General features: G+C 73.7%; 53 protein-coding genes and 1 pseudogene (1 of these 54 running past the window's edge). 24 read left to right on the top strand and 30 right to left on the bottom strand.

The genetic code is table 11. From position 1 onward, the window contains the following. Window positions 1-249, top strand: partial view of an HhH-GPD family protein gene (locus ACYVKY_RS17550; RefSeq protein WP_460436274.1) — the end only. The gene continues 675 nt to the left of window position 1, outside the view; only the last 249 of its 924 coding nucleotides appear in the window; its start codon lies off the left edge, out of view; its stop codon occupies window positions 247-249. Further along, window positions 246-734, top strand: coding sequence for a hypothetical protein (locus ACYVKY_RS17545; RefSeq protein ID WP_460436273.1), 489 nt, complete (start codon window positions 246-248; stop codon window positions 732-734). The genes ACYVKY_RS17550 and ACYVKY_RS17545 overlap by 4 nt, the downstream gene beginning before the upstream one ends. 37 nt (window positions 735-771) lie before the next feature. Here ACYVKY_RS17545 and ACYVKY_RS17540 read toward each other — a convergent pair whose 3' ends face one another. Next, window positions 772-1,269: a GNAT family protein gene (locus ACYVKY_RS17540; RefSeq protein WP_460436272.1), complete on the bottom strand. Its 498-nt coding sequence runs from the start codon at window positions 1,267-1,269 to the stop codon at window positions 772-774. Between the two features lie 83 nt (window positions 1,270-1,352). On the opposite strand from ACYVKY_RS17540, the gene ACYVKY_RS17535 reads away from it, so the two are divergent. Next, window positions 1,353-2,324, top strand: a complete 972-nt coding sequence (locus tag ACYVKY_RS17535; RefSeq protein WP_460436271.1) for a DMT family transporter — start codon at window positions 1,353-1,355, stop codon at window positions 2,322-2,324. Beyond that, window positions 2,321-3,130, top strand: a complete 810-nt coding sequence (locus ACYVKY_RS17530; RefSeq protein ID WP_460436270.1) for an SDR family NAD(P)-dependent oxidoreductase — start codon at window positions 2,321-2,323, stop codon at window positions 3,128-3,130. The genes ACYVKY_RS17535 and ACYVKY_RS17530 overlap by 4 nt, the downstream gene beginning before the upstream one ends. 3 nt (window positions 3,131-3,133) lie before the next feature. Here ACYVKY_RS17530 and ACYVKY_RS17525 read toward each other — a convergent pair whose 3' ends face one another. The 16 genes from ACYVKY_RS17525 to ACYVKY_RS17450 form a co-directional block, all read right to left on the bottom strand. Continuing rightward, window positions 3,134-4,144 (bottom strand): sugar phosphate isomerase/epimerase family protein, encoded by a 1,011-nt coding sequence (locus tag ACYVKY_RS17525; RefSeq protein ID WP_460436269.1) that lies wholly within the window; start codon window positions 4,142-4,144, stop codon window positions 3,134-3,136. Window positions 4,145-4,172: 28 nt separating this feature from the next. Further along, window positions 4,173-5,573, bottom strand: a complete 1,401-nt coding sequence (locus tag ACYVKY_RS17520) for an alkaline phosphatase family protein (protein WP_460436268.1) — start codon at window positions 5,571-5,573, stop codon at window positions 4,173-4,175. Next, window positions 5,570-6,733: a metabolite traffic protein EboE gene (gene eboE / locus ACYVKY_RS17515; protein ID WP_460436267.1), complete on the bottom strand. Its 1,164-nt coding sequence runs from the start codon at window positions 6,731-6,733 to the stop codon at window positions 5,570-5,572. Before eboE ends, ACYVKY_RS17520 begins: the two co-directional genes overlap by 4 nt. Beyond that, window positions 6,730-7,623 (bottom strand): TatD family hydrolase, encoded by an 894-nt coding sequence (locus tag ACYVKY_RS17510; RefSeq protein ID WP_460436266.1) that lies wholly within the window; start codon window positions 7,621-7,623, stop codon window positions 6,730-6,732. The genes eboE and ACYVKY_RS17510 overlap by 4 nt, the downstream gene beginning before the upstream one ends. Continuing rightward, the gene (locus ACYVKY_RS17505; RefSeq protein ID WP_460436265.1) at window positions 7,620-8,228 is read right to left on the bottom strand and encodes an EboA domain-containing protein; all 609 of its coding nucleotides are present in this window, start codon (window positions 8,226-8,228) and stop codon (window positions 7,620-7,622) included. Before ACYVKY_RS17505 ends, ACYVKY_RS17510 begins: the two co-directional genes overlap by 4 nt. Next, window positions 8,225-9,106, bottom strand: a complete 882-nt coding sequence (locus ACYVKY_RS17500) for a sugar phosphate isomerase/epimerase family protein (RefSeq protein ID WP_460436264.1) — start codon at window positions 9,104-9,106, stop codon at window positions 8,225-8,227. The genes ACYVKY_RS17505 and ACYVKY_RS17500 overlap by 4 nt, the downstream gene beginning before the upstream one ends. Then, window positions 9,103-9,984, bottom strand: coding sequence for a UbiA family prenyltransferase (locus ACYVKY_RS17495; RefSeq protein WP_460436263.1), 882 nt, complete (start codon window positions 9,982-9,984; stop codon window positions 9,103-9,105). The genes ACYVKY_RS17500 and ACYVKY_RS17495 overlap by 4 nt, the downstream gene beginning before the upstream one ends. Further along, window positions 9,981-11,156 (bottom strand): inositol-3-phosphate synthase, encoded by a 1,176-nt coding sequence (locus ACYVKY_RS17490; RefSeq protein WP_460436262.1) that lies wholly within the window; start codon window positions 11,154-11,156, stop codon window positions 9,981-9,983. Before ACYVKY_RS17490 ends, ACYVKY_RS17495 begins: the two co-directional genes overlap by 4 nt. Beyond that, a complete protein-coding gene (locus ACYVKY_RS17485; protein ID WP_460436261.1) occupies window positions 11,153-11,866 on the bottom strand; it encodes a hypothetical protein in 714 nt (237 codons plus the stop codon). The genes ACYVKY_RS17490 and ACYVKY_RS17485 overlap by 4 nt, the downstream gene beginning before the upstream one ends. A 189-nt stretch (window positions 11,867-12,055) precedes the next feature. Further along, window positions 12,056-18,421, bottom strand: coding sequence for a ThuA domain-containing protein (locus tag ACYVKY_RS17480; protein WP_460436260.1), 6,366 nt, complete (start codon window positions 18,419-18,421; stop codon window positions 12,056-12,058). A 165-nt stretch (window positions 18,422-18,586) separates the two neighbouring features. After that, a complete protein-coding gene (locus ACYVKY_RS17475) occupies window positions 18,587-19,456 on the bottom strand; it encodes a sugar phosphate isomerase/epimerase family protein (RefSeq protein ID WP_460436259.1) in 870 nt (289 codons plus the stop codon). A 4-nt stretch (window positions 19,457-19,460) separates the two neighbouring features. After that, window positions 19,461-20,687, bottom strand: a complete 1,227-nt coding sequence (locus tag ACYVKY_RS17470; protein WP_460436258.1) for a type 1 periplasmic-binding domain-containing protein — start codon at window positions 20,685-20,687, stop codon at window positions 19,461-19,463. A gap of 107 nt (window positions 20,688-20,794) precedes the next feature. Next, on the bottom strand, window positions 20,795-21,814 hold the full coding sequence (locus tag ACYVKY_RS17465; protein ID WP_460436257.1) for an ABC transporter permease: 1,020 nt from the start codon (window positions 21,812-21,814) through the stop codon (window positions 20,795-20,797). After that, complete coding sequence (locus ACYVKY_RS17460) at window positions 21,811-22,896, bottom strand: ABC transporter permease (RefSeq protein WP_460436256.1); 1,086 nt, start codon at window positions 22,894-22,896, stop codon at window positions 21,811-21,813. The genes ACYVKY_RS17465 and ACYVKY_RS17460 overlap by 4 nt, the downstream gene beginning before the upstream one ends. Next, complete coding sequence (locus tag ACYVKY_RS17455) at window positions 22,893-24,353, bottom strand: sugar ABC transporter ATP-binding protein (protein ID WP_460436300.1); 1,461 nt, start codon at window positions 24,351-24,353, stop codon at window positions 22,893-22,895. The genes ACYVKY_RS17460 and ACYVKY_RS17455 overlap by 4 nt, the downstream gene beginning before the upstream one ends. 76 nt (window positions 24,354-24,429) lie before the next feature. After that, window positions 24,430-25,566 carry a Gfo/Idh/MocA family protein gene (locus ACYVKY_RS17450; protein ID WP_460436255.1) on the bottom strand — a complete coding sequence of 379 codons (1,137 nt, stop codon included), beginning with the start codon at window positions 25,564-25,566 and terminating at the stop codon, window positions 24,430-24,432. A 108-nt stretch (window positions 25,567-25,674) separates the two neighbouring features. Between ACYVKY_RS17450 and ACYVKY_RS17445 the strand changes: the two genes are divergently transcribed. The 3 genes from ACYVKY_RS17445 (at window position 25,675) to ACYVKY_RS17435 (ending at window position 28,459) form a co-directional block, all read left to right on the top strand. After that, the gene (locus tag ACYVKY_RS17445; RefSeq protein WP_460436254.1) at window positions 25,675-26,877 is read left to right on the top strand and encodes an ROK family transcriptional regulator; all 1,203 of its coding nucleotides are present in this window, start codon (window positions 25,675-25,677) and stop codon (window positions 26,875-26,877) included. A 69-nt stretch (window positions 26,878-26,946) separates the two neighbouring features. After that, a complete protein-coding gene (locus ACYVKY_RS17440; protein WP_460436253.1) occupies window positions 26,947-27,624 on the top strand; it encodes a metallophosphoesterase family protein in 678 nt (225 codons plus the stop codon). Further along, window positions 27,614-28,459 (top strand): chromosome partitioning protein ParB, encoded by an 846-nt coding sequence (locus ACYVKY_RS17435; protein ID WP_460436252.1) that lies wholly within the window; start codon window positions 27,614-27,616, stop codon window positions 28,457-28,459. Before ACYVKY_RS17440 ends, ACYVKY_RS17435 begins: the two co-directional genes overlap by 11 nt. 27 nt (window positions 28,460-28,486) lie before the next feature. Here ACYVKY_RS17435 and ACYVKY_RS17430 read toward each other — a convergent pair whose 3' ends face one another. From ACYVKY_RS17430 to ACYVKY_RS17410, 5 genes are all read right to left on the bottom strand, one after another. Continuing rightward, complete coding sequence (locus ACYVKY_RS17430) at window positions 28,487-29,683, bottom strand: ABC transporter ATP-binding protein (RefSeq protein WP_460436251.1); 1,197 nt, start codon at window positions 29,681-29,683, stop codon at window positions 28,487-28,489. A gap of 44 nt (window positions 29,684-29,727) precedes the next feature. Continuing rightward, on the bottom strand, window positions 29,728-30,561 hold the full coding sequence (locus tag ACYVKY_RS17425) for a carbohydrate ABC transporter permease (protein ID WP_460436250.1): 834 nt from the start codon (window positions 30,559-30,561) through the stop codon (window positions 29,728-29,730). Between the two features lie 3 nt (window positions 30,562-30,564). Beyond that, complete coding sequence (locus ACYVKY_RS17420; RefSeq protein WP_460436249.1) at window positions 30,565-31,524, bottom strand: carbohydrate ABC transporter permease; 960 nt, start codon at window positions 31,522-31,524, stop codon at window positions 30,565-30,567. Further along, window positions 31,521-32,789, bottom strand: a complete 1,269-nt coding sequence (locus ACYVKY_RS17415; RefSeq protein ID WP_460436248.1) for an ABC transporter substrate-binding protein — start codon at window positions 32,787-32,789, stop codon at window positions 31,521-31,523. The genes ACYVKY_RS17420 and ACYVKY_RS17415 overlap by 4 nt, the downstream gene beginning before the upstream one ends. A gap of 251 nt (window positions 32,790-33,040) precedes the next feature. Then, window positions 33,041-34,447, bottom strand: a complete 1,407-nt coding sequence (locus tag ACYVKY_RS17410) for an LVIVD repeat-containing protein (protein ID WP_460436247.1) — start codon at window positions 34,445-34,447, stop codon at window positions 33,041-33,043. Window positions 34,448-34,627: 180 nt separating this feature from the next. Between ACYVKY_RS17410 and ACYVKY_RS17405 the strand changes: the two genes are divergently transcribed. The 5 genes from ACYVKY_RS17405 to ACYVKY_RS17385 are packed head-to-tail and all read left to right on the top strand — an operon-like array spanning window position 34,628 to window position 38,450. Next, window positions 34,628-35,323, top strand: a complete 696-nt coding sequence (locus ACYVKY_RS17405) for a DUF305 domain-containing protein (protein WP_460436246.1) — start codon at window positions 34,628-34,630, stop codon at window positions 35,321-35,323. Continuing rightward, a complete protein-coding gene (locus ACYVKY_RS17400) occupies window positions 35,320-36,240 on the top strand; it encodes an aminoglycoside phosphotransferase family protein (RefSeq protein WP_460436245.1) in 921 nt (306 codons plus the stop codon). The genes ACYVKY_RS17405 and ACYVKY_RS17400 overlap by 4 nt, the downstream gene beginning before the upstream one ends. Before the next feature lie 34 nt (window positions 36,241-36,274). Continuing rightward, the gene (locus tag ACYVKY_RS17395) at window positions 36,275-36,949 is read left to right on the top strand and encodes a TRM11 family SAM-dependent methyltransferase (protein ID WP_460436244.1); all 675 of its coding nucleotides are present in this window, start codon (window positions 36,275-36,277) and stop codon (window positions 36,947-36,949) included. Between the two features lie 9 nt (window positions 36,950-36,958). Then, window positions 36,959-37,234: a DUF2277 domain-containing protein gene (locus ACYVKY_RS17390; protein ID WP_460436243.1), complete on the top strand. Its 276-nt coding sequence runs from the start codon at window positions 36,959-36,961 to the stop codon at window positions 37,232-37,234. Window positions 37,235-37,238: 4 nt separating this feature from the next. Beyond that, entirely contained in the window at window positions 37,239-38,450 is a 1,212-nt protein-coding gene (locus ACYVKY_RS17385) for an alpha-hydroxy acid oxidase (protein WP_460436242.1), read from the top strand. A gap of 425 nt (window positions 38,451-38,875) precedes the next feature. Here the strand turns inward: ACYVKY_RS17385 and ACYVKY_RS17380 are convergent, their stop codons facing one another. Beyond that, a complete protein-coding gene (locus tag ACYVKY_RS17380) occupies window positions 38,876-41,377 on the bottom strand; it encodes an ATP-dependent Clp protease ATP-binding subunit (protein ID WP_460436241.1) in 2,502 nt (833 codons plus the stop codon). 226 nt (window positions 41,378-41,603) lie between these two features. On the opposite strand from ACYVKY_RS17380, the gene ACYVKY_RS17375 reads away from it, so the two are divergent. After that, complete coding sequence (locus ACYVKY_RS17375) at window positions 41,604-42,314, top strand: (2Fe-2S)-binding protein (RefSeq protein WP_460436240.1); 711 nt, start codon at window positions 41,604-41,606, stop codon at window positions 42,312-42,314. On the opposite strand, the gene ACYVKY_RS17370 is transcribed toward ACYVKY_RS17375, so the two are convergent. After that, window positions 42,304-43,347, bottom strand: coding sequence for a GNAT family N-acetyltransferase (locus tag ACYVKY_RS17370; RefSeq protein WP_460436239.1), 1,044 nt, complete (start codon window positions 43,345-43,347; stop codon window positions 42,304-42,306). The two genes, ACYVKY_RS17375 and ACYVKY_RS17370, sit on opposite strands and share 11 nt — an antisense overlap. 24 nt (window positions 43,348-43,371) lie before the next feature. Between ACYVKY_RS17370 and ACYVKY_RS17365 the strand changes: the two genes are divergently transcribed. Then, window positions 43,372-43,959, top strand: a complete 588-nt coding sequence (locus tag ACYVKY_RS17365) for a VanZ family protein (RefSeq protein ID WP_460436238.1) — start codon at window positions 43,372-43,374, stop codon at window positions 43,957-43,959. Here the strand turns inward: ACYVKY_RS17365 and ACYVKY_RS17360 are convergent. The 3 genes from ACYVKY_RS17360 to ACYVKY_RS17350 are packed head-to-tail and all read right to left on the bottom strand — an operon-like array spanning window position 43,944 to window position 46,512. Continuing rightward, window positions 43,944-44,750: a putative hydro-lyase gene (locus ACYVKY_RS17360; protein ID WP_460436237.1), complete on the bottom strand. Its 807-nt coding sequence runs from the start codon at window positions 44,748-44,750 to the stop codon at window positions 43,944-43,946. The genes ACYVKY_RS17365 and ACYVKY_RS17360 overlap by 16 nt on opposite strands. Window positions 44,751-44,784: 34 nt before the next feature. Beyond that, a complete protein-coding gene (locus ACYVKY_RS17355; RefSeq protein WP_460436236.1) occupies window positions 44,785-45,786 on the bottom strand; it encodes an LLM class oxidoreductase in 1,002 nt (333 codons plus the stop codon). An 18-nt stretch (window positions 45,787-45,804) separates the two neighbouring features. Beyond that, window positions 45,805-46,512, bottom strand: coding sequence for a GntR family transcriptional regulator (locus tag ACYVKY_RS17350; protein WP_460436235.1), 708 nt, complete (start codon window positions 46,510-46,512; stop codon window positions 45,805-45,807). 124 nt (window positions 46,513-46,636) lie between these two features. Between ACYVKY_RS17350 and ACYVKY_RS17345 the strand changes: the two genes are divergently transcribed. Genes ACYVKY_RS17345 through ACYVKY_RS17325 form a run of 5 tightly spaced genes read left to right on the top strand, consistent with a single transcriptional unit; the run spans window position 46,637 to window position 50,558 of the window. Next, entirely contained in the window at window positions 46,637-47,905 is a 1,269-nt protein-coding gene (locus tag ACYVKY_RS17345; protein WP_460436234.1) for an NRAMP family divalent metal transporter, read from the top strand. An 8-nt stretch (window positions 47,906-47,913) separates the two neighbouring features. Next, on the top strand, window positions 47,914-48,672 hold the full coding sequence (locus ACYVKY_RS17340) for a LamB/YcsF family protein (protein WP_460436233.1): 759 nt from the start codon (window positions 47,914-47,916) through the stop codon (window positions 48,670-48,672). A gap of 5 nt (window positions 48,673-48,677) precedes the next feature. Beyond that, a complete protein-coding gene (locus tag ACYVKY_RS17335; protein ID WP_460436232.1) occupies window positions 48,678-49,289 on the top strand; it encodes a 5-oxoprolinase subunit B family protein in 612 nt (203 codons plus the stop codon). Next, window positions 49,286-50,131: a 5-oxoprolinase subunit C family protein gene (locus ACYVKY_RS17330; RefSeq protein ID WP_460436231.1), complete on the top strand. Its 846-nt coding sequence runs from the start codon at window positions 49,286-49,288 to the stop codon at window positions 50,129-50,131. Before ACYVKY_RS17335 ends, ACYVKY_RS17330 begins: the two co-directional genes overlap by 4 nt. A 16-nt stretch (window positions 50,132-50,147) precedes the next feature. Next, window positions 50,148-50,558, top strand: coding sequence for a hypothetical protein (locus tag ACYVKY_RS17325; protein ID WP_460436230.1), 411 nt, complete (start codon window positions 50,148-50,150; stop codon window positions 50,556-50,558). A gap of 64 nt (window positions 50,559-50,622) precedes the next feature. Here the strand turns inward: ACYVKY_RS17325 and ACYVKY_RS17320 are convergent, their stop codons facing one another. The 3 genes from ACYVKY_RS17320 to lysS all read right to left on the bottom strand — a co-directional run bounded on the left by ACYVKY_RS17320 (window position 50,623) and on the right by lysS (window position 52,837). Further along, the gene (locus ACYVKY_RS17320; RefSeq protein ID WP_460436229.1) at window positions 50,623-50,985 is read right to left on the bottom strand and encodes a histone-like nucleoid-structuring protein Lsr2; all 363 of its coding nucleotides are present in this window, start codon (window positions 50,983-50,985) and stop codon (window positions 50,623-50,625) included. 129 nt (window positions 50,986-51,114) lie between these two features. Further along, entirely contained in the window at window positions 51,115-51,297 is a 183-nt protein-coding gene (locus ACYVKY_RS17315; RefSeq protein WP_460436228.1) for a hypothetical protein, read from the bottom strand. Between the two features lie 34 nt (window positions 51,298-51,331). Then, window positions 51,332-52,837, bottom strand: a complete 1,506-nt coding sequence (gene lysS, locus ACYVKY_RS17310) for a lysine--tRNA ligase (RefSeq protein ID WP_460436227.1) — start codon at window positions 52,835-52,837, stop codon at window positions 51,332-51,334. A gap of 142 nt (window positions 52,838-52,979) precedes the next feature. Here lysS and ACYVKY_RS17305 point away from each other — a divergent pair, with 142 nt between their 5' ends. From ACYVKY_RS17305 to ACYVKY_RS17285, 5 genes and pseudogenes are all read left to right on the top strand, one after another. After that, the gene (locus tag ACYVKY_RS17305) at window positions 52,980-53,507 is read left to right on the top strand and encodes a MauE/DoxX family redox-associated membrane protein (protein WP_460436226.1); all 528 of its coding nucleotides are present in this window, start codon (window positions 52,980-52,982) and stop codon (window positions 53,505-53,507) included. Next, the gene (locus ACYVKY_RS17300) at window positions 53,504-54,304 is read left to right on the top strand and encodes a hypothetical protein (RefSeq protein WP_460436225.1); all 801 of its coding nucleotides are present in this window, start codon (window positions 53,504-53,506) and stop codon (window positions 54,302-54,304) included. Before ACYVKY_RS17305 ends, ACYVKY_RS17300 begins: the two co-directional genes overlap by 4 nt. After that, complete coding sequence (locus ACYVKY_RS17295; protein WP_460436224.1) at window positions 54,301-54,837, top strand: hypothetical protein; 537 nt, start codon at window positions 54,301-54,303, stop codon at window positions 54,835-54,837. Before ACYVKY_RS17300 ends, ACYVKY_RS17295 begins: the two co-directional genes overlap by 4 nt. Beyond that, window positions 54,834-56,672, top strand: a complete 1,839-nt coding sequence (locus ACYVKY_RS17290; protein ID WP_460436223.1) for a twin-arginine translocation signal domain-containing protein — start codon at window positions 54,834-54,836, stop codon at window positions 56,670-56,672. The genes ACYVKY_RS17295 and ACYVKY_RS17290 overlap by 4 nt, the downstream gene beginning before the upstream one ends. Beyond that, window positions 56,669-57,410: pseudogene (locus ACYVKY_RS17285) on the top strand (hypothetical protein); the annotation flags it as partial. The gene ACYVKY_RS17290 and the pseudogene ACYVKY_RS17285, both read left to right, overlap by 4 nt.

The raw sequence follows: 57,410 nt of genomic DNA, 5'->3' as shown, positions 1-57,410 counted from the left end.
AGCCCGGCGTACGACGGCCCGGCACGGCGCGTGCAGGGTTTCGAGGGCACCGACCGGCAGGTGCGGGGACGGGTGATGCGGGTGCTGCGGGACGCCGTCGGGCCGGTCCCGCTCGCCGCGCTCACCGACGCCACCCCGGACGCCGACCGGCTCCAGCGGTGCCTCGACTCGCTGCTCGACGACGGCCTCGTCGTCCCGGTCGGGGACGGCTTCGCCCTCCCCGGTGACCCGCAGGAGGTGCCCGCGTGAACGACGACGTGGTCGACCTGGCCGACGCGCTCGCCGAGCGCGCGCTCGCCCGCACCGTCGCCGCGAGCGCGGGCTGCGCCGTGGTGCTCGGGGTGCTCGCCCTCGCCTTCGTGCAGCTGGCCGACGGCCGGTTCGACGCGACCAGCGCGCCGCAGGTGGCCGTGCTCGCGGTGGGGCAGGTCGCGGGGCTGGTGCTCGCCTGGACGACGTCCCGGCGGCTGCGTGCCGTGCGCGACGCCCGCGGGACCGGGCCCGGGCACGCGTCCGGCGCCGCGGTCACCGCCGGACGCGCGGTCGTGGCGGTGCCCGCGGTCGGCCTGCTCGTCGGGGTGGTGGCGACCGTCGTGCTCACCCCGCGCAGCACCGCGGCCTTCTCGGCGCTGCTGGCCGTGTTCCTGCTCGGCCAGCTGCCGCTGCTGCTGCACCTGCAGCGCCGCGGCCTGCTGCGCGCCGCCCGTCCGCCAGGGTCGCCGCCGTCCGCCTGACCGCAGGTGCTCTGCCCGACCGGAGCGGACCCCGCGCTCAGAGGCGGCGGAGCATCCGGGTGTTGCCGAGGGTGTTGGGCTTGACCCGGGCGAGGTCGAGGAACTCGGCGACGCCGTCGTCGTGGGAGCGCAGCAGCTCGGCGAAGACCGGCGGCTCGACGGGGGTGCCCTCGATCACGTCGAACCCGTTGCGGGAGAAGAACTCCACCTCGAAGGTGAGCGTGAAGAGTCGCGCCACGCCCAGCGTGCGCGCCCGGGACATCAGGGCCTCGATGATGTCCTGGCCGATGCCCTGGCGGCGGGCGTCCTCGGCGACGGCGAGGGTGCGGATCTCGGCGAGGTCCTCCCACATCACGTGCAGGGCGCCGCAGCCGACGAGGCGGCCGTCGCGCTCGACGACGACGAACTCCTGCAGCGCCTCGTAGTAGGCGACCGCCTCCTTCGCCACGAGGATGCGGCGTTGCACGAGCGGCTCCACGAGCGCGCGGATGGCACGGACGTCGGCGGTGCGGGCGGCCCGCACGAGCGTGGTCATGGACCGGAATCATGCCAACCCCCTGTTGCTTGTAGGTTGCGGACCCACGACCGCTGGACGCGGCTGCCGCCGGAGGAGCACCCATGACGCACGGCCCGACCCCCCGCCGCCGCGACGCCACCTGGCTGGTCGCCCTCGGTGCCGCCCTGTGGGGCAGCGACGCCCTGCTGCGCGTCCCCCTCGTCGGCACCTACCCGGCCTCGACCATCGTCTTCCTCGAGCACGTGGTGATCGTGCTGGTGACGCTGCCGTGGCTGCTGCCCGCGTTGCGCGCGTTCGCCGCCGCGTCCGGGCGGACCAAGGCCGCGGTCGTCGTCATCGGCGTCGGTGCCTCGGCCCTGGCGACGGTGCTGTTCACCCAGGCCTTCGTGCACGCCCCGGCCACCAGCGCCGCCATCACCCCCGTGGTGCTGCAGAAGCTGCAGCCGGTGATCGCGGTGCTCGTCGCGTGGTGGCTGCTCAAGGAGCGCATCACGCTGCGCTACCCGCTGTTCCTCGTCCCGGCGCTGGTCGGCGCCTGGCTGCTCGCCTTCCCCGACCCCACCTCGGTCTCGGTGGCCGCCGGTCTGTCGGCCGCGCTCGCCGTGGGCGCGGCCGCGCTGTGGGCCACCGGCACCGTGCTGGGACGCCTGGTCGGCGCCGAGATCGGCCTGCGCGACCTGACCGTGCTGCGGTTCGCGATCGGCCTGCCGGCGTCGCTGGTCTTCGTGCTGGTGCTCGGCGACCCGCTGTGGGCCGCCGGCCGCGACCTGCCCGTCATCGCGCTGCTCGGCCTGATCCCCGGCCTGCTCGCCATCGGCCTGTACTACCGCGGCCTGCGCAGCACCCCGGCCAGCCGCGCCACCCTCGCCGAGCTGGCCTTCCCGCTCACCGCCGCGGTCGTCGGCGTCGCGTTCCTCGGCAACGTCCTGTCGTCCACCCAGTGGCTCGGGGCCGCCGTGGTCGCCGCCGCGGTCACGGCGCTCGCGCTGCACGAGCGGTTCTCGTCGCGCAAGGCGGTGGCGACGCCCGCGCCGGTCGAGGAGGCCGTCCCGGTGCCGGCGGAGCAGGCGTGACCTCGCGCGGCGTCCTGGTCACCGGCGCCTCCCGCGGCATCGGCGCGGCCACCGCCCTGGCGTTCGCCCGTCTCGGCGACCGCGTCGCCGTCCACCACCGCGGCGCGCGCGAGCGCGCCGAGCAGGTGCTCGCGTCGCTGCCCGGCGACGGCCACGTGCTCGTGCACGGCGACCTCGCCGACCCCGGCGCCGTGCGGACGCTGGTCGCGGACGCCGCCACCGGCCTCGGGCGCCTCGACGTGCTGGTCAACAACGCCGCGCTGTTCACCGACGACCCGGCCGACCTCGCCGACGGCGGGAGCCGCCGCATCGGGCACCGTCCCGACGAGACCGGGTACGACGAGTGGGTCGCCGCCTGGCGCCGCACGATCGACGTCAACCTGCTCGGGACGGCGAACGCCACCTGGTGCGCCGTCCGGCACATGCTCGACGTCCCCGCCGCGGACGGCCTGCCGACCGGGGTCGTGGTGAACGTCGGCTCGCGCGGCGCCTACCGGGGCGAGCCGGACGTGCCGGCCTACGGCGCCAGCAAGGCCGCCGTGCACGCGCTCGGCCAGTCGCTCGCCATCGCGCTCGCGCCGCACGGCATCGCGGTCGCCACGGTCGCACCGGGTTTCGTCGCCACCGACATGGCGGCGCAGCACCTCGACGGCCCGGCCGGCGACGCGATCCGCGCGCAGTCGCCGTTCGGACGCGTGGCGACCCCCGAGGAGGTCGCCCACGCGGTCGTGCACCTCGCCGACCCGTTGTCGCAGTGGGCCTCCGGCGCCGTCCTCGACCTGAACGGCGCCTCGTACCTCCGCTGACCCTCAGCGGTCCTTGGTGCTGAAGGCGGCGTCGAAGGACGCGGTGGGCTGGTCGACCTGGGTGCGGCGGACGAACTCGACCGCCTCGGCGGCGCCGGCCAACCGGTCCATGCCGGCGTCCTCCCACTCGATCGAGATCGGGCCGTCGTAGCCGATCGCGTTCAGGGTGCGGAAGCACTCGTCCCAGTCGACGTCGCCGCGGCCGGTGGACACGAAGTCCCAGCCGCGGCGCGGGTCGCCCCAGGGCAGGTGCGACGACAGCCGCCCGGCGCGGCCGTTGCCGACCTTCATCCGGGTGTCCTTGCAGTCGACGTGGTAGATCCGGTCGCGGAAGTCGTACAGGAACGCGAGCGGGTCGAGCTGCTGCCAGACCATGTGGCTGGGGTCCCAGTTCAGGCCGAACGCCTCACGGTTCCCCACCGCCTCGAGCGTGCGCACCGTCGTCCAGTAGTCGTAGGCGATCTCGCTCGGGTGCACCTCGTGCGCGAAACGGACCCCCACCTCGTCGAACACGTCCAGGATCGGGTTCCAGCGGTCGGCGAAGTCCTGGTAGCCGGCCTCGATCCGCTCGGCGGGCACCGGCGGGAACATGGCGACGTACTGCCAGATCGACGAGCCGGTGAACCCGACGACCGTCTTCACCCCCAGCTTCGCCGCGGCGCGGGCGGTGTCGGCCATGTCGGCCGCGGCCCGCTGCCGCACCCCCTCGGGCTCGCCGTCGCCCCAGATGCGGGCGGGCAGGATCGCCTCGTGCCGGAAGTCGATCGGGTCGTCGCAGATCGCCTGGCCGACGAGGTGGTTCGAGATCGCGAACACCTGCAGGCCGTACCTGTCGAGGATCTCGCGGCGACCGTCGACGTACGAGTCGTCGGACACCGCCTTGTCGACCTCGAAGTGATCTGCGCTGCAGGCGATCTCGACGCCGTCATAGCCCCACGACGACGCGAGGCGGCAGACCTCCTCGAAGGGCAGGTCGGCCCACTGGCCGGTGAACAGCGTGACGGGACGGGGCATCGGGTTCCTCCTGGAGGTGGTCGCGGGGTCAGCGTGCCAGAGCGGGCAGGACGCCCGCCGCGGCGAGGACGAGGTCGTGGACGTCGTGGGCGCGCAGGGTCGTGCCCTCGGGGACGAGGTCGGCGAGGCCGCCGCCGGAGAGCACCACCGGGCCGTCGGCGACGTCGTCCGGCAGCCGCCCGTGCGAGCCCCGCACGCAGGTCGGGTCGAGCGGCACCACGCTCATCGCGTAGCGCAGCCCCACGGCCTTGCGCACGAGCCCGAGCCCTGCGCGTGCCTTCGCCGACCGGTCGGCGGGGTCGAAGAACAGCTCCGCGGGGTCGTAGCCGGGCTTGCGGTGGATGTCGACGCCCCGGGCGAAGTCGGGGGCGCGCCCGTCGTCCAGCCAGTAGTAGTAGGTGAACCACGAGCGCGCGTCGGCCACGACGACGAGGTCGCCGCTGCGGGCGTGGCCGATGCCGGCCTCGCGCTGGGCGTCGCGGTCGAGCACCTGCTCGACCCCCGGCACGCCGGCGAGCAGCGCCGCCACCCGCTCCCGGTCGGCCGGGTCGCGCACGTAGACGTGGGCGACCTGGTGGTCGGCGACCGCGAACGCCCGCGACGTCCACGGGTCGAGGTACTCCATGCCCGCCTGGGTGTGCACCTGCAGCAGGCCCTCGCGGCGCAGCACCCGGTTCACGTCGACCGGGCGGTCGACGTCGGTGATGCCGTACTCGCTCACCACGATCGTGCGCACGCCCTGCGCGTCGGCGTCGGCGAGCAGCGGCGCGAGCACCCGGTCGAGCTCGGCGGCCGCGGCGGCCGACCGCGGGTCGCCCGGCCCGTACCGCTGGTGGTCGTAGTCGAGGTGCGGGACGTAGGCGAGCGTCAGGTCGTGGTCGGGCAGCAGCCGCCGGGTGGCCTCGACGATCCAGCGCGAGGACTCGATCGACGCGGTCGGGCCCCAGTACCGGAACAGCGGGAACGGCCCGAGGTCGGCCAGCAGGCCGCTGCGCAGCGAGTCGGGCACCGTGTACGCGTCCGGCGACTTGCGCCCGTCGGCGTGGTAGACCGGCCGCGGCGTGATCGTGGTGTCGACGTCCGCGCCCATCGCGTACCACCAGCACACGTTCGCGACCTTCGCGTCAGGACAACTGCGCCGCAACGCGTCCCAGACCTTCGGTCCCTCGACGAGGCTGTTCGGCTGCCGCCAGAACATGATCTCGCCGAGGTCGCGGAAGAACCAGCCGTTGCCGACCGCGCCGTGCTCAGCCGGGTCGCGGCCGGTCAGCATGGTCGACTGGACGCTGCACGTCACGGCCGGCAGCACCGTGCGCAACGGGGTCGCCGACCCGCCGGCCCAGCGCCGCAGCAGCGGCATCTGCTCGAGCGCCCTCGGGGTCAGGCCCACCACATCCAGCAGCAGCACCCGCTGCCCGTCCTGCGTCACGACGCCTCCTCCAGCCCCGCCAGCACCAGCTCGTCACGGGCCCACGCGAGCTCGGCGGCCAGGCCGTCGACGAGCTCGGCGTCGCTGCCCGGCGGGTCCGGCAGCACGGTCCACGTGTAGGTCTCCACGTCGAGGTGGTCGGTGAGCGCCCGGTCGCCGCCCACCAGCGCACGCAGGCTGCTCCGCAGCGTGGCGCGCGTCGAGGCCAGGGGCGGCGCGGGCTCGGCACCGAGCGGCAGGTGGAAGTGCACCCGCCAGGGCGTGCCGTCGGCGTGCGCGAAGGCCTCGCCGAGGTCGTCCCAGCCGGCGGCCGAGCCGGTGCCCGGGCGGGCGCCGGGCCGCACCTGGTGCAGGTACCGGTCCTCGTCGAACCGGCGCAGCACCTCGAGGGTGGCCGCCTCGCCGGGGTGCTCGACGTGCAGGGCCGCCGACAGCTGCGCCTTCACCACGTCGAGGCCGGCGCCCTGCAGCCGCCCCACGGCCTCGTCCGGCTCCTCCCACGCCACCGCCAGGTGCGCGGTGTCGACGCACACGCCGACCCGCGCGCGGTCGACGGACGCCAGCCTCTCGACGGCCTGGGCGGTGGTCTCGACGACGCACCCGGGCTCGGGCTCGACCGCGACCCGCACCCGTCGGCCGGTGTCCTCCTCGAGCCGGTCGAGGAAGCGCGCCAGGCGGTCGAGCTGGGCCTCGGCCGCGCGCTGCTGCTCGTCCGACCACGGCTCGCGCCAGGCGAGCGGCAGGGTCGAGATGCTCCCGCCCGCGGCGTCGTCGGGGAGCAGGTCGGCCAGCACGACCGCGAGGTCCTGGGTGTACCGCAACCGGTCGACGTGCACCCAGTCGGGCTCGTAGACGCGCTTCTTGACGCGACCGGTACCGAAGTCGTCGTGCGGGAAGCCGTTCAGCGTCACGACCTCGAGCCCGAGCCGGTCGAGCAGGTCGCGCAGGTCGCGGCGCTCGTCGGTGTCGGCCGCCAGCCGCGCCGCGACCGGTGCGGCGAGCCAGAGACCGACCCCGAGCACCGGCGCACCCACCCGCTCGCGCACCGGCGCCGCGAACCGCGCCAGCTGCTCGCGCACGCCGTCGAGGTCGACGGCCGGGTGCACGTTGGTGCAGTACGACAGGTGCACGAGGGTGCCGTCGCGGTGGCGGAACCTCACACCCGCCCCTGCACGGCGTCCGGGCGGGCACCGCGCAGCACCGAGTTGCCCTCGAAGGTGGCGGTGAGGTCGATCGTCGCGTCGGCACCGTCGACGTCGACCAGGTCGAGACGGCCGCTCTGGGAGTAGAACTCGACGGGGTTGCGCCACAGGACGCGGTCGACGTCGTCGTCGGAGAAGCCGGCGTCGAGCATCGCGCGCGCCGTCTTCACGGTCTTCAGCGGGTCGCTGCGCCCCCAGTCGGCGGCGGAGTTCACGATCATCCGCGACAACCCGTGCTCGGACAGGATCCGCACCATCCGGTGCTCGTCCATCTTGGTGTCGGGGTAGATCGAGAACCCCATCCAGCAGCCGGACGCCGCCACGTCGGCGACGGTCACCTCGTTCAGGTGGTCGACCAGCACGCGACCGGGGTCGATGCCCACCTGCTCGACCACCGACAGCGTGCGCCGCGTGCCGGTGAGCTTGTCGCGGTGCGGCGTGTGCACCAGCGCGGGCAGGCCGTGCTCGACGGCGAGGTGGAGCTGGGTGCGGAACGCGTGCTCCTCCTCCCGGGTCAGCGAGTCGTACCCCAGCTCGCCGACCGCGACGACGCGGTCCTTGGCCAGGTAGCGGGGCAGCAGGTCGAGCACCGGGGTGCAGCGCGGGTCGTTCGCCTCCTTCGGGTTCAACCCGATGGTCGCGAAGTGCTGCACCCCGAACTGGCTGGCGCGGAACGGCTCCCACCCGAGGAGCGCGTCGAAGTAGTCGCAGAAGCTGTCGACGCCGGTGCGCGGCTGCCCGAGCCAGAACGACGGCTCGACGACCGCCCGGACGCCGGCCGCCGCCATCGCCTCGTAGTCGTCGGTCGTGCGCGAGGTCATGTGGATGTGCGGGTCGAAGATCCTCATCGCTGCGCCTCCTGCGGGTGGGTGGTGGTGCGGTCGAGCAGGTCCAGGGCGTCGGCCGGGACGTCGCGGCCGGCGGCGCGGCGCTCGTCGGCGTAGTCGCCGACCATGCGCAGCAGCTCGTCGTCGACCCGGGCGGGCAGCCCGTCGACGACCGCGAGCGGGATGCCGGTGAACAGGCACTTCAGCACGCCGTGGCGGAAGCCGTGCGGTTCGAGGTGGTCGGTCGCGTACCGCCCGAGAGCGGCGGCGACGAGCCGGGTGTCGTTGGTGCGCAACGCGTCTCGGACGACATCGAGCAGCGCGTCGCCGAGGTCGTGCTGCTCGTCGAGCGCCGGCAGCGCGCGAAGCACGGCACGCTTCTCGGCGGCGTCGCCGAACCGGTAGAGCGCCAGCACCTCGCGCACCAGGTCGTCGCCCCGCAGCGGGAGCGCGAGCAGGAGCCGCTCGCGCGCGACGTCGTCGACCGTGCGCGCGTGCTCGCCCGCCGGGTCGGCCGCGTCGACGGGGCCGCGGCCGACGTGCCGCGACACGGCCGGGAAGAGGGCGCCGACCGCCCCGGGGTCGGCGGCCACCCTGGCCGCCGCGTCGTCCGTCCAGTCCGTCACCGGGACACCTCCGCCGTCGTCGTGTGCGCCACCCGGTCGGCGGCCTCCTGCAGCGCGGCGCGCATCGCCGCCAGGCTCGAGGCCGCCAGCGCGGGGGCGGCGTGGGGGTGGCGCGGCAGCTCGACGCACGCGAGACCGTCGTAGCCGACCTCGACGAGGGCGCCCAGCGCACCCGCCAGGTCGACCTCGCCCGTCCCGAGCTCGAGGTGCTCGTGCACCCCGCGCCGCATGTCGTCGACCTGCACGTTGGCGAGCAGCGGCGCGACGCCCCGGATGCAGTCGGCCTCCGGCTCGTCCTCGCTGCAGCGCAGGTGGCCGACGTCGACGGTGACGCGCAGCAGGTGCGGGTCGCCGAGGCGCCGGCGCAGCTCGAGCGCGTCGGCGAGCCGGTCGACGAACATCCCCGGCTCGGGCTCGCACGCGAGCACGACGCCGGCGCGGTCGGCCGCGTCGAGCACGGGCAGCAGGTGCCGCTCGAGCCGCTCCCAGCCCTGGGCGCGGGTCGCGTCGGCCGGCAGGATCCCCGACCAGAACGAGACCGCCGTCGCGCCGAGGTCGGCCGCCACCTGCACCGCGAGGACGAGCAGCTCGACCCGCCGCTCGGTGCCGCTGCCGCTGACCAGCGTCGGCTCGTGCTTGCGCCAGGGATCGAGCAGGTACCGGGCGCCGGTCTCGACGACGACGCCGAGCCGGTGCCGTTCGAGCATCCCCGCGACGGCCGCCGTGCGCGCCGCCAGAGCCGGTGCGAACGGGTCGAGGTGCGCGTGGTCGAGCGTGAGCCCGACGCCCTCGTACCCGGTGCCGGCCACCACGGCCAATGCGTCGTGGAGCCGGTGGTCGGTGAAGCCGTTGAGCCCGTAGCCGAGTCGCAGCGTCATGTCGGGCTCACCCACCGAGCCGCGCGCCGCACCACCGGGCCGACGAGCAGGAGCCCCACCGCGCGGGCGGGCGCGCCGTGCGCGGCCACCAGGGTCGCCTGCAGCGGGATCATCGCGCGGACGCCCGTCCCCGTGGCGCTGCGGGCGTTCGCCGCCGACGGGTCGCCGACCGCGCGCCACTGCGCGCGTCCGACCTGCCAGGCGTACGTACCTGCCGCCAGCAGCACGACGCCGACCGTCCACGGGTCGCGCCGGTGCCGCAGCGGCAGCAGCGCGGCCACCGTGCTCGCCAAGGTGCCGGCGAGCACCGCGGCGGTGACGGCGGCGCTGGTGCCGTGCACCTCGCCACGGCTCAGCCCGGTCACCGCGACGGTGTGCGCACCGACGGTCGCGGCGGCGGGCAGCGCGGCGACCGGCGAGCCCGCCGCCCCCAGCAGGACGTCGAGCACTCGGGTGGACGCCATCGACACCGGGCCCAGCACACCGTCCTTGGCGACCAGGTCGTAGGTCCAGACCGCCCCGGCCAGCGCGGCCGCGACCCGCAGCGCCGGCAGGCCGCCGCCGACGGCGGCCAGGACGACACCGATCCCGGTGAGCCCGCCGGCGAGGGCGAGGGCCGTCGAGGCGGGCACCCGTCCCGACGGGATCGGACGCTCGGGCCGCTCGACGGCGTCGAGGTCGCGGTCGGCCCAGTCGTTCAGCGACATCCCGGCCCAGTACAGGCACGCGGACGCCGCGGGCAGCGCCAGGGCGCGCGGGGTCACCACCGCGCCCGAGGCGGCCATCCCCGCGAGCGAGTCGCCCGGGACGCTGAGCGCCGCCGGCAGCCGGACGAGCTCGGCGAGCGCCCCGAGGCCGACAGGGGTGGACGGCGTCACGGCGCCACCCGCTCGCCGGTGGCCCAGCCGACCAGGTCGGCGAACTGGGTCCCGAGGTCGTGGCGCGGTGCGGTGGTGCCGTCGGTGGCGGGGTCCTTGAAGAAGAACCCGAGCGCCTCGAGCGGGCCGGCCTCGCCGCGCCGCAGGGCCAGGGCGGTGAACCGCGCCAGGTCGAGCACGAGGGGTGCGGCGAGCGCGGAGTCGCAGCCCTGCCAGGTGAACTGGAGCGTCATCGGGGTGCCGAGGAACCCCTCGAACGAGACGTGGTCCCAGGCCGTCTTCCAGTCGCCGAGGTCGGGGACGTAGTCGATGTGCACCTGCCCCTCGACCTCGTACCCGGTCATCTCCTCGAGGCCACGCGCCTTGCTGACGGTCTTGCTGGCGCGTGCGGCCGGGTCGGCCAGGGTCGCGCCGTCGCCGCCGCCGAGCAGGTTGGTGCCGGACCAGGAGCGCACCCGCAGCGCGCGCTGCACGAACATCGGCGCCAGCACCGACTTCAGCAGCGTCTCGCCGGTCTTGCCGTCGCTGCCCGCCCAGGGCAGCCCGCGCTCGGCGGCCAGCGCCGCCACCGCGGGGAGCCGGGCGCCCGCCGACGGGGTGAAGTCGACGAAGGCCGCACCGACCTCGAACGCGGCGGCCGCGTACACCGAGCTGGGCGGCAGCGGCGACTCGCCGCGGTCCCAGGCGGCGCGCAGCAGCGCGAGGTCGTCGAGCTCGGGCGCCGGCGCGACCGGCGGCTCGGTGCTCGACACGTTCACCACGACCACGGCGTCGCAGCCGTGCTCGGCCGCGAACTCGCGGACGTCGGCGGCGAGCGCCTGCACCAGCTCGCGCTGGCCGGACGCCTCGGCGTGCCCGCCGTGCCGCACCCAGCCGTCGTAGGCGTCGAGCTCGTCGGCGGTGGCGGGCACCAGGGCGGCAGGGAGCACCCGACCGGCGGCGAGCTCCTCGGCCCGCTTGCGCGCGGTGCCGTCGACGACGTCGTGGCCGCCCACGACGATCTCGTCGAGGCCGGGCAGGTCGGCGCCGGCCAGTGCGGGGTGCGAGCAGACCAGCCCCGCGTCGTCGGCCAGGCGACCGCGCACCGCGGCCAGCCCCACGACGGCGGTGGTGGCGACGGAGCCGCGGGCGCCGACCAGCCACAGCCCGACCCGGCGGCGTTGCGCGCTCACGGCGTCCCCTCCCCCTCGTGGTCCCCGTCGTGGGAGGTGATCGCCCCCGTCGACGGGTCGTCGGTGAGGTACAGGTGCACGTGCCCGAGGTCGGTGGCGAGCGCCAGCTCGTCGAGCTCGGTGGCGGCGATCGACCAGGCCACCAGCCCGGACCGGAACGACTCCTCGGCCGCGGCGCGCAGCGCGGGGGCGTCCGCTCCGGCCTGCGCGGCGTCGCGGTGGGTGCGCAGCGACTGCGCGAGCAGGTCGGTCGCGTGTCGGAAGCCCTCGCGGGTGAGGTTGACCCGGGTGCCGCCGGAGACCTGCTCGGAGAAGGGCGCCGCGGCCGCGACGACCTCGTTCGTCCAGGCGGTGGCCTGCTCGGCGGTCGGCGAGGCGCCGTCGGCGGTGGCCGCCTCGACCTCGGTCACCACCGCGAGCACCTGTGCGTGGGCGGTCCCGGCCGAGGCGACCAGGTCGCGGGCCAGGCCGGCGTCGCGCTCGGTCTCGGCGGCCTGCAGGGCCGCGACGTCGCGCTCGAGGTCGGACGGGGCGGTCAGCGCCGCGCGGAGGACGAGTGCCGCGGCGGCGCCGACCAGGACCGAGACCAGCGCGACCACGACGAACCAGCGGCGCTGGGTCGTCGTGGCCGGCCGGCCGGTCGGCCCGTCGCGCCGGGGGTCGCCTGCCGACGACCGACCCGGCGCGCGGTGCGGGGTTCGGGCCGGCACCCTCCCCCGCGTCCGTGCTGGACCCCCGTCCCGTGCGCCTGTCGGCGCGGGCGTGCTCGTCCTGGGTCCCATCTCGTCCTCACCTTCGTCTCGTCCCCCCGAGATCCGTTCTCCCGCATCGTTGCTGCCGGCCGCGACGCGGGGGTGGTGCGGGGACGGGCCGCTGCCGGCGACCCGCCCCCGCCCCGGTCACTGCAGCGGTGCCACCGCGACCTCCTTCGGGTCCTCGGCCGTCCGCGCGTTCGACGTGGCCGCCGACATGCCGTCGACGAGCCGCTCGCGCAGCGCCCGCGCGTCCCGGTCGAGCACCGAGCGCGCCAGCGGGTCGGCGACGTTCGCGCGGGCGTACCGGGCGAACTCACCGAGCTCCTGACGCACCACGGCCTTGCGGCCCTTCAGCGCCGCTGCCGACGCCCGCTCCAGGTGGCCCTGGAGCACGCGCGCCTCGGCGGCCGTGAGGCGGTTCTCGCCCCGGTAGGTGCGCAGCAGCTGGGCGATGTCCTCGAACGAGGTCGCCGTCCCGAACCGCACCACCTGCTCGGTGGAGTTGCCGGCCACGTCCGTGGCGGTCACCACCAGGTCGTGCAGGCCGAGCGGCAGCGCGTCGAGCCGCAGCTCGCCTGGCTGCAGCGGCTGCCCGTCCAGGGTGGCCGTCACCGACGCGACGCCCGAGCCCGAGTCCAGCGCCTCCCAGGCCAGCGTGAGCCGCTGGGAGTCGCCGTACACCGTGCCGTGCGCGACGCCGGTCACCGTGACCGTCGGGCCCTCGCCGTCACCGACGATGTCGACGACCACCGACTTGGTGTCCTCGACGTTGCCGGCCACGTCCGTCGAGCGGTACTCGACGGTGTGGGTGCCGGCGCCGGTCACCACGACCGGAGCCTCGTACGCCGTCCAGTCGCCGCCGTCGACCGAGACCTCGGTCGAGGCGACGCCCGACGTCGCGTCGGTCGCGGTGAGCGTGACCGCCACCTCGTCGCCGTCCCCGGACGTCGTCGCCTCGGTGACCGGCCCCGTGGTGTCGACCGCGACCTCGAGGGTCCCGGCCTCCTCCACGTTGCCCGCCTCGTCGGCCGACCGGTAGGCGATCGTGTGGTCGCCGTCCGGCAGCTCGACCGGGGACGAGTACTCCGTCCAGTCCCCACCGTCGACCTGGTACTGCGTGCTCGCCACACCTGAGCCGTCGCCGTCGTCGGCGGTCAGCGTCAGCGTGGGAGCGCTGGTGTACCAGCCGTTCTCGCCGTCCGGGGCGGACGGGTCGAGCGCGGCCGTGGTGACCGGCGCCGTGGTGTCGCCCGGGGGCTCCTCACCCGCGAGCCGGATCCAGTCGAACGCCACCGTGACCGGCGACTCCTGCTCCGGGCCGACCGCGACCAGGCCCACGGCGTCGAGGTCGCCGGCGTGGGTCACCGGCTCGCCGACCTGGGTCCAGGTGACGCCGCCGTCGCTGACCCACCCGGTGTAGGTGTCACCGCTGCGGGTCAGTCGCAGGTACCACCAGCCGCTCTCGGAGGTCTCCGCGATGTCGATCGACCGGTTGCCGCCGGCGCCGAACTGGCCGCCGACCTCCGACACGAGCTCGGTGCGCAGGTTGGTGGCCGCACCGGGCGCGTTGTCCGCGACGACGTCGAGCTTCACGTACTCGTCGTCGCTGCCGTAGGCGAGCAGACCCGCGTACTGCCAGCGGTGCTGCATCGTCCCGGTCAACCGCGTCTCCACCGTCCACTCCGTGCCCTCGGGCGCGTCCTGGAGGATGAAGTTGCGGGGCTCGATCGGGTTGTCGTTGTTGATGTCGCCGGGCTGCGTGGTGATCCGCAGGGCGCCGTCGGCGACGGCCACCTCCGAGGAGTCGTACCGCACCACGCGGTCCCAGCGGCACCCGTCGAGCGCGTCGCCGTCGAACTCGTCGGCGAACGCGCGGGTCCCGTCGTCGTCGCTGTCCGGGGTGACCCGGTACCAGTCGAACGCGGCGGTCGCCTCGGGCGTCCCGGTGTCACCCGCGGCCACGAGGCCGAGGGTCGCACCGTCGAGGACGGCGGCCTGACCCGCGAGCGCGGTCCAGGTCGTGCCGTCGGTGGAGTAGGCCGCCGTGAGCGCCGTCCCGTCGCTGGTCAGACGCAGGTCGACCGTCGACGGGAAGTCCTGCGGCAGCGCGACGTTCGCGTGCCACGTTCGGCTGCCACCGGCCTCGGTCTGGAACTCCATCAGCCGCCCGCCGTTGCTGCTGCGGGTGAAGGCGAGCTTGACGTAGTCGTCGTCGCTCGCGTGCAGCAGCAGCCCGGCGTGCTGCCACTCCCGCGTGTGCGGGAGCGTCAGCCGCGTCGTGGCCTCCCAGGCCCCGTCGCGGACCGGCTGGCCCACGAACGAGATCGGGCCGGCGGACGCCTCGTTGACGTCACCCTGGGTCACCGGCAGGCGCAGCGCGCCGTCGGAGACCGAGATCGCCGAGCCCTCGGCGGCCCGCTGCGTCGTCCAGCGACCGGACAGGGAGTCGCCGTCGAACTCGTCGGACTGCGAGGTCAGGCAGGACGGCCCGGGCTCGGGCTCCTCCTCGCTCGGCGGGGTCCACTCGTCCTCGAACGCCCAGCCGTCGAACTGCACCTCGCTGGTCGCCGTCGTGGAGTGGGCGGTGACGAACAGGCCGACGTCCTGCGCCGACGTGGCGCCGGGCAGCGAGACCGGGTCACCGACCTGCGTGAACGTCTCGCCGTCCTTGGACCAGTACGCGAAGTACTCGTCGCCGGAGCGCGCGAGCCGCACCCACGCCGGGTAGCCGGTCGTGCTGGCCGACGTCGAGGCGTCGAGCTGACCGTTGCCGTCGGTGTCGCGCAGCCACTCGAAACCGCCGTTCGGCCGGATGCCGAGCGCGGCGTACCCGGGCGAGGTGCCCGGCTGCGTGACGTCGTTGCGGACGAGGATGCCGGCCTTGGCGCTGTTGTTGCTGTTGCCCTGGGCCGGGATCTGGACGGTCGCCGACCAGCTCTCGTCACCCGCCTGCGGCAGGTAGAGCGAGCTGTACTGGTCGGTGCCCTGCCACATGTTCGCGCCGCCGGAGGTGATGGTGAACCCGCCTCCGTCGGAGGTGAACACGCCTCCCGCGTTGGTGAACTGCTCGAAGTCGCCGAACGGCTCACCGACCTGGGCCACGACGATCCGCGAGGTCGTGGACCGACCCTCGGAGTTCGTCGCCACGGCGGTCAGCTCGTAGAAGCCGTCCGCCGCGGGCGTCCAGGTGGTGCTGTACGGCGCCTCGGTGTCGGTGCCGAGCGACTGGCCGTCGACCAGGAACTCGACCCCGGTGAGGTCGAGCAGCGGGTCGGACGCCTCCGACGTCACCTCGACCGCCTCGCCCGCGGTGAGCGGGCTGTACGGCTCCGGGGCGGTGATGGCGACCTCGGGGTGGCTGTCGTCGGAGACGCCCAGCCCGTGGGCCTCGAGGAAGTTGACCCGCCGCTCCACCTCGCCCGGCATCACCAGGTAGAGGGTGAAGCTGTCGGTGGGCGCGTCCTCGGGGACGGTCCAGGTGACGTCGGCGAACCGGGTCAGGCTGCCGGTGGCCGGGGCCTCCAGCGTCCCGAGCAGCTCGCCGTCGGGAGCGCCGGCCCGCAGCTCGAACGAGGTGTCGGCCGCCGCGGCGTACCGCACGGACAGCTCGTCGACCCCCCGCAGGTTGAGCGGGTCGTACGCGGTCCAGCCGTCGGCACCGCTGATCACCGAGCCGTGGCCCTCCACGTCGCGGCTCGGCAGCGTCGTGACCCCCTCCGAGCTCGACGAGAAGAACTCCGCCTCGCGCTGCATCGGGAACAGCAGCGAGGTGTCCGAGCCGGTGAGCGGGTTCGCCCCGCCCTCGCCGCCGGAGTCGGTGTAGCGCGCGTCGAGCACGTAGAACACGTTCATGTCGTCGCTGTGCCCGCCGCCGAGGCTGGTCTGCACCGAGCCGGTCCGGCCGAACAGCGGCTCGGACGGGTGCGCGTGGGCGTCGTGCCCGAGCGCCGGCTGGATGATGACGTCGGCGTCGTCGATGGTGGCGTCCTCGGCGTCGGTCACCGAGACGTCCCACGACAGCTGGTCGCCGAAGTGGAAGAAGCCACCGGTCGGCGGGTCGACGAACGACACCTCCGGCCGCGTGTTGCCCACCGTGACCGGCACCGTCGTCGTGCCGGTCTTGCCGGCCGGGTCGGTGACGGTCAGGCGCGCGTCGTAGACGCCGTCCTCCTCGTAGGTCCAGCTCGCCTCGACGCCCTCGGCGTCGGTGGTGCCGTCGCCGTCGAGGTCCCAGGCGTAGGTGAGCTGCTCACCCTCGGGGTCGGTGCTGCCCGAGCCGTCGAAGGTCACCTCGAGCGGCGCCTGCCCCGAGTCCGGGGTGGCCGTGGCGACCGCACTCGGGGAGCGCGAGCCGGAGACGTAGTCGATGCGGTGCAGGCCCGAGTCCGGGTTGTCGCGGCCGAAGCCGCCGCCCCAGTCGAGCACGTACATGGAGCCGTCCGGGCCGAACTTCGAGTCGATCGGCGCGAGGAACTCCGCCGCCGGCGGCGGCAGGAACGGGTTGACCTTCTCGACCGCCTCGCCGGGCGTGCCGACGCCGCTGTCGGACAGGTCGATCGAGTACATGCGGTTGCGGGCCCACTCGTAGAAGAAGGGCTTGCCGTCGTAGTACTCGGGGAACTTCGTGTCCGACTCGAGCTCGGCGTCGTACCGGTACACCGGGCCGCCCATCGGCGCGAGACCGCCGCCCTGGTTGATGGCGCCGGGCACCGACGAGCGCTGGTAGCCGTAGAACATGTCGGCCGGCTTCACCGGCGGCAGCTCGGTCAGACCCGTGTTGCGGGGCGAGTCGTTGACCGGGGTGTCGCAGCTGAAGAAGTCGCCGACGGTGACCGGGTTGGTCGTGTAGTCGACGTCGCGGAAGGGCTCGTTGGCGCCCATGCACATCGGCCAGCCGTAGTTGCCCGGCTCGGTGATGTAGTTCCACTCGGCGATGCCGGCCGGACCCCGCGTCGCGAGGTTGTCCGAGCCGTTGTCGGGCGAGTAGTCGGCCATGCTGATGTGGCCGGTCTCCTGGTCGACGCTGAACCGGAACGGGTTCCGGAAGCCCATGGCGTAGATCTCGGGCAGCGTCTGCGCGGTGCCGGGGGCGAACAGGTTGCCCTCGGGGATCGTGTAGGTTCCGTCGTCCTCGGGGTGGATGCGCAGCAGCTTGCCCCGCAGGTCGTTGGTGTTGGCGCTGGTCTCCCGCGCGTCGTGGAACGTGCCGGGGCGCGTGGAGATCGGCGCGTAGCCGCCCGACGGCTCGGAGTGCGGGTTCACGTCGTCGCCCACGCCGAGGTACAGGTTGCCCTGCGCGTCGAAGTCGAGGCCTCCGCCGGTGTGGCCCGGCTCGTCCGGGAGCCGGCGCGCCGGCACCCGCAGCAGCTCGACCTCGGAGGCCGGGTCGATCTGCGAGCCCGCGCCGACGGTGAAGCGCGACAGCACGTTGAAGAAGTTCGCCGGGTCGCTGTCGTTCGCGCTCGCGGGCGAGCGGTAGGTGTACAGCCAGCCGTTCGTGGCGAAGTCGGGGTCGAGGGCGATGCCGAGCAGGCCGTCCTCACCGCCGGAGTAGACCGGAAGGGTCACCGCGGTGCTGGTGCTCTGCGTGGCCGGGTCGTAGACGCGGATCTGGCCGCGGACGAGCTCGGTGTAGAACACCCGTCCGTCCGGGGCGACGTCCATCGCGAACGGGGCGCTGGTGTTGGTGTCGAGCGAGACCTTCTCGAACTGGCCCCAGTCGGTGCCGCCGCAGTCGCCCTCGACCAGCCCGGCGGCCCACTGCACGCCGCCGACGATGTGCTGCACCAGGTCGGGCTCGCTGTAGTGGGCACCGAAGTGGCCCATGCCGGTCACCCAGGCGCGGCCGCCGTCGTACGGCTTGCACCACGAGATCGGGTGGTCGTACCCCATCGCGTTGCCGCCCGGGTCGTACGTCGACTCGTCCATCGTGGCGAGGACGTGCGCGCTGCCGCGGACGTTGGCCGAGTAGTTGTACCACTCGTCGGCGCGGTCCCAGCGCTGGTCGAGGTGCGCGGTGGACGGGTGCACCCGGTCCTCGACGCGCACCGTGCCGGGCAGGCCCGGGCTGCTGCCGGTGGCCGCGTGGCCGGGCATCAGGGCGCCGACCAGGCCGTCCCACCAGGCGTAGCCGCCGCGCATGTCGGTGGCGTTGTGGATCGCGACGATGCCGCCGCCCGCCTGCTGGTACCGCTCCATCGCGGCCTTCTGGTCCGCGTTCCACGGGTCGCCGGACGTCTGGAACATGACCAGCGCGTCGAAGCCCGCGAGGGACTCGTCGGTGAACAGCGTCGGGTCCTCGCTGTGCACGGAGTCGATGCCGGCGTCCGAGAACGCCTGCTGGAGCACGGGAGTGCCCTGCGTGATCGCCTCGGTGTGCCGGAACTGCGTGGTGGCGGTGAAGATCAGGACTGTGGGTGAGTCGGGATCGTGCTCGTGACCGGGGTGCGCCATCGCCGGCAACGGCGCGACGGTGACCGCGAGCGCGGCTGCCAGCGCGGTGACTGCCACGCGGCCGGCTCGGGACAGGGCCGGGATCATCGGTGCGTGCCTCCTGGGTAGGTCCCTGCGTCGCAGGGGCTTTCGGATCGTCGTCGATTCGTCAGGGAGGTCAGGCGGCGTGCCGGCGCCGGCGGGGTGGTCGGTGGGTCGGGGACGGGGTTCGGGGACCGGTGGTCAGGCGGCGGGCTGCACCTCCCGGAGGAACTGCAGGCCGCTGCGGGCCAGGTCGTCCTGGCTCGTCGCCAGCGGGCGCCAGATCGAGGCGGCCGTGGCGATGGCGTCGTTGTGGGCGGTGAAGGACTCGATGCACAGCGGGCCGTCGTAGCCCGTGACGTCGAGCGCGCGCAGGATCGCCGGCCAGTCGAGGTGGTCGGCGCCCGGTGCCCCGCGGTCGTTGGCGCAGACCTGCACACCGGCGACGTGGGAACCGGCGAGGGCGACGGCCTCGGGCACCGACCGCTCCTCGATGTTCTGGTGGTAGGTGTCGAGCAGGAGGCCGCAGCCGGGGCCGAGCAGCGGCCCGAGAGCCTCGAGCGCCTGCGCGACGGTGTTGAGCACGCTGGTCTCGTAGCGGTTCAGCGGCTCGACGGCGATCGTGACGCCGGCGGCCGCGGCGTGCTCGACGACCGGCGCCAGGTTCGTGCGCAGCTCGTCGTACACCCCGGCGCGCTCGGCGTCCGTCATCCGCCAGGTGCGCCCGACGGACGCGTAGGCGGGGCCGCCGACGACGCGGGCACCGACGGTGCCCGCGACGTCGACGCAGTGCCGCAGGTAGTCCTGCGTCGACCGCACCGTCGCGGCGTCAGCAGCCACCAGCTCGCGACCCGGTGAGGTCACCAGGCACGTGGTGGCGCCGAGTCCGTTGTCGTCGAGGACCTTCCGGGCGAGCTGGGGGTCCCAGTCGCCGGGGTTCTCGACGGGCAGCTCCAGGACGTCGAACCCCATGCCGGCGACCCGCGGTGCGAGGTCGAGCAGGGTGCTGTCGTCGAGGGGCGAGGCCCAGACCCAGGTGCTGACGCCGAGACGGCGCGGTCGGTCGCTCATGAGGTCAGCGGTTCTCCCAGACCGTCGGGAAGCCCGGGAGGTCCTCGCCGCCGAACTTGGCGTAGTGCAGGCTCGGCATGTCCTTGTTGCGGTCGAGGAAGTCGTCACGGTCCTCCGCCGTGATCGGCTCCTGCGGCAGCACCCACTCCTTCGGCACCTGCTGGCCGGCCCAGATCTGCTGCGCGGCCAGGATCGGCGTGCGCCACTGGAAGTTGGAGTAGACCAGGGAGATCGCGGTCATGTCGGTCTCCTGCCACTTGCGCATGAAGCTGAGCTCGTCCTCGCCGGCGAACACCGGGTAGTCCTTGCCCGCGTCCTCGAACGCCTCGACGGCCGCGACGGCGCCGTCACCGGCGTCCATCCAGATGCCGTCGACGTCGCCGCGCTGCAGGTACTGCGTGACGATGTCCTTGATCTGCGCGCCGTCACCACCGGTGAACTCGGCACCCACGACCTCGAGCTCGGAGTCCTCGAAGATGCGGGACGCCGCGGCCCAGCGGTTCTCGAGCACGTCGACGCCCGGGAGGATGCGCAGCGCCAGCACCTTGTCGCCCGGCTCCAGGTTCTCGACCAGGAACTCGGCGCCGTCGGCACCGTACGCGTAGCCACCGATCGGGTGGATGAACGTGGTGGCGCAGTCGGTGTTCACGCCGCGGTCGAACACGATGACCGGGACGCCGCTGGCGCACGCCGCCTCGACGGCCGGCGTCAGGGTGGCGGTGGTCGACGGGGAGATGACGATCGCGCCGCAGTCGCCGGCGTCGATGAAGGCCTGGATGTCGGAGATCTGCTTGTTGTCGTCGTCGGCCGCGTCGGACACGCGGAACTCGCCGATGACGCCCTCCGACTGCAGGACCTTGACCTGCTCCTGCATCGTGATCCAGCCCGTGACGCGCCACGGGTTGGAGATCGAGGCGTTGGAGAAGCACAGGGTCTGGGCGCCGGTCTTGGCGAACGCCGCGGTGTCGACCATCTCGGGCTCGATGGCCTGCAGCCAGGGGGTCTCGGCGTCGCCCTCGGGCTCGACGTCGCGCTGGGCGAGCTGGGTGTCGTAGTCGGCCTGGACGAAGAAGCTGTCGTCCACCGCCATGCCCTCGCCGCCGGCCTCGCCGCCGCCGCCTTCGCTCTCGGAGCCGCTGACGGTCTCCGTGGGGGTGTCGGTCGTGCAGGCCGCCAGGGCCAGCACGCTCGCGGCCGCCGCCGCGAGGATGAGGTGTCGTCCTCGACGCATCATGTGCCTTTCTCGATCGAGCCCGGGGTGGGCCGACGGTCTGTGTGGTGTGGAGGGACGTGCGGGCTGGGGGCGGGCCGTCGACCGCGGGCGGTCGGGCCCGACGGCTACCCGGGTGCCTCCGCGGGTGCGGCCGGTGCGACCGGGGTGCCCGCGCCGCGCCGGCGGCGCAGGCCGGTGAGCTGGGTGGCCGACAGCGCGACGGCGGCGATGATGATCGCGCCCTGCACCGCGGGCCGCGCCGTGGACGGCAGGCCCAGCTGGTTGAACAGCGTGAAGAGCGCCTCGAGCAGCAGCCCGCCGCCCATCGCGGCGGTGACGTAGCCCGCGCCGCCGCCGAGGGCGACGCCGCCGAGCACCACCGCGGTGATCGCGGTGAACTCCAGCCCGGTGCCGACCTGCGCGGTGACGCCCGCGTACCCGGCGATGAGGACGGCGGCCACGGTGGCGAGGAAGCCCGACATCACGAAGGCGGCGGTGCGCACCAGCGCCACCCGGATGCCGCTGAACGCCGCGGAGACCGGGTTGTCGCCGACCGCGAGCAGGGTGCGGCCGAACGGCGAGCGCATGAGCACCACGACCGCGGTGCCGACGGCGACCATGACGAACAGCGCCCACGGCACCTGGGTGCCGGCGACCTCGAAGCCGCCGCGGCCGGCCTGCCGGAACGTCTCGGTGAGCGCACCGGTGGGTGCGCCGCCCGTCCAGAGCCGGATGGCGCCGTACAGCACCAGCATCATCCCGAGCGTCGTGATGAAGGACGGCACCTTGAGCAGCGTGGTGACCAGGCCGTTCACCAGCCCGACCAGCAGGCCGAAGCCGAGCATCAGCAGCAGCACCGGGACGGTCATCGACTCCTCGCCGTCGATGAGCTTGGCGGCGATCACGACCTGCGCGCCGACCAGCGAGCCCACGGACAGGTCGAACTCGCCGCTGACGATGACGAGGTACTGGCCCGCGGCCAGCACCACGAGGGGCGCGGCCTTCTTCACGAACGCGAACAGCGAGCCCGGCTCCGCGAAGGAGGGGTTGATCGCGAACACGATGCCGAAGACGACGACCAGCAGCAGCGCGACGGTGGCGGTGCCGCCCGACACGAGGGAGCGTGCGAGGTCCTTGCCGTTCACGGTCGCACCTCCTCGAGCTGCTTGGGTCCGGGTCCTGGATCGGGCGGCGGCGCCGGTGGGGCGGTGCCGCGTCCTGGCCGGAACCTCGCCCGCGACGACAGCGGGTCGATCTGGCGCCGGGCGTAGATCGCGACGGCGGCGACGATGACGACGCCGCGCAGCACGTCCTTGAAGAACGGGTCGACGCCGAGCACGTTGAAGACGGTGTCGAGCACCGCGAGGATCAGGACGCCGCCGACGGTGCCGGCGATCGCGCCGCGGCCGCCCATCAGCAGCGTGCCGCCGAGCACCACCGCCGCGATCGAGTCGAGGTCGTAGCCCTGCGTGTAGACCTGGGCGCTGCCGGTGCCGAACCGCGAGGCGATGAGCAGCCCCGCGACGCCGGCCATCACCGAGCACAGCACGTGCGCGAGGACGACCGAGCGACCGGTGCGGACGCCGGACAGCCGCGCCACCTCGTCGTTCCCGCCCACCGCGAACATGTGGTAGCCGGCCTTGCTGCGCTGCAGGACGACGTACACCAGCACGGCGGCGACCAGCATGACCGCCGTCGACAGCGGGACGATCGACAGGCGCATGTAGCCGAACAGCTGGAACGACTCGGGCACCGAGCCGGCCGGGCCCTTGTAGGTGGTGTCGAGGTAGGCCTTCAGCAGCAGACCGGTGCCCAGCGTGGCGATGAAGGCGTTCACCTTGAGCCCGGTGATGACCAGTCCGTTGAACAGGCCGACACCCGCGGACACCGCGAGGGCTGCCAGCACCCCCGGCACCACCATCGCGGGGTCGCCGTCCATCGTGGTGGCGGCGACCAGGCTCGACAGCGCCGCGACGTACCCGACCGACAGGTCGAGCGAGCGGCAGACGATCACCAGCGTCTGCCCGATCGCGATGAAACCCAGCAGGCTGGAACGGGTCAGGGTGTCGACGACGTTCGCCGAGCTCAGCAGGTTGCCACCGTTGACCGCCACCAGGACGGCGGAGACGACGATGATGCCCAGCAGAGACAGCCAGACGATCGCGGTGGTGGTGAGCCGGAACCCGCCGACCCTGCGGGTGCGGGCCGGAGGGGCCGCGGCGCTCACGGGTGGCTCCCGGTGGCCAGGTGCATGATGTCCTCCTCGCCGGCGCCGGCCGGCAGCTCGCCGGCGACGCGGCCCTCGTGCAGCACCACGATCCGGTCGGCCATGCCGATCAGCTCGGGCAGCTCGCTGGAGATGACCAGCTGCGCGACGCCCTGGTGGGCGAGCTCGCGCATCAGCTCGTAGACGGCCCGCTTCGCGCCCACGTCGATGCCGCGGGTGGGCTCGTCGAGCAGCATCACGGCGGGGTCGGTGACCAGCCACTTCGCCAGCACGACCTTCTGCTGGTTGCCGCCGGACAGGTACCGCACCTGCTGGCCGAGCCCGCGCGAGGTGAGCTCCAGCGAGCTGAGCACGTTCGGCACCCGCCGGGCCGCCTTGGCCGACGAACCGGGCAGCACGGCGTCGAGGACGACGCGCGCGTTCGCCAGGATCGACTGCCGCAGCGCGAGTCCCTGCGCCTTGCGGTCCTCGGTGACGAGCGCCAGCTTCGCGCGGACGGCCGCCCGCGCCGACCGCAGCCGCACCGGCTTCCCGTCGACCAGCACCTGGCCGCGCGTGAACGGCTCGATGCCGAACAGCGCGTGCGCGATCTCGGTGCGACCGCTGCCCTGCAGGCCCGCCAGACCGACGATCTCGCCCGCCCGCACCTGCAGGTCGACGCCGTCGAGCTGCAGGTTCCCCCCACCGCGGATCTCGAGCCGGACGTCGCCGACGGTCGTGCCCTCGGGCTTGTCCGGGAAGAAGGCCGAGATCGAGCGTCCCACCATCGCCCGCACCAGCGAGTCGGTGGTCAGGTCGCCGATGTCGCTGGTGGTGACCAGCGCGCCGTCCTTGAGGACGGTGACGCGGTCGCACAGGTCGAAGATCTCGCGCAGCCGGTGCGACACGTAGAGGATCGCGACGCCGCGGGCGCTCAGGGTGCGCACGACGCCGTAGAGCATCTCGACCTCGGCGTCCGACAGCGCCGCGGTCGGCTCGTCCATCGAGATGATCCGCGCCTGCTGCGAGAGCGCCTTGACGATCTCGACCACCTGCTGCTGCGCGACCGACAGCGAGCCGACCCGGGTGCGGGGCGAGAAGCCGCCCACGCCGAGGTCGTCCATGATCGCGGTGGTCTCGCGCACCATCCGGGCGCCGTCGACGAGCCCGCGACGGCGCGGCTCGCGCCCGAGGAAGACGTTCTCGGCGACGCTGCGCTCGGGCAGCAGGTTGAACTCCTGGAACACGGTGGAGATGCCGGCCGCCTGCGCCTGGAGCGGGTGGTCGAAGTGCACCTCGCGCCCCTCGACCTCGACCGACCCCGCGTCGGCGCGGTGCACGCCGGCGAGGATCTTCATCAGCGTCGACTTGCCGGCGCCGTTCTCGCCGACCAGCGCGTGCACCTCGCCGCGGCGCAGCTCGAGGTCGACGCCCTTCAGCACCTCGTTGCCCAGGAACGACTTCCGCACGCCGCTCATGCGCACGACGACCTCGCCGGGCGTGGCGGGCGGCCCGGCGTCGCCGGACGCGCCCGCCGCGGGCTCCTTGGTGAGCTCAGCCACCGCGGACCACCTCCGTCCAGGCGCCGGCGGACGTGGCCGAGCGCAGCACCGCGTCGACGACCGCCGCCGACCGCGCGCCGTCGGCGAAGCGGGGCAGCCCCTCCGGCTCGGCACCCGCGAGCGCGGCGTAGGTGTCGGCGACGAACGCGTCGAAGCAGTCCTGGTAGCCCTGGGCGTGGCCCGAGGGCAGCCGGCTGAGCCGGGCGGCGTCGGGGCTCGCGGCGTCGGGGTCGCGCACCAGCAGCTGCGAGCCCGCGCGCCGGCCGGCCCACAGCAGCTCCGGCTGCTCCTGGTCGAACGCGAACGAGGTGTCGGTGCCGTTGACCTCGAGGTGCAGCCGGTTCTTGCGCCCGGCGGCGACCTGGCTGACGACCAGGGTGCCGAGCACGCCCGCGGCGGTCTCGAACTGCACGGTGACGACGTCCTCGGTGCTGACCTCGCGACCGCCGCGCCGCGGGAGCACGGTCGAGGTGCGCGCCGACAGCTGCGCGATGCGGTCGCCGGTGACGAACTCCATCAGGTCGCACCAGTGCGAGCCGATGTCGCCGAACGCACGCGACAGCCCGCCGCGCGCCGGGTCGACGCGCCAGTTCTCGTCGCTGCCCGAGGCGAGCCAGTCCTGCAGGTAGCTGCCGTGCAGGGAGCTCACGCGTCCCGCCTCCCCGGCCGCCACCCGGGCCCGCGCCTCGCGGACCATCGGGTGGAAGCGGTAGACGAAGGGCACGGTCGCGGTGCAACCGGACGCGGCCTCGTGCATCGCCTGCGCGTCGGCCAGGGTCGTGGCGAGCGGCTTCTCGCACACGACGGCGCGGCCGGACGCCAGCACCTGCAGCGCGAACGGCGCGTGGGTGTCGTTGGGGGTGCAGACGTGGACGACGTCGACGTCGGCCTCGGCGAGCAGCTGGTCGAGGTCGGCGTAGCCGCGGCGGGCACCGAGCGCCGCGGCGGCGCCGGCACCGGACGCCGGGCTCGACCCGACGACGCCGACGAGGTCGGCGCCGGACACCAGGGCGGCGCGGGCGTGCACCCGCGCCATGAACCCGGTACCCACGATGCCCACCCGCGGGCCGCGGACGGATCGGTCCGCCGCGTCACCGCGGGGTGCTTCCTGGAGGGGCGTCGTCGCCATGTCGAGGAACCTAGGGACACTTTCGCCGGTGGTCAAGCAAAAGTTCGGTAACGACGAGATCGAAGTCGTGACGTGACGACAGGAAGTCCCCTGTGCTTGACTGCGCGCATGTCGTCCGCCTCGGGGGCCGGTGCCGCCGGATCGGGTGCACTCCTCCATCTGCTGCGCGACGGCAGCACGTGGACCCGGGCGCAGATCATCGAGGCCACGGGCCTGGCCCGTTCGACCGTCGGGGTCCGCCTCGACCACCTGCTCGAGCTCGGGCTCATCGTCCCCGTCGCCGAGTCCGTCTCCACCGGCGGGCGCCCGCCGACCCGGTTCCGCTTCAACCCCGGCGCGATGGTCGCGATCGGCGCCGACGTCGGCGCCACCCACGCCCGCCTCGCCGTCACCGACCTCGACGGCACGGTGCTGGCCGAGCACGCCGAGGAGATCGTCGTGGCCGACGGCCCGGTGCCGGTGCTGCGCTGGCTCGTGCGGCGCAGCAAGGCGCTGCTGCGCGAGACCGGGCGCGCGCCGCACGAGCTGCTCGGCGTGGGCATCGGGCTCCCCGGCCCGGTCGAGCACTCCACCGGACGCCCCACGAACCCGCCGATCATGCCCGGCTGGGACGGCTTCGACGTGCCCGGCACGGTGGGCAGCGGCCTCGACTGCCCCGTCCTGGTCGACAACGACGTGAACGTGATGGCGCTGGGCGAGAAGGTGCTCGGCGAGCGCGCCGGCACCGGCGCGCGGCTCGACGACATGGTCTTCGTCAAGGTCGCCACCGGTATCGGTGCCGGCATCGTCAGCGGCGGGCGGCTGCAGCGCGGTGCGCAGGGTGCCGCCGGCGACCTCGGGCACGTGCAGGCGCCGCACGGCGGCGAGGCGCTGTGCCGCTGCGGCAACACCGGCTGCCTCGAGGCGATCGCGTCCGGTCCCGCCGTCGCGGCGAGGCTCACCGCAGAGGGCACCCCCGCGGCCGACGGGCGCGCCGTCGTCGACCTCGTCCGCGCCGGCAACCTCCCGGCGACCCGGGCGCTGCGCCAGGCCGGCCGGGACCTCGGCGAGGTGCTCGCCTCGGCGGTGAGCCTGCTGAACCCCTCGACGATCGTGGTGGGCGGGCTGATGGTCGAGGGCGGGGAGTCCCTGCTGGCCGGCGTCCGCGAGATCGTCTACGCCCGCTCGCTGCCGCTGGCCACCGGCGACCTGCGCATCGTCCCGTCGACCGCCGGCCCGCTGGCCGGCGTCATCGGCGCGGCGATGATGGTCGTCGAGTCGCTGCTGTCGGTGGAGCAGGTCGACCTGCGGCTCGCCGAGCACCGCGCCTGACCCGCCCCACCCGAGCCACCGCGGCCGACCCGGGGTGACACGCCGCGCGGCGGCGAGCAGACTCGGGGCGTGGTCCGCGTCCTGGCCGTCGCCGACGAGGTCGACGAGCGCCTCTCCGGTGCCCGCGCCCGCGCGCTCGCGCCCGACCTCGTCGTGTCGGCGGGCGACCTGCCGTGGCACTTCCTCGAGGAGCTGGCCGACCACCTGGACGTGCCCGTGGTCTTCGTCCCCGGCAACCACGACCCCGAGGTCGCGTCCGGGCGCTGGCACCGCAGCGGCATGTTCCTGCGCGCCGGGCTGCCGGTCGACGCGCCGCGGCCGCACGGGTGCACCGGCGTCGACGGCGAGGTGGTCGAGGTCGCGGGCCTGCGGGTGGCCGGCCTCGGCGGCTGCGTCCGCTACCGCCCGGGCCCGAACCAGTACACCCAGGCCGAGCACGGACGTCGTGCGGCGCGGCTGGTCCGGCGGGTCGAGCGGCTGCAGCGTCGCGAGGGCGGCGGCCTCGACCTGCTGCTCACCCACGCTCCCCCGCTCGGGCTGGGCGACGAGGAGGACCGGCCGCACGTGGGCGTCGAGGCGCTGCACGGCGTGATCGAGCGGCTGCGGCCGACGTGGCACCTGCACGGCCACATCCACCCGTACGGCCAGCCACGTCCCGACCGCCGGCTCGGCCGCACCACGATCCGGAACGTGGTGCCGTACAAGGTGTTCGAGGTCGAACCGCGCGAGGTGGCCCGTGCCTCGTGACACCGGTTTCCCCCGCGCCGACGCCGAGGCCGACTTCCTGCGCGCCCGTCGGCACCAGGTGGCCGCCGGGCTCGCCGCCCGGGTCCGGGGGCGGGCCGACGGCGACCGGGTGCCGCTGTCGTTCCAGGAGGTGGTCGACGCGCTCGGCCGGGTCACCGAGGAGGCGCTCGGCACCCGGGTGATCCCGGTCGACCGGATCGTCGGGTCGGTCGACAAGGTCCGCGAGTTCGACCCGCAGTTCCGTCCGCGCTCGGGCCGCAGCCGCCAGCGGTGGGAGCGCATCGCCGAGGCCGCGCGCCGCGGGGAGCCGCTGCCGCCGATCGACGTGTACCAGGTGGGCGACATGTACTTCGTCCGCGACGGGCACCACCGGGTGTCGGTGCACCGCAGCCTCGGGCTGCGCGAGATCGAGGCGGACGTGCGCCGCGTCGTCACGGTGGTCGGCGCCGACGACATCCGCTCGCAGTCGGACCTGTCGGCCAAGGAGCTGCGGCGCATCCTGCTGCAGCGGGTGCCGCTGCCCAAGCCGCAGCGCGGGCAGGTGCGGCTCACCGACCCCGAGGACAACCACCGGCTGGCCGAGATGGTCGAGGCGTGGGCGGCGCGGCTGATGTTCGACGAGGGCGTGCTGCTCGACCGGCAGACCGCGGCCCGGCGCTGGTTCGAGGAGGAGTTCGCGCCCGTGACCGGCCTGATCGAGGAGGGCAACCTGGCCGAGCGCGGCGAGACGCCCGCCGACTCCTACCTGCGGGTGGCGCACGACCGCTACTCGGTGTTCCGCCGCCACGTCTGGGACGACGAGGTGGTGGCGACGCTGCGGGGCCGGCGCCGCTGACGGCACCGGCCCCGCGCGTCGTCGCGGTCAGACCGCCTTGGCGGTCTGCTCCGAGGACTCCTGCGGCACCAGGTTCTCGCCCGACTGGACGTCGAACACCTGCACCTTGCTGGGGTCGAACCACAGCTGGGTGGTGTCGCCTCGACGCACCCTCGACGCGGCGTCGAGCCGGGCGGTGATCGACGTGCCGTCGGTGTGCATGTCGTTGCCGGTGTCCTTGGCGAGGTCGTCGAGGTCGGCGCTGTGCGGCCCGTCGCCCTTGACCGTGAAGTAGGCGTACACGTCCGAGCCCATCGCCTCGACGATGTCGATCGTGGCCTCGAAGGTCGCGCCGGGCTTGTCGCCCACCAGCGAGGCGTCCTCGAAGTGCTCGGGCCGGATGCCGAGGACGACGTCGCCGGAGCTCTTCGACGCCTCGACCGCCTGCCGCACGCGGTCGGGCAGCTGCACCTCGCCGATCGCGGTGCGCACGCCGCCGCCGGTGAGGGTGCCCGGCAGGAAGTTCATCGAGGGGCTGCCGATGAACCCGGCGACGAACAGGTTCGTCGGGTGGTCGTACAGGTGCGCCGGCGAGCCGACCTGCTGCACCACACCGCCGCGCATCACGACGACCCGGTCGCCGAGGGTCATCGCCTCGGTCTGGTCGTGCGTGACGTAGAGCGTGGTGGTGCCGAGCGTCTTCTGGATACGGGCCACCTGGGTGCGCATCTGCACCCGCAGCTTCGCGTCGAGGTTCGACAGCGGCTCGTCCATCAGGAACGCCTTGGGCTGGCGCACGATCGCGCGTCCCATCGCGACCCGCTGGCGCTGGCCGCCGGACAGGTTCGAGGGCTTGCGGTCGAGGTGGGCGGTGAGCTCGAGCATCTCGGCCGCCTCCTTGACCTTGGAGGCGATGGTGCCCTTGTCGACGCCGGCGAGCTTGAGCGGGAAGCCCATGTTCTCGCCGACGGTCATGTGCGGGTACAGCGCGTAGGACTGGAACACCATGGCGATGTCGCGGTCCTTGGGCGCCTTGTCGTTGACCACCTGCCCGTCGATGCGCAGCTCGCCGGCGGTGATGTCCTCGAGCCCGGCCACCATGTTCAGGGTGGTGGACTTCCCGCAGCCCGAGGGGCCGACCAGGATGATGAACTCGCCGTCGGCGATGGTCAGGTTGAGGTTGTCGACGGCCAGCGCGCCGTCGGGGTAGCGCTTGACCACGTTGTCCAGGACGATCTCGGCCACGTCGGGCTCCTCTTGTCTGTGAGTGCTGAGGGCGGTCGCGGGCGTCAGCCCTTGACGGCACCCGAGGTGAGGCCGGCGACGATCCGGCGCTGGAACAGCAGGACGAAGATCACGATCGGGATCGTGATGACGACGGCCGCCGCAGCGACCGGACCGGTGGGCTTCTCGAAGGTGGTGGCGCCGGTGAAGTAGCTCATCGCCGCCGGGACGGTGCGCGACGCCGACGTCGACGTCAGCGAGATCGCGAACAGGAAGTCGTTCCAGCAGGAGATGAACACCAGGATGGCGGTGGTGAACACGCCCGGCATCGCCAGCGGCGTGATCACCTGCCGGAAGGCCTGGAACGGCGTGGCGCCGTCCATCTTCGCCGCCTTCTCGAGCTCCCACGGGATCTCGCGGAAGAACGCCGACAGCGTGTAGATCGCCAGCGGCAGCGCGAAGGTGATGTAGGGGATGATCAGGCCGAGCCAGGTGTCGAAGAGCCCCAGCGCGGTCTCGATCTTGAACAGCGGCGTCACCAGGGCGATCTGGGGGAACATCGAGATCAGCAGCGACAGCGCCACGATGGTGCGCTTGCCGGGGAAGTCGAGCCGGGCGATGGCGTACGCCGCCATGGTGCCCAGCACGATCGCGATGCCGGTGGCGATCAGGCAGATGCCGATCGAGTTGATCAGCGCCCGGATGAAGTCGGTGTTGCCGAAGATCGACACGTAGTTCTCGGTCGACGGCGACACCGGCAGGAACTTGCCGTCGTTGAGCGTCGCGTCGTCCTTGAGCGACAGCGACACGATCCAGATCACCGGTACGAACGCGTAGAGCAGGACGACGGCGTTGACGCCCCACCAGATCGCCTTGCGACGCGTGGTCTCGTTCTGCACGGCCTAGCGCCTCCCCTCCGCGTCGGCCCCCGGCGCCGCGGCGCCGAAGAGCTTGATGAACAGGAACGCGATGATCGCGATCGTGATGAAGATCAGGACCGACATCGTCGACCCGATGCCGAGGTTCAGACCGCGGATCAGGTTGTTGTAGGCCACCACCGACACCGAGCTGGTCTCGTTGGCGCCGCTGGTCAGCACGAAGATGTTGTCGAAGATGCGGAACGCGTCGAGGGTGCGGAAGAGCAGCGCCACCAGGATCGACGGCTTGATCAGCGGCACGGTGACCGCCCAGAACCGCTTCCACGCCGACGCGCCGTCCATCGACGCCGCCTTGAGCAGGTCCTCGGGCACCAGGGCCAGGCCCGCCATGAGCAGCAGCGCCATGAACGGCACCGTCTTCCAGACCTCGGCCAGGATGATGATCCAGATCGAGGGCCAGAACTCGGTGAGCGGGGCGTTGCTGCCGGCGAGCCAGCCGAGGTCCTGGGTCCAGGCGAAGCGCCACGAGAACGCCGCCACGACGGTGACGATGGCGTACGGGACCAGGGCCGAGGTGCGCACCAGCCCGCGCCCCACGATCGTGCGGTGCATGACGATCGCGAGGAGCATGCCGAGCACGAGCTCGAGCGCGGCTCCCACGACCGTCAGGAACATGGTGACGCCGAACGCCTTCCACCAGATGGGGCTCGACAGCACGGTCACGTAGTTCTCGAACCAGATGAACTCGTTGGCGTCGGGCTGGCGGAGGTCGGCGCGGTTCAGCGACAGCCAGAAGGCGTAGACGATCGGGTACGCGGTGACGGCCAGCATGAGCACGACGGCCGGGGCGCACAGCAGCATGCCCAGCCGACGCTCGGCCTTCTTGCCCTCGCTGTGCCGCTTGCGGGCGATCTCGGCGGTGCGGTCGTCACCCTGCACCGCCTCCTCGACCGCCGCGGCCGCCGGTGTGGCGGGACTGGTCACGGCAGGATCCCCTTTCCGTCGATCGCGTCCTGGATGGCGCTGCGCAGCTGCTCGGCCGACGCCTCCGGGTCGATGTCCTGCGGCGGTGACAACGTCGTCGACACGATCGTCGAGATGTTCTGGTAGACCGGCGTGACCGGGCGCGGCGTCGCGTTCTCGAGCTCGAGGAGCATCGCCTCGTACATCGGGTAGGCCTCCTGGAACTCGGCCTCCTCGAACACGGTCGTGTTGACCGGCGGGTCACCGGCTGCCAGCGCGGTCTCGAGCTGGTGCTCGGGCGAGCGCAGGCACATGGCCGCCTCGAACGTCTCGTCCGGGTGCTCGCTGTAGGCGCTGATCGCGTAGTTCATGCCGCCGAGGGTGACGGTGGGGTCACCGCCGTCGACGGTGGGGAACGGCGCGAACCCGAGGTCGTTCGCGACCTCCTCGTTCGCGCCGCGCATCGCGCTGAGCACGTAGGGCCAGTTCAGCGCGAACGCCGACGTGCCGTTCTGCAGGCCCGCGAACACCTCCGGCTCCTGCGCGTTCGACAGCGACGCGCTGGTGAGGCCGGAGTCGGACAGCTGCTGCAGCAGCGTCAACGCCTGCACCACCTTGTCGTCGATCGTCGCCTCGGTGCTGTCCTCGTTGACGAGGGTGCCGCCGTAGGCGTTCACCATGTTGTTGACGTTGACGACGTAGCCCTCGTACTGGGCTGCGGTGAAGCCGATCTCGTACGGCTCGCCGGCGTCCTTGAGCTCCTGCGACATCTGCATGAGCTCGTCCCACGTCTGCGGCGGCTCGGACACCAGCGACTTGCGGTACCAGAGCAGCTGCACGTTGGTGTGCTTCGGGATGCCGTAGAGCTTGTCCTTCCACCGGGCGGTCTCGATGGTCGGCTCGAGGGTGTCGGCCGTGGCCTCGGCGGCCTGCTCCTCGGTGAGCTCGTTGATCCACCCCGCCTCGGCGAACTCGGCCGTCCACGTGACGTCCATGCCCAGCAGGTCCATGCCGGAGTCCTGGGCCGCGAGGCGGCGCACGAACTGCTCGCGCTGGCCGTCGGCGTCGCTCGGCAGCAGGTTGCCGACGATGCGGTAGCGACCCTCCGCCTCGTCGTTGCAGGCCTGGATGATCTTGTCGAAGTCGACGGCGCTGGCGCCGCCGTAGAGGTTGATGACGATGCCGCCGTCGTCGCCGCTCGAGCACGCGGCGAGCGGCGTGACCAGCGCGAGGGCGGCGACCGCGGCCGACCACCTCCGCCGGCGTACGGTGCGTGGGCTCCTCATGGGACCTCCTCGGGCCAGGGGCGTACGGCCGGCGGGGACTGGCGCAGGGGAGCGAGAACCCTCCGTCGGGTGATCCGACCCTGCCAGAAGTCGACGAAAGCCGCGAGACTTGACATCCGGCGACCGGAGGGGGAGGGGTCCGGACGCGTCCGAGGGGTGGTCCGCGGATGCCGAAGGCCCCGCCGCGCGGTGCGCGACGGGGCCCTCGGACGGTGCGGCGCAGGCGTTTCCGCGCCGGTGGTGCCTGCGGCCTACGGCTCGGCGTAGACCGGCTGGGTCTGCACGTTCAGCTCGGCGAACTGGACGTTCTTGGCCTTGTTGAACGGCTGCCCGGTGAGTTTGAGGACGTCGAAGCCCTTGCCCAGGTCGGAGCTGTAGATCAGGCCGTTGTACCAGTACGCCGACCAGGTGCCGCCGCCCGTGGTGTCACCCGCGGGCACCGGGCCCCGCTCCCAGAACGCCAGCTCGACCGGGTTCGAGGAGTCGGTGAAGTCCCACACCGAGATGCCGCCCATGTACCAGGACTGCACCATGATGTCGCGGCCCGGCACCGGGATCAGCGAGCCGTTGTGGGCCACGCAGTTCTCGGTCTCGGCGTTGACGCGCGGGATCTTGTAGTAGCTCTTGAACACCAGCTGGCGGTCGAGTCCGGTGCCCTCGATGTCGTAGATCCCGTCGGCGCCGCGGGTGTTCGGGATGCTCGCCAGGCAGGTGGCCGCGCCGCCGCCGCCGAGCTCGTCGGTGAACACGACCTTGGTGCCGTCGTTGTTGAACGTCGCCGAGTGCCAGAACGCGAAGTTCGCGTCGTCCTGCACGCGGTCGATCTCGCGGAACACGGCCGGGTTCGACAGGTCCCACAGCACGCCGTCGCCCATGCACGCACCGGCCGCGAGCTTCTTGCTCGGGAAGACGGTGATGTCGTGGCAGCCGCTGGTGGCGCGGGTGCGCTCGAGCGGCGGGGTGTCGGCCGGGTCGCCCGGGTTGCCGCCGTCCTTGAACAGCACCGGCTCGGCGACGACCGCGGCCTGCTGCGGGGTGCGCCGGTCGACCTGGATGATCGAGATCTTGTCGTGCGGCGCCTGGCAGTCGACGGCCGTGGCGCTGATGTCGTACGACGACACGTACACCCAGACCTTGTTCTTGCCCTGCGGGTTGATCGTCAGGGTGTGCGAGCCGCAGTCGGTCTCGACGGCCTTGACGTACTGGGGGCGGGACGGGTTGGAGATGTCGAAGATCTTCACGCCCTCCCAGTAGTTCGCCGGGTCGGAGCTCGACGTGCTGGAGCAGGAGTCGTCGGTGCGCCGCGAGTCGGTGGCGAGGAACAGCAGGTTGCCGCTCACGGACACGTCGTTCTGCGAGCCCGGGCAGAGCACCTCGGCGACGATCTTGGGCCGGTTCTTGCTGATGTCCCAGACGCGGAAGCCGTTGTAGTTGCCCTGGAAGGCGTAGGAGCCCTGGAAGGCGAGGTCGGAGTTGGTGGCGTCGAGCGGCGCCGACTTCGGCGTGTTCGACACCAGGGACATGTTCTGGCTCGAGCGGATCTCGTCCGGGCCGGGGATGCCCGTACCGGCGACCGCCGGGGTGGCAGCGAGGGCGAGCGCGCCCGCACAGGCGATCGCGGTCAGCAGGCGACGACGGCCTGCCGCACGTTCGTGCATGGGGTTTCCTCCGAGGTGACGTGGGCAGGACCGGGGACCCCTGCCCGGGGGGTGCGTCCACCCTGGCCCCGGTTGTCGGTTTTGACAAGGTTCGCCGTGAGAATGATCGTGATCGCTCACGGGTCCGCCGTCGAGGGCGGACCGACCCGGAGCCAGGAGGCTGGTGCGAGGATGAGCCGCGTGCACCCCCACCGCAGGACCGCCCGCGCCCTGGCCGGTGCGTCCGCAGCGCTCGCGGTGGCGCTCCTCGCCGGCTGCGGCGCGGACGAGCCCGAGCGGGTCGTCGGCGAGAACGTCCTGCAGCCCGGGCGCCCGGGTGAGGAGGCGACCGTGCTCGAGCCGGGCACCACGCTGCCCCCGAGCGAGGACCCCTACGCCGAGTCCGACGTCGCCTTCCTGGTGCAGATGATCCCGCACCACGCCCAGGCGCTCGAGATGGCGCAGCTGGCCCCTGGCCGCGCGCAGGACCCGCGTGTGGTGGGCATGGCCTCGCGCATCGCCGACGTGCAGCAGCTCGAGATCGACGTGTACGAGCGCTGGCTGGCCGACAAAGGCCTGGCCCCCGACGGCCGACCCACCGGTCGCGCCGGGGGCGGGGGCGGCGAGCACGGCCACGGCGACGTCGACACGACGGCGATGCCCGGCATGGCGAGCGAGGCCGACCTGGCCGCGCTCGAGGCCGCCCAGGGCACCGAGTTCGACCGCACCTGGCTGCGGCTGATGATCGCCCACCACGAGGGTGCGCTCGCCATGGCGGAGGAGCGCGAGGCCACGGGCACCAACATCCGGGTCGGCGAGCTCGCGGCCGACGTGGTCGTCACCCAGCTCGACGAGATCACCACGATGCAGGCCGTGCTCGACGAGCTCGGCGGGTGACGGCGTCCCTCCAGGTGCCGGAGGCGTTGCGGCGCAACGCCGTCCAGGTGTGGGGTGAGCGCGGCCGGGCGTGGCTCGACGACCTCCCCCACCTCGTCGACGACCTCGCCCGCCGGTGGGGCCTCGAGATCGGTGCCCCCTACGTCCTGTCGTTCCACTGGGTGGCGCCGTGCCGGCGCCGCGACGGCTCGGCCGCCGTGCTCAAGCTCGGCGTGCCGGGCGAGGCGCACCTCGCCCGCGAGGCCGCCGTGCTCGGTCGCTGGGACGGGCGCGGGGCCGTCCGGCTGCTCGACCTCGACGCCGACCGCGGCGCCCTGCTGCTCGAGCGGGCCGACCCGGGGACCCTCGCGGCCGAGCTGGTCCCCCACGACGACGAGGCGGCCACCCGGGCCCTGCTGCAGGTGGCGCGGCGCCTGCACGAGGCCGACCCCGCCGGGCTCGACCTGCGCGACATCGCGTCCGAGCGCGCCTCGCTCGACGCCCACCTGCGCACCCACGGCGAAGCCGACCCGCTGCCGCCCGGGCAGGTGGCCCTGGCGGCCGCGCTGCTGGACGAGCTGAGCGCGAGCCGCTCGCGGGTCGTGCTGCTGCACGGCGACCTCCACCACGACAACGTGCTGCGGCACGGCTCCCGCGAGGCGGGGTGGGCGGCGATCGACCCGCACGGCTGGGTCGGCGACCCCGGCTTCGAGGTCGGGCCCCTGCTGTACAACCCGATCGCGTCCGACCCCGCGCTGCTGGTGCGGCTGCTGCCGCGCCGGCTGGAGGTCGCGGCCGAGGTGCTGGGCGAGCCGCTCGACCGGCTCCGGGCGTGGGGCTTCGTCGCGGCGGTCGTCTCCCAGGTGTGGAGCTGTGAGGACGGCGGGGCACCGGAGGGGGCGCCCGGCGCCGTCGCCGAGGCCCTCACCCCGCGCTGACCGGGCCGGGCACCAGCCCTGCCACGATGGGCGCGTGCAGCAGTACCTGCTCCAGAGGGTGTCCGAGCTCGTCGCGCAGCGTCCGCCCGACGACCAGGAGCTGGTGCACTTCACCGAGTCGCTGGCCACCACCGTCCTGGAGGACCTCACCGTCCCCGGGCAGCGGGTGCTCGACCCGTTCGCCGGGTACGGCACCTCCCTGGTGGTGGCGCGCCGCCTCGGGCGGGCGTCGGTGGGCGTCGAGCTGCTGCCCGAGCGGGTCGCGCAGGTGCGGTCGCGGGTGGCCGAGCTGCCCGACGGTCCCGCCGCCCAGGTGGTCGAGGGCGACGCCCGCCGGCTCGCCGAGCTGGTCGAGGGCCCGTTCGACCTGTGCCTCACCTCCCCGCCGTACATGACCGCCAACGCCCACCCCGAGAACCCGCTGAAGGCCTACGAGGTGCCGGACGGCGACTACCCCACCTACCTCGAGCAGCTCGGCGAGGTGTTCGGGCAGGTCGCCTCGCTGCTGCGCCCCGGCGGCCACCTGGCGCTGAACGTCGCGAACACGGTGCAGGACGGTGTGCTGACGCCGCTGGCGTTCGACCTGGCCGCGGTCGTGCGGCGGCACCTCACCCTCGTCCAGGACGTCGTGGTGTGCTGGGACGGCACCACCTGGGGCGTCGGGGCCGACTTCCTGCTGGTGTTCCGACGGGACGGGACGCCGGGTTAGGTTCGGAGCATGTGCCGCAACATCCGGACCCTGCACAACTTCGAGCCGCCCGCGACGTCCGACGAGGTGCAGGCGGCAGCGCTGCAGTACGTCCGCAAGATCGCCGGGACGACCAAGCCCTCGCGCGACAACGCCGAGGCGTTCGAGCGCGCCGTCGCCGAGATCGCCCACGTCACCCAGCACCTGCTCGACGACCTGGTGGCGCACGCCGCGCCGAAGGACCGCGAGGTCGAGGCGGCCAAGGCGCGCGCCCGCGCGGCCGAGCGCTACGGGCGGGCCGGCTGAGCCCGTGGTGACCCGCCGCGCGCCGCGCTGGTCCGAGCTGGCGCCGCTGCTGCGTCCCGCCCCGTTCGAGCGCGACCCGGCGACGCGGCGCGTGAACCGGGCCCACAGCATCGACGACCTGCGCACCATCGCGCGCCGCCGCACCCCCCGCTCGGTGTTCGACTACACCGACGGCGCGGCCGACGACGAGATCGCCCTGCGCCGCGCACGGGACCTGTTCTCGCAGATCGAGTTCCGTCCGCGCATCCTGCAGGACGTGTCGGACCTCGACACGTCCACGACGGTGCTGGGGAAGCGCTCGGCGCAGCCGTTCGCGTTCGCCCCCACCGGTTTCACGCGGATGATGCAGCACGAGGGCGAGCCGGCGGTCGCGCGCGTCGCCGAGCGCACGGGCATCCCGTACGCGCTCTCGACCCTCGGCACCACCTCGATCGAGGACGTCGCCGCGGTCGCGCCGGACGCCCGGCTGTGGTTCCAGCTCTACGTCTGGAACGACCGGTCCGCGGGCGAGGAGCTGGTGCGCCGCGCCGAGGCCGCCGGGTACGAGGCGCTGGTGCTCACCGTCGACGTGCCGGTGGCGGGCCACCGCCGGCGCGACTCGCGCAACGGCCTGTCGATCCCGCCCGCGCTGACGGCGCGCACCTTCCTCGACGGCGCGATGCACCCGTCGTGGTGGCTGAACCTGCTCACCACCGAGCCGTTGGTCTTCGCCTCGCTCACGCAGACCGGCGGCACGGTCGCCGACTTCATCGACCGGCTGTTCGACCCGTCGATGACGATGGACGACCTGGCGTGGCTGCGCTCCATCTGGTCGGGCCCGCTGGTGATCAAGGGCATCCAGACGGTGCACGACGCGCGCGCGGTGGCCGACGCCGGCGCCGACGCGATCGTCCTCAGCAACCACGGCGGACGCCAGCTCGACCGCGCCCCCGTTCCGCTGCGGCTGCTGCCCGAGGTCGTCGACGCCGTCGGCGACCGCACCGAGGTCTGGCTCGACACCGGCGTCACCAACGGCGCCGACGTGGTCGCGGCCGTGGCGCTGGGTGCGCGGCTGGTGCTGGTCGGGCGGGCGTACCTCTACGGGCTGATGGCCGGCGGCGAGCAGGGCGTCCAGCGCGCCGCCGACATCCTGTCCGGCGAGGTGCGCCGCACGATGGCCCTGCTCGGTACCCGTGACGTCGCGAGCCTCGGCCCGGAGCACGTCCACCTTCCATGAGCGTCCGTCCGTTTCGCTAGTTCAGTGCCGGAAGTGACACCGAAGTGGCGTTCCGACACGTGTGACACGCCAGATCGCCCGATCCGTGAGGGGGCGTCCGCCGAGACGGCGGTAGTCGGGCGAGACCGCGACGCTGACGCCCGCCTTCTGCGGTCTCGGAGCGGCCGACGTGACGATTCGCTCGTCCACTCGCGAGGCTCGGACCGCTCGTCGCGTCTGGCGGCCGGGGTCGCCGTCCGGGCCGCGGGTGGGGCCCGTCCCCACGATCCACTGGACGAGGCGCCCTGGCGTGTCACGCGTGGTGCGACACCACCTCGGTGTCCCTTCCGGCACTGAACTGGGGAAACGAGCAAGGTCGGGGGTGGACGCGACAACGCCCCGGTGACCGCGGGGGTCACCGGGGCGCCGGCGGGAGGAGGCGGGGCCTACTCCTTGGTCATCTCCACCACGGGGGCGTCGGGGACCGGCGACTTGGCCGAGCCGACGAAGGTCAGGACGGTGTCCTTGCCCTCGCCCTCGGTGTCGACCAGGACGATCTCGCCGGCCTTGAGCTCGCCGTAGAGGATCTTCTCGGACAGGGCGTCCTCGATGTCGCGCTGGATCGTGCGACGCAGCGGACGGGCGCCGAGAACCGGGTCGTACCCCTTCATGGCCACGTGGTCCTTGGCCTTCTGGGTGAGCTCGATGCCCATGTCCTTGTCGCGCATCCGCTCGTCGAGCCGGGCCACCATCAGGTCGACGATCTGGATGATCTCGTCCTGGGTGAGCTGCGGGAAGACGACGACGTCGTCGACGCGGTTGAGGAACTCGGGCCGGAAGTGCTGCTTGAGCTCGTCGTTGACCTTGATCTTCATCCGGTCGTAGGACGTCGACAGGTCGCCGCCGGCCTGGAAGCCGGTCTGCAGGCCCTTGGCGATGTCCCGCGTGCCGAGGTTCGTGGTCATGATGATCACGGTGTTCTTGAAGTCGACCATCCGACCCTGGGAGTCGGTGAGGCGGCCGTCCTCGAGGATCTGCAGGAGCGAGTTGAAGATGTCGGCGTGCGCCTTCTCCACCTCGTCGAACAGCACCACCGAGAACGGACGACGGCGCACCTTCTCGGTGAGCTGGCCGCCCTCCTCGTAACCCACGTACCCGGGCGGCGAACCGAACAGCCGCGAGACCGTGTGCTTCTCGGAGAACTCGCTCATGTCGAGCTGGATGAGCGCGTCCTCCTCGCCGAAGAGGAACTCCGCGAGCGCCTTGGCCAGCTCGGTCTTCCCGACGCCGGTGGGGCCGGCGAAGATGAACGAGCCGCCGGGACGCTTGGGGTCCTTCAGGCCCGCACGCGTGCGCCGGATCGCCTGGGCGAGGGCCTTGATGGCCTCGTCCTGGCCGATGACGCGCTTGTGCAGCTCGGCCTCCATGTTGAGCAGCCGCGAGGACTCCTCCTCGGTGAGGCGCACGATCGGGATGCCGGTGGAGACCGCCAGCACCTCGGCGATCAGCTCCTCGTCGACCTCCGCCACGACGTCCATGTCGCCGGCCTTCCACTGCTTCTCGCGCTCGGCCTTGGCCGCCAGCAGCTTCTTCTCGCCGTCGCGCAGGGACGCCGCCTTCTCGAAGTCCTGCGCGTCGATCGCGCTCTCCTTCTCGCGGCGGACCGAGGCGATCTTCTCGTCGAACTCGCGCAGGTCCGGCGGCGCCGTCATCCGGCGGATGCGCAGCCGCGCGCCCGCCTCGTCGATCAGGTCGATCGCCTTGTCCGGCAGGAACCGGTCGTTGACGTACCGGTCGGCCAGGTTCACCGCGGCCACGAGCGCGCCGTCGGTGATCGAGACCCGGTGGTGCGCCTCGTAGCGGTCGCGCAGGCCCTTGAGGATCTCGATGGCGTGCGGCAGCGTCGGCTCCTGCACCTGGATCGGCTGGAAGCGCCGCTCCAGGGCGGGGTCCTTCTCGATGTGCTTGCGGTACTCGTCGAGCGTGGTGGCGCCGACGGTCTGCAGCTCGCCGCGGGCCAGCATCGGCTTGAGGATCGACGCGGCGTCGATCGCGCCCTCGGCGGCACCCGCACCCACGAGGGTGTGGATCTCGTCGATGAACAGGATGATGTCGCCGCGGGTGCGGATCTCCTTGAGCACCTTCTTCAGCCGCTCCTCGAAGTCACCGCGGTAGCGGGACCCGGCGACGAGCGAACCGAGGTCGAGGCTGTAGATCTGCTTGTCCTTGAGCGTCTCGGGCACCTCGCCCTTGACGATCGCCTGCGCCAGGCCCTCGACGACGGCGGTCTTGCCGACGCCGGGCTCGCCGATCAGGATCGGGTTGTTCTTGGTGCGGCGGGACAGCACCTGCATGACCCGCTCGATCTCCTTCTCGCGCCCGATGACGGGGTCGAGCTTGCCCTCGCGCGCGGCCTGGGCGTAGTTGCGCCCGAACTGGTCGAGCACGAGCGAGCCGGACGGGGTGCCCTCGGCCTGGCCGCCGGCCCCCGCCGCGGCGGTCTCCTTGCCCTGGTAGCCCGACAGCAGCTGCAGCACCTGCTGGCGCACCCGGTTGAGGTCGGCGCCCAGCTTGATCAGGACCTGGGCGGCGACGCCCTCGCCCTCGCGGATCAGCCCGAGCAGGATGTGCTCGGTGCCGATGTAGTTGTGGCCGAGCTGCAGCGCCTCGCGCAGCGACAGCTCCAGGACCTTCTTGGCCCGCGGGGTGAAGGGGATGTGGCCGGACGGGGCCTGCTGGCCCTGGCCGATGATCTCCTGCACCTGCTCGCGGACGGACTCCAGCGAGATGCCGAGCGACTCCAGCGCCTTGGCGGCGACGCCCTCGCCCTCGTGGATCAGACCCAGCAGGATGTGCTCGGTACCGATGTAGTTGTGGTTGAGCAGGCGCGCTTCCTCCTGCGCCAGCACCACGACCCGGCGAGCCCGGTCGGTGAACCTCTCGAACATGTGGCCTCTCCTCGCGGTCTGCCGGGGCAGGCGCGCCGTGCGCGGCCCTGCTGACCTTTCGATGCTATCCCCGCCGCGCCGGTCACGACGGGTCGTCCCGTGCGGCGGATGGTCGTGATCTGTCCAACTCCGCGTGCTGGGGCGCTGTTCCGTCCGGGTGTTCGCTGCGGGCGTACGGCCCGGATGCGCCGGACGGGGCGCGGTCGCCGCTGGCTAACGTGCTCGCGTGCCGCCCCACCCGCTGGACGCCGACGTCGCGGCGCTCGGCGCGGCCGGGTTCCTGCGCCTCGTCCGGACGCCCGCCGGGCCCGGGTGGCGCGCCTGCGCGGGCCTGCTCGACGTCGACGGCGCCCTCGACGCCTGGACGGCGCGCGTGACCGGCTGGCTGCGCCGCACTTACGGCACCGAGCCGCACCCGAGCGTCGCCCCGACCTACCTGATGGGCTGGTACCTCGACGCCGTGGCGCGGGCCGGCGCCACGTTCCTGGTGCGACGTCACCGCGTCCCGGACCTCGACCCGGCCGTGCTCGCCCTGCACGAGACGCCGGGCGGTTGGCCCGACGCGGTCGCCGTCTCGTCGACCCGGTTCCGGTGCCTGCCGGACGACCCGGCGGCAGGTCACCCGGACGCGCTCGTGCTCGACGACGACGCCGCCCTGCTGGCCGCGTACGAGGAGCAGGTGCGCGCGCACGGCGCCGCGTTCCACCACGCCTTCCGGCCCGCGGTCCCCACCGGCAGCCGGCAGCGCTGGGGCATGGTCGACGACGTGCTGGAGGCGTGCCTGTGGACGGCGCGCCGCGACGCCGGCGTGGCGGCCGGCCGGCTCGGCACCCGCCGGTCGTGCTGCTTCGCCTACCGGGTCGACGCGGCGCTGCTGTGCGACCGCTGCCCTCGGCGGGCCGAGGGCGGTCCGGGACGGTCGGTGGTCAGACCGTGACGTCCGCGACCACGACGTCCCGGTGCCAGGACTGCGTCTCGTACGACGTCGTCCAGCCCAGCGAGCGGTAGAGCCCGTCCGCGCCGGTCGGCGAGTCGCCGTCGACCTCGAGCCCCACCCGGTCGTGGCCGCGCTCGGCGGCGTCGCGCACCACCGTGCGCAGCAGGGCCTTGGCCACGCCGCGACCCCGGGCGGTGCGGTGCACCCCGATGTAGTCGACGTAGCTGCCCGCGGCGCCGCCGTCGCCGGCCGGCAGCACGGTGCCCACCAGCGCCCCGCCCGGCACCCACGTGCCGTCGACGAGCACCTCGGCCACCCACCACAGGTCCCAGCGGTGGCCCGGGTCCTCGCGCAGGCGCGAGAGGAACTCGGGGAAGGACTCGCGGTAGCTGTTGAAGTGGTCGGCGAACGACTCCTCGAGCATCCGGTGCACGGTCTGCAGGTCTTCGGCGACCGGCAGCCCGGTGTCGTGCGTGGCCACCTGCCGGACGCGCACGCCGTCCGGCGGACCCGGCAGGCCGGCCTCGGCGGGTTCGACGGGTCGCGACATCTGCAACCAGGTGCGGGTGCAGCGGTAGCCGGCGTCGTCGAGCCAGCGCCGCTGCCGCTCGTCGCCCGACTCGGCCCCCGAGTCGAGCTGGGTGCCGTCGAGCCCGCGGCCGGCCGCGACGGCGCGCCCGGTGGCCTCGGCCCACGCGAACGCCGCGGCGGCCAGCCGGTCCGCGACCTCCGGCTCCAGGTCGACGCCGACCGTCACCTCGACCAGGGTGCGTCCCGCGGCGCGGTCGTGCACCGACGCCCAGCCGACCAGCCGGCCGGCGTCGTCCGCGACGACCACCTGCCGCCGCGTCCAGGACCCCGTGCCCGCCACGGTGCCCTCGACGGCGTCCGGGTCGACGCGGGCGGACGCGCGCACGAAGGTGCGGTGCGCGGCCGCGAGCGCGACGAGGGCGGGGACGTCGGCGCGGCCCGGCACCCGGGTCGACCACCCGGCCGGCAGGGCGCCGAGGTCGGGCGGCGGCACGGTGGTCATGCGCCAGGACGGTACCGTCGCGGCGTGTTCCCGGTCGGCGGCGTGGGCGTGATGCTGCTGGCGGTCGCCGCCTCGGGCGTGCTCGCCCTGGTCGTGTTCGCCGTCCTGCGGCGCCGCCTCGGACCGCGCACCGCCGCCCTGGCCGCGCTGCTGCTCTGGTCGCTGGCCGCCGTCGCCGCCATCACCCTGCTGCCTGCGGCGGGACCGCCGGGCATCGTGCCCGCCGAGGGGCGCAGCGAGACCTGCTCGTTCGACCTCGGCGGGCCCGCGCCCGACGGGTTCTGGGTGCTCGGCGGCGGGCAGCGGCTGCTGAACGTGCTGGTCTTCGTCCCCGCGGGCGCGTTCGCGGTGCTGCTGCTCGCGCGCCGCCCGCGTCTGCTCTGGCTCACCGCACCGGTCGCGCTGGTGCTGCTCGCGCTGTTCTCGGTGGGGATCGAGCTGACCCAGCTCGAGGTGGCGCGGCTCGACCGCGCGTGCGACGTCACCGACGTGGTCGACAACGCCGCGGGCGGCGTCCTGGGCGGGCTGCTCGGCGGGCTGCTCGCACCGCTCGTGCGGCCCTGGACCGAGCGGGACGACGCCGACCCCGCGGCGCCTCAGAGCTCCCGGTAGGCGGCGTCCGGGACGTCGGTGACGAGCATGTGCCCGGGTGCGTGCGTGATCGCGAACGGCGGGCGGGACGCCATCAGCGCGGCCTGCGGGGTCACGCCGCACGCCCAGAACACCGGGACGTCGCCCTCGTGGGCCTCGACCGCCTCGCCGAAGTCCGGCGTGGCGAGGTCGGTGATGCCGAGCTGCTCCGGCGACCCGACGTGCACCGGGGCGCCGTGCACCTGCGGCATCCGCGCGGTCACCTGCACGGCCGTCACGACCTGCGACGCCGGCACCGGCCGCATCGACACCACGAGCGGGCCGGACAGGCGTCCGGCCGACCGGCACGGCACGTCGGTGCGGTACATCGACACGTTGCGTCCCTGCTCGACGTTGCGCACCGGCACGCCGGCGTCGAGCAGCGCCGCCTCGAAGCTGAACGAGCAGCCGATCAGGAAGGTGACCAGGTCGTCGGTCCACAGGTCGACGACGTCGGTGGGCTCGTCGACCAGCTCGCCGTCGCGCCACACCCGGTAGCGCGGCAGGTCGGTGCGCAGGTCGGTGCCGGGCGCCAGCACCGTGGTGGTCGACCCCGCGTCGGTGACGTCGAGCAGCGGCACCGGCTTGGGGTTGCGCTGGCCGAACAGCAGCATGTCGAACGCCCACTCGCGCGGGAGCACGACCATGTTCGCCTGGGTGAAGCCGGTGGACCACCCGCTGGTGGACGCGACCAGGCCGTCACGGTAGCGGGCACGGGCGTCGGCCGGGGTGGTGCGGGCGCGCTCGTCGCCGTCCGGCAGCGCGGTGGTCATCGTGTTCTCCTCGGGGACGACGGTTCTCGTGGTGTCAGTGGCCGGCGGCGCGCAGCGCCGGGCCGATCGTGCGGCCGAACGCGGCGACCTCGTGCCGCGGCAGCTGGTAGGTGGTGTCCCAGCTGTGCACAGGGAACAGGAACGCGCTGCGCAGGTCGACCTCCTCGTGCGCGCGCAGCAGCCGGTCCGCGCACTCCTGCGCCGACCCGAACGCGCCGAAGGCGTCGAGGACGGCGTCGGTCGTGGCGTCGTCGAGCGACGCGGGGTCGTGGTCGGGTGCGACCTCGACGCCCGAGGCCGCCAGCCAGCGCAGGTTCGAGGTGCTCGGGTACGACAGCCACCGCTGCCCCGGGCGGAACCAGCTGCGCACCCAGCCGCGCATCTCGTCCTGCGAGCCCACCCCGAACGGGACGATGAGCACCTCCTCGACCTCCGCGGGGTCGCGCCCGGCGCGCTCGGCCCCGGCGCGGACGTGCGCCCGCGCCGCCTCGACGCCGCCGGGGTGCAGGCCGACGAGCATCATCACGCCGTCGGCGACCTCGCCGGCGAGCTCGAGCAGGCGCGGCCCGGACGCCAGGACGTGCACGCGCGAGCCGCCCGCCGGCCGGTGGAACAGCTGCAGCGGCGTGCCGTCGAGGTCGGTCTCACCGTCGCCGAGCAGGCCGCGCAGCGCCAGCACCACCCGCCGCAGCCGCTCGCGCCGCTCCTGCGGCTGCCCGGCCTTCTCGACCGACAGGAACCCCGGCGCCACCGTGAGGTGGCCGCGTCCCGGGGCGAGCTCGTCGAGGCTGTTGCCCAGGGCGGCCATCACCAGCGGGTGGCGGGTGACCGTGTTCGAGGTGGCGGGGAAGAGCCGGAGCCGCGACGTGGCCCCCGCCATCGCCGCGAGCGCGAGGTAGGCGTCGCGGCCGGTGTGGTGGTGGTCGGGGACGCCGATGCCGTCGAGCCCGGCGTCCTCGACCTCGCGGGCGAACGCGGCGAGCTCGGGCAGCGGTGCACCGACCGGCACGCGGACGGCGACCTCGAGCCGGCTCACCGGGCGACCCCGGGTGCGTCAGCCGGCGCGGAGGGCGTCGAGCAGCTGCTGCTCGGAGTCGCGGAGGTACTGCTCCAGATCGGTTGCGGCACGAGCGAACTCACCGGCGTCGAGCAGCGCGAGCAGCTCGCGGTTGCGCCCGACGTACGGCTCGTGCAGCACCTGCGGGCTCGCGACGGCGTGGAAGGCGAGGCGCAGCTCGGCGAGCACACGCGCGGTGACGTCGTCGACCCGGCGGCTGCCCGCGAGCGCCACCAGGTGGGAGTGGAACCGCATGTTCGCCGTGCCGACGGCGACCCAGTCGCCGCGCTCGGCCGCGGCCTCGCCGCCGGCGACGTCGTCGTGCAGCGGGCGCAGCCGGACGCGGTCGAGGTCGTGCAGCGAGCGGACGACGTCGCACTCGATGGCACGACGCAACCGGTAGAGGTCGACCAGGTCGGACTCGTCGAGCTCGGGGACGAAGACGCCGCGGTGCAGGTGGTGCACGAGCAGGCCCTCGTGGGTGAGCAGCCGGAACGCCTCGCGCAGGGTGTTGCGCGAGACCCGGAGCGCGTCGACGAGCAGCTCCTCCTGCAGCCGGGTGCCGGGCGGGAGGTCGCCCTCGGTGATGCGGCGGCGCAGCACGTCGGCGACCCGCTCGGCGGTGCTGGTGCGGTCGATCGCCCGGGCCTCGACCTCGACGGCCTGGAGCCAGCCGGCGGCGCTGCCGGAGGAGGTGGTGTGCACGCGCCCATCATCACCCCTCCAGCCTGACCGATCACGACGATCGTGGGAAGAGGGTCTTGCCGGATCGTTGAACGATCCCTACGGTCGGGACCCGGACGCAGAGCCGCACACCCCTGGAGCCCCCATGGCCACCGACCCCGCCCGACCCGACCTCGCGAAGGACGGCACCACGACGGACGCCGCGCCGTCCGGCACCGGCCGGATGGCCTCGAGCACCCGCTCGACCCTGCTCGGCGCGATGTTCCTCATGGCCACCTCGGCCATCGGCCCGGGCTTCATCACCCAGACCACGACCTTCACCGTCCAGCTCGGTGCGGCGTTCGCGTTCGCGATCGCGGTGTCGATCGTGGTCGACATCGCGCTGCAGCTGAACGTCTGGCGGGTCATCGGCGTCTCCGGCCGGCGCGCGCAGGAGCTCGGCAACCTGGTGCTGCCGGGCCTCGGCTACGCGATGGCGGCGCTGCTGCTCGTGGGCGGCTTCGTGTTCAACATCGGCAACGTCAGCGGCGCCGGGCTCGGCACCGACGCGATGCTCGGCCTCGACCCGAAGATCGGCGGTGCGCTGTCGGCGGCGGTCGCGATCGGGCTGTTCCTCTACAAGCGCGCCGGCGCGGCGATCGACAAGGTCGTCGTGGTGCTGGGCGTGCTGATGATCGTCCTGACGGCGTACATCGCGATCAGCTCCGGCCCGCCCGTCGGCCAGGCGCTGAAGAACGTGGTGCTGCCCGAGGAGGTCAGCTTCCTGGCGATCACCACGCTGATCGGCGGCACCATCGGCGGCTACATCGTCTACGCCGGCGCCCACCGGCTGCTCGACTCCGGCGTGACCGGCCCCGAGCACGTCCGCGACATCACCCGGGGGTCGGTCACCGGCATCGTCGTCACCGGCGTCATGCGGGTCATCCTGTTCCTGGCCATCCTCGGCGTGGTCGCCGGCGGCGCGGCGCTCGACCCCGAGCGGCAGGCCGCATCGGCGTTCGAGCAGGCGGCGGGCGAGATCGGGCTCCGGGTGTTCGGCGTGGTGCTGTGGGCCGCGGCGATCACCAGCGTCATCGGCGCCTCGTACACGACGGTCAGCTTCGTCACCTCGCGCACCGGCACCAGCGAGAAGGTGCGCACCGGGCTGGTCGTCGGCTTCATCGCCGTCACCACGCTGCTGTACGTGCTCATCGGCACCGCCCCGACGACGCTGCTGGTGTTCGCCGGCGCCTTCAACGGCCTGCTGCTGCCGTTCGGCATCGGCGTGCTGCTGTTCGTCGGCACCTTCCGCGCCGAGCTGCTGAACGGCTACCGCTACCCGCGCTGGCTGCTCGTGGTCGGCTGGCTCGCCTGGCTGCTCACCCTCTACCTGGCGGTCAACTCGGTCCGCCCCGTCATCGAGCTGTTCTCCTGAGGAGCGACGTGCCCACGATCGACCTGAACTCCGACCTCGGCGAGGGCTTCGGCCAGTGGACGCTGGGCGACGACGACGCCCTGCTCGAGGTCGTCACCAGCGCCAACGTCGCGTGCGGCTTCCACGCGTCCGACGCGACGATCATGCGGCGGGTCTGCGAGAAGGCCGTCGAGCACGACGTCGCGATCGGCGCGCAGGTCGGGTACCGCGACCTGCCCGGCTTCGGCCGCCGGTTCATCGACGTCGAGCCGCACGAGCTCACCCAGGACGTCATCTACCAGGTGGGCGCGCTCGACGCGTTCGCCCGCGTCGCCGGCTCGCGGGTGCGGTACGTGAAACCCCATGGCGCGCTGTACAACGCGATCGTTCACCACGAGGAGCAGGCGGCCGCGGTCGTCGCCGCGGTCGTCGACTACGACCGCACGCTGCCGGTGCTCGGGCTGCCGGGCTCGGCCTGGCTGCGGCTGGCCGACGAGGCGGGGCTCACCACCGTCCACGAGTCGTTCGCCGACCGCGCGTACACCCCCGAGGGGACGCTGGTCTCGCGCCGGCTGCCCGGCGCGGTGCTGCACGACGCCGACGAGATCGCCCGCCGCTGCGTCGCGATGGCCACCGGCGAGCCGGTCACCGACGTCGAGGGCGGGTCGCTCGACCTGCGTCCCGGCTCGATCTGCGTGCACGGCGACACCGCGGGTGCGGTCGAGATCGCGCGCGCGGTGCGGGCGGCGATCACCGGCGCGGGTGTCGACGTGGCGCCGTTCGCCTGAGCGCCGTGGACCTGCTGCCGAGCGGGACCCGGGGGCTGCTGGTGCAGCTCGGGGACCTCGACGAGGTGCTCGCGCTGTACGCCGCGCTGCTCGACGAGCCGCTGCCCGGCGTCGTCGAGGTCGTGCCGGCGGCGCAGACGATCCTGCTCGTCACCGAGCCTGGCACCTCGCCCGAGGACGTCGGCCGCCGCGTGCGCGCGGTGACGCCGAAGGCCGGCGAGCGCGCCGAGGGCGACCTGGTCGAGGTGCCCGTGGTCTACGACGGCGAGGACCTCGACGACGTCGCCGGCCTGCTCGGCTGCGACCGCGACGAGGTCGTGCGCCGGCACACGGCGAGCACCTGGACGGTCGCGTTCTGCGGATTCGCACCGGGTTTCGGCTACCTGACGTGCGACGACGGCGACTGGGACGTGCCGCGCCGGTCGTCCCCGCGGACGAAGGTGCCGGCCGGCTCGGTCGCCCTCGCCGGGCAGTTCAGCGGGGTCTACCCGCGCGAGTCGCCGGGCGGGTGGCAGCTGCTCGGCCGCACCGACCTCGACGTGTTCGACCTCGACCGCGAGCCCGCGGCGCTGCTGCGTCCGGCCACCCGGGTGCGGTTCGTGGCGGTGGACCGGTGACGCGCACCCTGACGGTCGTCTCCCCCGGGCCGCTCACCACCGTCCAGGACGAGGGTCGTCGCGGCCAGGCCGCGCTGGGCATCGGACGCTCCGGCGCGTGCGACCGCGCGTCGTACCGGCGGGCGAACCGGTTGCTGGGTAACGAGTCCGGCGCCGCGGTGCTCGAGGTGACCTTCGGCGGGCTGGTGCTGCGCGCCGACGCGCCGGTCACCGTGGTGACCACCGGCGCACCCTGCGCGGGCGGCGGCGCGCACGACGCACCCCTCACCCTGCCGGCCGGCGGCGAGCTCCGGCTCGGGCCCCCCGCGAGCGGGCTGCGCACCTACGTCGCCGTGCGCGGCGGGTTCGCGGTCGACCCCGTGCTGGGCTCGCGCGCCACCGACGTGCTGAGCGGACTCGGCCCCCCGGTGCTGCGCGAGGGCGACGTGCTGCCCGTCGGCGACGCGTGCGGTGCCGCCCCCGGCGTCGACGTCGCGCCCTCCCCCGGCCCGCCCGACGGCGAGGTGCAGGTGCGGGTGCTGCCCGGTCCGCGCCGCGACTGGTTCGACGACGACGCCTGGGCGCTGCTGACGACGCAGGTGTACGAGGTCACGAGCGAGAGCAACCGCGTCGGGGTGCGCCTCGGCGGCGAGCCGCTCGAGCGGCTGCGCGAGGGCGAGCTGCCCAGCGAGGGCATGGTGCGCGGCGCGCTGCAGGTGCCGCCGTCCGGGCTGCCGGTGCTGTTCCTGGCCGACCACCCGGTGACCGGCGGCTACCCGGTGATCGGGTACGTCGTCGACGACGACGTCGACCGCTGCGGCCAGCTGCGCCCCGGCCAGTCGCTGCGGCTGCGCGCCGACTGAGACCAGGATGGGACCCGTGCCGTCCCGCCTGCCGTCGCCGCTCGTCGCCCTGCTCGCCGCCGTCGCGGCCGCCGCGACCTGGTTCGCCTGGCTGGGGTGGGAGTCGGGCTACGTCACCGACCCCGCCACCGGGACGGTGACCGGCCCCTACTCAGTCGTGCAGGTGGCCGGGTGCGTCGTCACGCTGCTCGTGGTGGCCGCCGTCGCCGGCTGGTTCGCCGCCCCGTGGTGGGTGGCGCCCGCGATCACGCTCGCCTTCACCGCCGCCTGGACGGTCGACGCCGCCGCGAGCGACGACAGCGGCCTGTTCGTGGTCGGGGCGGGCCTGGTGCTGGTGGGCCTGGCGCTCGGGTCCGGCCTGGTGTGCACCGGCGCCTGGCTGCTGGCCCGCCGCGGGCGCCGCGCCCTCGCCGCCCGCAGAGTGTGAACTCCGCGCACGACACGCCGGGCGTGTCGTGCGCGGGGCTCACACTCCGCGGGACGGGGGCGTCCTAGTTGGCGGCCTCGTAGGCGGCCAGCACGTCGGCGGCGATGCGGCCGCGCTCGCTGACCTCGTAGCCGTTCTCGCGGGCCCAGGCGCGGACCGCGGCGGTGTCGGTGCCGCCCTTGGCCGAGCCCGACGACGACGCGGAGGACGACGACGAGGACGACGCGGAGCGGCGTCGGCCGGTCGAGCGACCACCCACGCGGCGGGCGTGGCCCACCCAGGTCGCCAGCGCGTCGCGCAGCTTCGCGGCGTTGTCGTCGTTGAGGTCGATCTCGTAGCTCACGCCGTCGAGACCGAAGGTGACCGTCTCGCTGGCGTCGCCGCCGTCGACGTCGTCGACGAGGATGACCTGGACCTTCTGCGCCATGGTTCTTCTCCACCCGGGAAGGAATGTCCCGGCACGCGGGAGCGCGCGCCGGAATTCGAATGCGGACGCATTCTGTCGGGGAATTCGCGCGAAGTCGAATCCGGCACCGGGAAATGCCGGAGGAGAAAATCAGTCGGAATGCGGCGCGGACGCCCGCGGGGGCATTTCCGTCGTCATTTCGCGCTCGGCCGCGTCGAGCTTCGCCAGGGCCGCGCGCTCGCGCCGGTCCGCGTTGATCATGGCGCGGATCGCGAACCAGAACAGCAGGCCCACCCCGATCGAGGGGACGAGGGCACCGAGGGCGTCGAGCACGCCCCCAGGGTACGCCCGCGGGCGCGCCGGCCTCCTACTCGGGCTTCACCAGCGGGAACAGGATGGTCTCGCGGATGCCGGCGCCGGTGAGCGCCATCAGCAGCCGGTCGACGCCCATACCGAACCCGCCCATCGGCGGCATGCCGTACTCCATCGCGCGCAGGAAGTCCTCGTCGACGCGCATCGCCTCCTCGTCACCGAGGGACGCCAGCTTCGCCTGCTCCTCGAACCGCTCGCGCTGCACGACGGGGTCGTTCAGCTCGGAGTAGCCGGTGGCCAGCTCGAAACCGCGCACGTACAGGTCCCACTTCTCGACCGTGCCCGGCACCTCGCGGCTCTCCTTCACCAGCGGCGAGGTGTCGACCGGGAAACCCCGCACGAACGTGGGCGCGTGCAGGTGGTCACCGACCAGGTGCTCCCACAGGTGCTCGACCAGCTTGCCGTGGGTGAGGTGCTTGGGGTCGAGCTCGAGCCCGAGCCGGTCGGCGTGGGCGCGCAGCTCGCCCACCGTGGCGGCGGGGGTGACCTGCTCGCCGAGGGCCTGCGACAGCGACGGGTACATCTCGAGCCGGGCCCACTCGCCGCCGAGGTCGTACTCCTCCCCGCCGGCCAGCGTCACGGTCGTGGACCCCGTGGCGTCGACCGCGGCGCGCTGCACGAGCTCGCGGGTGAGCTCACCGATCGAGTCGTAGTCGCCGTACGCCTGGTAGCCCTCGATCATCGCGAACTCCGGCGAGTGGCTGGAGTCGGCGCCCTCGTTGCGGAAGTTGCGGTTCACCTCGAAGACCCGCTCGATGCCGCCGACGACCGCGCGCTTGAGGAACAGCTCGGGGGCGATCCGCAGGTACAGGTCGATGCCCATCGCGTTCGAGTGCGTGACGAACGGCCGCGCCGACGCGCCGCCGTGCATCGTCTGCAGCATCGGGGTCTCGATCTCGAGGAAGTCGTGGTCGGCGAACGTGCGCCGGACGCTCGCGACGGCGTCGATGCGCAGCCGCGCCATCCGGCGCGCCTCCTCGCGCACGACCAGGTCGGCGTACCGCTGGCGGACGCGCGTCTCCTCGTTCACGTCCTTGTGCAGGACGGGCAGCGGCCGCAGCGACTTCGCCGCCATCGCCCAGGCGTCGGCCATCACCGACAGCTCGCCGCGCCGGCTCGACACGACCCGGCCCGTGACGGACAGGAAGTCGCCGAGGTCGACGTCGGTCTTGAAGTCGGCGAGCGCCTGCTCGCCCACGTTCGCGAGCGAGAGCATCGCCTGCAGCCGGGTGCCGTCGCCCTCCTGCAGGGTGGCGAAGCAGAGCTTGCCCGTGGTGCGGACGAACACCACCCGGCCCGCGACCGACACGACGTCATCGGTCTCGGCACCCGGCTCGAGGTCGGGGTGGGCCGCGCGCACCTGCGCCAGCGAGTGCGTGCGGGGCACGGCCACGGGATAGGGCGTGCGGCCCTCGTCGGCGTCGAGCAGCCGCTGCCGCTTCTCGCGCCGCACCCGCAGCTGCTCGGGCAGGTCGCTCGCGGGGAGGTCGGGCTCGCTCATGCGCGAAGGCTATCCAGCGCGATCCGGGGGACGAGACAGACCTGCCCGACCTCTGCCACAACCCGGACGGACCGGGTTAGGGTCGAAGCCGACCGGGGGGTCAGGCGCCTCGGGCGCACCACGACGTGGGGAGCCGCAGCACATGGTCGGACTGCTCCTCGCCGCGGGCGTCCTGCTGGTCGTCTCCGGTGCGGGCAAGCTCGTCCGCCCCCGCACCGCCGCCGAGGCGCTGGTCGCGGCCGGCCTGCCGCGGTCCCTCCCCGCCCCGGTCTCCGCCCGCGTCGTCGGTGCCGGCGAGGTGCTGGCCGGCGCGGTCGTCGTGCTGGCCGGCGGCCGCCCCGCCGCCGCCGTCACCGTGGTGGCCTACCTCGCGCTGGCCGCCTTCGCCGTGCGCCTGCTGGTCGTCGCGCCCAGCACCGCCTGCGGGTGCCTGTCGCCCGCGGCGCGCACGCCGGTCAGCCGCTGGCACGTCGCCGTCGACCTCGGCCTGGCCGCGGCGGGCGCCGTCGCCCTGGTCGCCCCCACCGCGCCGCTGACCACGCTGCTCGCCCGCGACCTGCTCGCCGGCCTGCTCGTGGTGGGCGCCGCGGCCCTGCTCGCCTACCTGCTCACCCAGCTGATCTCGGCCCTCCCCGCCCTGGGGACGGCCCGTCGAGAGGGGACCTCGTGACCGCCGTGGTCGTCGTCCTGTCCGTGGCCGTGGCCGTGCTCGCCGTGCTCGTCGCCGGCCTGCTGCGTGCCTACGCCGACCTGCTGCGCCGGCTGCACGCGCTCGACGGCGGCGGCCAGGACGTCGCCGCCCAGGTCGGCGCGACCGCGGCGCCGCCGTTCCAGGTGGCCGACGGCGTCGCCCCCGCACCGGTGCGCGTCGAGGGCCGCGAGGAGTGGACGGCCGCGCACGACGTGCAGGGCACCACGCCTGCCGGCGAGGTCCTCACCATGCGGCTGGTCTCGGTCGAGCACGACACGATCGCGGTGTTCCTGTCCACCGGCTGCACCGGGTGCGAGCGCTACTGGACCGAGCTGCAGGAGGGCTGGCGCCCGTCCGGTTCGCGGCTCGTCGTGCTGACCAAGGGACCCGAGGACGAGAGCCCGTCCCTCGTCGCCGCGATCGCCCCGCGCGACGTCGAGGTCGTGATGAGCTCGCAGGCCTGGGCCGACTACGACGTGCCCGGCTCGCCGTTCGTCGTCGCGGTGCACGGGCCGAGCGGACGCGTCCGCGGCCACGGCTCGGCGTCCTCGCTCGCCCAGGTCGAGGGCCTGATCGGCCGGGCCGGCGGCGACGCCCCGGTGGCGGGCGGCGCCGGAGGAGTGGTGAAGTCGGCCGGCGACCGCGAGCGCGAGGCCGACGTCGACGCCGAGCTCGCCCGCTCGGGCATCGGCCCCGGCCACCCGAGCCTGTACGCGCCGGCCGATCACGACCACGTCCACGACAACGACCACGAGCCGCACGAGGTGGCGCGGTGAGCACCTCGACCGGCGAGCAGGTCGTCAGCGGCTGGGGGCTGAGCGCCCGCGTCCCCACCGGGTGGGAGGGCCGGCTGTACCTGCGCCCCACACCGACGGCCGGGTTCTCCTCGCCGCAGACGCGGGCCGCGCCATCGGCGCGCGCCGCCGGCGGCGGCCTCGGCTGGGCCGGCGAGGTGCCGGCACCGGTGCTGCACGTCGGCAACTTCGCGCTGCCCGGCGTGCGCGGCGACTTCGGCAGCGGCGCGGTCGACACGATGGGCGCACGCAACGCGTTCGTCGCCCTGGTCGAGTTCGGGCCGCAGGAGGTGGGGTCGGCGCTGTTCGCCGCCTCGCCGCTGCCCCGTCCTCGGCTGCAGGAGTTCGCGCCGGGGACGCTGCAGATCCGGCGGGCCGGCCAGCTCGGCTACCAGCGCTTCTTCACGCTGGGCGAGCACGCGCTGTGCCTGTTCGTCGTGCTCGGCTCCGCCGGCAGCGCCTCGCCGCTCCTGGACGAGGTGCACCACCTGCTCGACGGCGTGGAGGTGTCGTGACGCAGACCCTGGCCCAGCGGATCGTCGAGCGGGTGGCCGGCAGGTCCGGCCCCGACCGGCGCGGTTTCCTGCGCGGCACCACGCTCGGTGCGGCCGCGCTCGCCACGACGCCGTGGTCGTTCCTGACCCGGCCGGCGAGCGCCTACGACGCCGTGTGCGGCAGCCACAACACCTGCTCCAGCGGGTACACGGTGTTCTGCTGCACCATCAACGGCGGCGCGAACTCGTGCCCGCCGAACTCGTTCGTCGCGGGCTGGTGGAAGGCCGACAACGCGTCGCTGTGCAACGGCGCGGCGCGGTACTACATCGACTGCAACGCCTTCCGCAACAACGGGTGGGCGTGCCGCTGCAACAACGACGGCGGCACGTGCGACAACCGCCTCGTCGCCTGCAACCAGTTCCGCTACGGCCAGTGCAACACCCAGATCCCCTGGGAGAACACCGGTCCCGTCGTCTGCCGGGTGGTGTCGTGCACGCCGCCGTGGCAGGAGTACGCAGGCGTGTGCAGCAGCGCCAGCCGCACCGACAACAACACCACGACCCACAGCGCCCCCTGCCTGAACGGGACGGCGCCGTTCGGCGGCCTCGACCAGCTCAGCTCCGAGGGCACCTCGGTGCGCCTGCGCGGCTGGGCCGTCGACATGGACGAGCCGAGCCAGTCGGTCTACGTCGCGGTCTACCAGGACGGCGGCGGCCTGGGCTGGTTCGCCGCCGACGAGCCGCGTCCGGACGTCAACAGCGCGCTCGGCATCACCGGGGCCCACGGCTTCGACATCACGCTCACCGCACCGGTCGGCGTCCACCAGTACACGGTCTACGCGATCAACCGCGGCCCGGCCGGCCCGAACCCCGTCATCGCGACCCGCTCGATCGAGGTGGGTCTGGGCTCGGCCCCGACGGGCCGGCTCGAGCGCGCCACCAGCACCGGGCCGACCGTCCGCCTGCAGGGCTGGTCGCTCGACCTCGACAGCCCGGACGAGGCACTCCCCGTGGCCGTCTACGTCGACGGGCAGGGCAAGGGCTGGTGGCCGTCGGAGGTGGCGCGCCCGGACGTGAACCGCGCCTACGGCGTGTCCGGCGTGCACGGTTACGACATCGAGGTCCCGGCCACCAACGGCTGGCACGCCGTCGAGGTGTGGGCGCGCAACGTCGGCCCGGCGCGGGCCAACGTCCTGATCGGCCGCGAGCGCGTCGAGGTGAACCCGGGCGCGCTGCCCCGCGGCAACCTCGAGTCCGCCGTCGCCGCCGGCGGCGAGGTGCGGCTGCGCGGCTGGGCCTACGACCCCGACCAGCCCGGCACCGCGATCCAGGTCGCGGTCTACGACGGCGCCCGCGGCATCTCCTGGTTCCCGACCGGGCGGCCGCGGCCGGACGTCAACCGCGCGTTCGGCACCACCGGCGACCACGGGTTCGAGATCACCGTGCCCGCCGGCCCCGGCGTGCGCACCTACTCGGTCTACGGCATCAACGTCGGCGGCGGCGCCACCAACCCGCTGGTCGGCCAGCGGACCGTCACCGTGGGGCGGACCGGCGGGATCGGCAACCTCGAGACGGTCACCGCGCAGCCGCGGGCGATCCGCGTCACCGGCTGGGCCTTCGACCGCGAGCACCCCACCGAGGAGATCCCGGTCGCGGTGTACGTCGACGGCCGCGGCATCTCCTGGTTCCCCACCGGTCGGCCGCGTCCGGACGTCACCGACGTCTACGCCGCCCGCGGCGACCACGGGTTCGACGTCACCGTGAGCGCCACACCGGGGCGGCACCTGGTCACCGTCTACGCCATCGCCGAGGACGACCACCCGGCCATCGGCTCGAGGGAGGTGGTGGTCCCGTGACCACCGTGCTCGCCGTCCCCGCTCCCGTCGGCGTCCTCGGCGCCGCGGCGCTCGTCTGCGCGCTGCTCGCCGCGGTCCGCGGCACCTGGTCGCCCTGCGGCCTGTCGATGGTGTCGGCCATCAACCCGTTCACCGAGCGGTCGCGCGGCAACCGCTACGCCACCACCTGCGCGCTGTTCGTGCTCGGCTCGGTCGCGGGCGGCGCCGTCGTCGCCGCCCTGTCGGCCGGGGCCGCCGCGCTGGTCGGACCCCTGCTCGACGGCCGACCGGCGCTCGCGCTGCTGCTCGGGCTGGTCGCCGCCGCCGTCGCCCTGGCCTCCGAGGTGCGCGCCGGCGGGTTCGCGCTGCCGCTGCACCCGCGCCAGGTGAACGAGCGCTGGCTCGACAGCTACCGACGCTGGATCTACGCCACCGGGTTCGGCGCGCAGATCGGCCTCGGCTTCGCGACGTACGTCATGACGTCGGCCACCTACCTGTTCGTCGCGCTCGCGGTGCTCACCGGCTCGCCCGCGCTCGCCGCCGCCACCGGGCTCGGCTTCGGCCTGGTGCGCGGCCTGGCGGTGACGCTCACGGCGCGGGCCACCGACCCCGGGCGCCTGCGCGCCCTGCACCGCCGCCTCGACGCCTGGACGACGCCGTCGGTCGCGGTGGCGGTGGTGGTGCTGGCCGCCGTGGTCGTCGCGCTCGCCACGGCCCTCGGCGGGCCGCTCGGCCTGGCCGCCGGCCTCGCGCTCGCGA

The sequence above is a fragment of the Angustibacter speluncae genome, from assembly GCF_054777815.1.
The sequence above is the reverse complement of the archived record's forward strand: the minus strand, read 5'-3'. Positions and strand labels throughout refer to the sequence as shown.

Coding starts and splice junctions, on each gene's coding strand:
- ACYVKY_RS17455 (WP_460436300.1), bottom strand. CDS start 24,353: ATGAGCGGCGTGCGGAAGTCGTTCCTGGGCAACGAGGTGCTGAAGGGC.
- ACYVKY_RS17470 (WP_460436258.1), bottom strand. CDS start 20,687: ATGCGTCGAGGACGACACCTCATCCTCGCGGCGGCGGCCGCGAGCGTG.
- ACYVKY_RS17305 (WP_460436226.1), top strand. CDS start 52,980: ATGGTCGGACTGCTCCTCGCCGCGGGCGTCCTGCTGGTCGTCTCCGGT.
- ACYVKY_RS17540 (WP_460436272.1), bottom strand. CDS start 1,269: ATGACCACGCTCGTGCGGGCCGCCCGCACCGCCGACGTCCGTGCCATC.
- ACYVKY_RS17415 (WP_460436248.1), bottom strand. CDS start 32,789: ATGAGGAGCCCACGCACCGTACGCCGGCGGAGGTGGTCGGCCGCGGTC.
- lysS (WP_460436227.1), bottom strand. CDS start 52,837: ATGAGCGAGCCCGACCTCCCCGCGAGCGACCTGCCCGAGCAGCTGCGG.
- ACYVKY_RS17445 (WP_460436254.1), top strand. CDS start 25,675: ATGTCGTCCGCCTCGGGGGCCGGTGCCGCCGGATCGGGTGCACTCCTC.
- ACYVKY_RS17410 (WP_460436247.1), bottom strand. CDS start 34,447: ATGCACGAACGTGCGGCAGGCCGTCGTCGCCTGCTGACCGCGATCGCC.
- ACYVKY_RS17345 (WP_460436234.1), top strand. CDS start 46,637: ATGGCCACCGACCCCGCCCGACCCGACCTCGCGAAGGACGGCACCACG.
- ACYVKY_RS17390 (WP_460436243.1), top strand. CDS start 36,959: ATGTGCCGCAACATCCGGACCCTGCACAACTTCGAGCCGCCCGCGACG.
- ACYVKY_RS17450 (WP_460436255.1), bottom strand. CDS start 25,566: ATGGCGACGACGCCCCTCCAGGAAGCACCCCGCGGTGACGCGGCGGAC.
- ACYVKY_RS17510 (WP_460436266.1), bottom strand. CDS start 7,623: ATGAGGATCTTCGACCCGCACATCCACATGACCTCGCGCACGACCGAC.
- ACYVKY_RS17370 (WP_460436239.1), bottom strand. CDS start 43,347: ATGACCACCGTGCCGCCGCCCGACCTCGGCGCCCTGCCGGCCGGGTGG.
- ACYVKY_RS17500 (WP_460436264.1), bottom strand. CDS start 9,106: ATGACGCTGCGACTCGGCTACGGGCTCAACGGCTTCACCGACCACCGG.
- ACYVKY_RS17475 (WP_460436259.1), bottom strand. CDS start 19,456: ATGAGCGACCGACCGCGCCGTCTCGGCGTCAGCACCTGGGTCTGGGCC.
- ACYVKY_RS17535 (WP_460436271.1), top strand. CDS start 1,353: ATGACGCACGGCCCGACCCCCCGCCGCCGCGACGCCACCTGGCTGGTC.
- ACYVKY_RS17320 (WP_460436229.1), bottom strand. CDS start 50,985: ATGGCGCAGAAGGTCCAGGTCATCCTCGTCGACGACGTCGACGGCGGC.
- ACYVKY_RS17380 (WP_460436241.1), bottom strand. CDS start 41,377: ATGTTCGAGAGGTTCACCGACCGGGCTCGCCGGGTCGTGGTGCTGGCG.
- ACYVKY_RS17525 (WP_460436269.1), bottom strand. CDS start 4,144: ATGCCCCGTCCCGTCACGCTGTTCACCGGCCAGTGGGCCGACCTGCCC.
- ACYVKY_RS17360 (WP_460436237.1), bottom strand. CDS start 44,750: ATGACCACCGCGCTGCCGGACGGCGACGAGCGCGCCCGCACCACCCCG.